This window comes from Rhodococcus sp. T7 (assembly GCF_009872365.1).
Taxonomy (GTDB): Bacteria; Actinomycetota; Actinomycetes; order Mycobacteriales; family Mycobacteriaceae; genus Rhodococcus_F.
Genome location: NZ_WXYH01000356.1, coordinates 1 through 43843, shown reverse-complemented (window position 1 = coordinate 43843; position 43843 = coordinate 1). Strand labels below are relative to the sequence as shown.

34 protein-coding genes and 2 pseudogenes are annotated in these 43843 nt (G+C 69.0%); 21 read left to right on the top strand and 15 right to left on the bottom strand.

All coding sequences use genetic code 11. The features are described 5' to 3' along the window. Positions 1–85 precede the first annotated feature (85 nt). Complete coding sequence (locus MLGJGCBP_RS36335) at positions 86–859, top strand: VOC family protein (RefSeq protein WP_160101976.1); 774 nt, start codon at positions 86–88, stop codon at positions 857–859. A gap of 57 nt (positions 860–916) precedes the next feature. On the opposite strand, the gene MLGJGCBP_RS36330 is transcribed toward MLGJGCBP_RS36335, so the two are convergent. Beyond that, positions 917–1846, bottom strand: a complete 930-nt coding sequence (locus MLGJGCBP_RS36330) for an alpha/beta fold hydrolase (RefSeq protein ID WP_087555034.1) — start codon at positions 1844–1846, stop codon at positions 917–919. Positions 1847–1895: 49 nt separating this feature from the next. Then, the gene (locus MLGJGCBP_RS36325; protein WP_160101974.1) at positions 1896–2513 is read right to left on the bottom strand and encodes a TetR/AcrR family transcriptional regulator; all 618 of its coding nucleotides are present in this window, start codon (positions 2511–2513) and stop codon (positions 1896–1898) included. A gap of 87 nt (positions 2514–2600) precedes the next feature. On the opposite strand from MLGJGCBP_RS36325, the gene MLGJGCBP_RS36320 reads away from it, so the two are divergent. The 3 genes from MLGJGCBP_RS36320 to MLGJGCBP_RS36310 all read left to right on the top strand — a co-directional run bounded on the left by MLGJGCBP_RS36320 (position 2601) and on the right by MLGJGCBP_RS36310 (position 5990). Then, positions 2601–3947 carry a cytochrome P450 gene (locus MLGJGCBP_RS36320; protein ID WP_160101972.1) on the top strand — a complete coding sequence of 449 codons (1347 nt, stop codon included), beginning with the start codon at positions 2601–2603 and terminating at the stop codon, positions 3945–3947. A 46-nt stretch (positions 3948–3993) separates the two neighbouring features. After that, complete coding sequence (locus MLGJGCBP_RS36315; protein ID WP_160101970.1) at positions 3994–5154, top strand: alkaline phosphatase family protein; 1161 nt, start codon at positions 3994–3996, stop codon at positions 5152–5154. A gap of 74 nt (positions 5155–5228) precedes the next feature. Then, entirely contained in the window at positions 5229–5990 is a 762-nt protein-coding gene (locus tag MLGJGCBP_RS36310; protein ID WP_160101968.1) for an HNH endonuclease family protein, read from the top strand. On the opposite strand, the gene MLGJGCBP_RS36305 is transcribed toward MLGJGCBP_RS36310, so the two are convergent. After that, entirely contained in the window at positions 5991–6614 is a 624-nt protein-coding gene (locus tag MLGJGCBP_RS36305; RefSeq protein ID WP_087555029.1) for a DUF3060 domain-containing protein, read from the bottom strand. A gap of 34 nt (positions 6615–6648) precedes the next feature. Further along, positions 6649–7668 (bottom strand): beta-ketoacyl-ACP synthase III, encoded by a 1020-nt coding sequence (locus MLGJGCBP_RS36300; RefSeq protein ID WP_087555028.1) that lies wholly within the window; start codon positions 7666–7668, stop codon positions 6649–6651. Between the two features lie 285 nt (positions 7669–7953). Between MLGJGCBP_RS36300 and MLGJGCBP_RS36295 the strand changes: the two genes are divergently transcribed. The 4 genes from MLGJGCBP_RS36295 to MLGJGCBP_RS36280 all read left to right on the top strand — a co-directional run bounded on the left by MLGJGCBP_RS36295 (position 7954) and on the right by MLGJGCBP_RS36280 (position 13031). Beyond that, positions 7954–9069 (top strand): DUF4185 domain-containing protein, encoded by a 1116-nt coding sequence (locus tag MLGJGCBP_RS36295; protein ID WP_160101966.1) that lies wholly within the window; start codon positions 7954–7956, stop codon positions 9067–9069. A gap of 21 nt (positions 9070–9090) precedes the next feature. After that, positions 9091–9714: a class I SAM-dependent methyltransferase gene (locus MLGJGCBP_RS36290; protein ID WP_160101964.1), complete on the top strand. Its 624-nt coding sequence runs from the start codon at positions 9091–9093 to the stop codon at positions 9712–9714. 82 nt (positions 9715–9796) lie between these two features. Then, the gene (locus MLGJGCBP_RS36285) at positions 9797–11632 is read left to right on the top strand and encodes an acyl-CoA dehydrogenase (RefSeq protein ID WP_087555025.1); all 1836 of its coding nucleotides are present in this window, start codon (positions 9797–9799) and stop codon (positions 11630–11632) included. 226 nt (positions 11633–11858) lie between these two features. Beyond that, on the top strand, positions 11859–13031 hold the full coding sequence (locus tag MLGJGCBP_RS36280; RefSeq protein ID WP_236581569.1) for a type IV toxin-antitoxin system AbiEi family antitoxin domain-containing protein: 1173 nt from the start codon (positions 11859–11861) through the stop codon (positions 13029–13031). Here MLGJGCBP_RS36280 and MLGJGCBP_RS36275 read toward each other — a convergent pair. Both MLGJGCBP_RS36275 and MLGJGCBP_RS36270 read right to left on the bottom strand, forming a co-directional pair. Beyond that, entirely contained in the window at positions 12913–15195 is a 2283-nt protein-coding gene (locus tag MLGJGCBP_RS36275) for a VanW family protein (protein ID WP_160101962.1), read from the bottom strand. The genes MLGJGCBP_RS36280 and MLGJGCBP_RS36275 overlap by 119 nt on opposite strands. 331 nt (positions 15196–15526) lie before the next feature. Further along, entirely contained in the window at positions 15527–16861 is a 1335-nt protein-coding gene (locus MLGJGCBP_RS36270) for an acetyl-CoA C-acetyltransferase (protein ID WP_087555022.1), read from the bottom strand. A gap of 130 nt (positions 16862–16991) precedes the next feature. Between MLGJGCBP_RS36270 and MLGJGCBP_RS36265 the strand changes: the two genes are divergently transcribed. Then, complete coding sequence (locus tag MLGJGCBP_RS36265; protein ID WP_160101960.1) at positions 16992–18338, top strand: 3-oxoacyl-ACP reductase; 1347 nt, start codon at positions 16992–16994, stop codon at positions 18336–18338. Then, positions 18338–19201: a MaoC/PaaZ C-terminal domain-containing protein gene (locus tag MLGJGCBP_RS36260; RefSeq protein WP_160101958.1), complete on the top strand. Its 864-nt coding sequence runs from the start codon at positions 18338–18340 to the stop codon at positions 19199–19201. Before MLGJGCBP_RS36265 ends, MLGJGCBP_RS36260 begins: the two co-directional genes overlap by 1 nt. Positions 19202–19249: 48 nt before the next feature. Here MLGJGCBP_RS36260 and MLGJGCBP_RS36255 read toward each other — a convergent pair whose 3' ends face one another. Continuing rightward, positions 19250–19849 (bottom strand): TetR/AcrR family transcriptional regulator, encoded by a 600-nt coding sequence (locus MLGJGCBP_RS36255; protein ID WP_005243713.1) that lies wholly within the window; start codon positions 19847–19849, stop codon positions 19250–19252. A 104-nt stretch (positions 19850–19953) separates the two neighbouring features. Further along, positions 19954–21135 carry a glycoside hydrolase family 3 N-terminal domain-containing protein gene (locus MLGJGCBP_RS36250; RefSeq protein WP_160101984.1) on the bottom strand — a complete coding sequence of 394 codons (1182 nt, stop codon included), beginning with the start codon at positions 21133–21135 and terminating at the stop codon, positions 19954–19956. Between the two features lie 118 nt (positions 21136–21253). Between MLGJGCBP_RS36250 and MLGJGCBP_RS36245 the strand changes: the two genes are divergently transcribed. From MLGJGCBP_RS36245 to MLGJGCBP_RS53865, 4 genes are all read left to right on the top strand, one after another. Then, on the top strand, positions 21254–21721 hold the full coding sequence (locus MLGJGCBP_RS36245) for a universal stress protein (protein WP_072947517.1): 468 nt from the start codon (positions 21254–21256) through the stop codon (positions 21719–21721). A 30-nt stretch (positions 21722–21751) separates the two neighbouring features. Continuing rightward, positions 21752–22843 (top strand): isochorismate synthase, encoded by a 1092-nt coding sequence (locus MLGJGCBP_RS36240; RefSeq protein WP_160101956.1) that lies wholly within the window; start codon positions 21752–21754, stop codon positions 22841–22843. A gap of 127 nt (positions 22844–22970) precedes the next feature. Next, entirely contained in the window at positions 22971–23144 is a 174-nt protein-coding gene (locus MLGJGCBP_RS36235) for a DUF2613 domain-containing protein (protein ID WP_072947516.1), read from the top strand. Between the two features lie 46 nt (positions 23145–23190). Beyond that, positions 23191–27504 carry an alpha-(1->3)-arabinofuranosyltransferase gene (locus MLGJGCBP_RS53865; protein WP_160101954.1) on the top strand — a complete coding sequence of 1438 codons (4314 nt, stop codon included), beginning with the start codon at positions 23191–23193 and terminating at the stop codon, positions 27502–27504. A gap of 23 nt (positions 27505–27527) precedes the next feature. Here the strand turns inward: MLGJGCBP_RS53865 and MLGJGCBP_RS36225 are convergent. After that, positions 27528–28583, bottom strand: a pseudogene (locus MLGJGCBP_RS36225) (acyltransferase family protein); the annotation flags it as partial. A 220-nt stretch (positions 28584–28803) separates the two neighbouring features. Between MLGJGCBP_RS36225 and MLGJGCBP_RS36220 the strand changes: the two are divergent. Beyond that, positions 28804–29958 carry a DUF3068 domain-containing protein gene (locus tag MLGJGCBP_RS36220; protein ID WP_160101952.1) on the top strand — a complete coding sequence of 385 codons (1155 nt, stop codon included), beginning with the start codon at positions 28804–28806 and terminating at the stop codon, positions 29956–29958. Positions 29959–30069: 111 nt separating this feature from the next. Here MLGJGCBP_RS36220 and MLGJGCBP_RS36215 read toward each other — a convergent pair whose 3' ends face one another. Then, entirely contained in the window at positions 30070–31269 is a 1200-nt protein-coding gene (locus tag MLGJGCBP_RS36215) for a polysaccharide biosynthesis protein (protein WP_160101950.1), read from the bottom strand. A 62-nt stretch (positions 31270–31331) separates the two neighbouring features. On the opposite strand from MLGJGCBP_RS36215, the gene MLGJGCBP_RS36210 reads away from it, so the two are divergent. Further along, the gene (locus MLGJGCBP_RS36210) at positions 31332–33053 is read left to right on the top strand and encodes a hypothetical protein (protein ID WP_160101948.1); all 1722 of its coding nucleotides are present in this window, start codon (positions 31332–31334) and stop codon (positions 33051–33053) included. Here MLGJGCBP_RS36210 and MLGJGCBP_RS36205 read toward each other — a convergent pair. Further along, complete coding sequence (locus MLGJGCBP_RS36205) at positions 32994–34214, bottom strand: glycosyltransferase family 4 protein (RefSeq protein WP_160101982.1); 1221 nt, start codon at positions 34212–34214, stop codon at positions 32994–32996. The two genes, MLGJGCBP_RS36210 and MLGJGCBP_RS36205, sit on opposite strands and share 60 nt — an antisense overlap. A gap of 174 nt (positions 34215–34388) precedes the next feature. On the opposite strand from MLGJGCBP_RS36205, the gene MLGJGCBP_RS36200 reads away from it, so the two are divergent. The 5 genes from MLGJGCBP_RS36200 (at position 34389) to MLGJGCBP_RS36180 (ending at position 39903) form a co-directional block, all read left to right on the top strand. Next, positions 34389–35144 (top strand): class I SAM-dependent methyltransferase, encoded by a 756-nt coding sequence (locus MLGJGCBP_RS36200; protein ID WP_160101980.1) that lies wholly within the window; start codon positions 34389–34391, stop codon positions 35142–35144. 2 nt (positions 35145–35146) lie between these two features. Then, positions 35147–36034 (top strand): ROK family protein, encoded by an 888-nt coding sequence (locus MLGJGCBP_RS36195; protein ID WP_160101946.1) that lies wholly within the window; start codon positions 35147–35149, stop codon positions 36032–36034. 80 nt (positions 36035–36114) lie between these two features. Further along, complete coding sequence (locus tag MLGJGCBP_RS36190) at positions 36115–37284, top strand: phosphotransferase family protein (RefSeq protein WP_160101944.1); 1170 nt, start codon at positions 36115–36117, stop codon at positions 37282–37284. Then, on the top strand, positions 37281–38426 hold the full coding sequence (locus MLGJGCBP_RS36185) for a hypothetical protein (RefSeq protein ID WP_160101942.1): 1146 nt from the start codon (positions 37281–37283) through the stop codon (positions 38424–38426). Before MLGJGCBP_RS36190 ends, MLGJGCBP_RS36185 begins: the two co-directional genes overlap by 4 nt. 28 nt (positions 38427–38454) lie before the next feature. Beyond that, a complete protein-coding gene (locus MLGJGCBP_RS36180; protein WP_160101940.1) occupies positions 38455–39903 on the top strand; it encodes an aldehyde dehydrogenase in 1449 nt (482 codons plus the stop codon). A 68-nt stretch (positions 39904–39971) separates the two neighbouring features. Here MLGJGCBP_RS36180 and MLGJGCBP_RS36175 read toward each other — a convergent pair whose 3' ends face one another. The 4 genes and pseudogenes from MLGJGCBP_RS36175 to MLGJGCBP_RS36160 all read right to left on the bottom strand — a co-directional run. Beyond that, a complete protein-coding gene (locus tag MLGJGCBP_RS36175; protein WP_236581567.1) occupies positions 39972–40472 on the bottom strand; it encodes a hypothetical protein in 501 nt (166 codons plus the stop codon). 152 nt (positions 40473–40624) lie between these two features. Continuing rightward, positions 40625–42454 carry a phosphoenolpyruvate carboxykinase (GTP) gene (locus MLGJGCBP_RS36170; protein ID WP_160101938.1) on the bottom strand — a complete coding sequence of 610 codons (1830 nt, stop codon included), beginning with the start codon at positions 42452–42454 and terminating at the stop codon, positions 40625–40627. A 273-nt stretch (positions 42455–42727) separates the two neighbouring features. Next, the gene (locus tag MLGJGCBP_RS36165) at positions 42728–43039 is read right to left on the bottom strand and encodes a DUF6802 family protein (protein ID WP_087555008.1); all 312 of its coding nucleotides are present in this window, start codon (positions 43037–43039) and stop codon (positions 42728–42730) included. 105 nt (positions 43040–43144) lie between these two features. Next, positions 43145–43843 (bottom strand): annotated as a pseudogene (locus MLGJGCBP_RS36160) (hypothetical protein); the annotation flags it as partial.

Sequence of the window (43843 nt, the reverse complement as noted above, 5' to 3'; positions counted from 1 at the left end):
AACTCGGCAGCAACCAGATCGAGGACCACGCAATCAGTATCGTCCATCTGTCAAGCATGTGCCGTTGCAGTACTAGGAGCCCGCGATGCCCGACCGTCCGTCCCTCACCGGCGCTCCCTGCTGGATCGATCTCACCAGTTCCGACCCGCAACAGGTCATTCCGTTCTACACCGGACTGTTCGGGTGGAGGTCCGACACCAACGAGGATCCGCAGTACGGCGGCTACTCGATCTTCAGCATGAACGGCAAACCCATTGCGGGCCTTGGCCCGCAACAGCAGGGCAACCCGTACGGCAACGTGTGGACCACGTACCTCGCGTCCGAGGACGCCGCGGCCACCGCGGCGAAGGCGGCCGAGGCGGGCGGCCAGGTCATGATGCCCGCAATGGCCGTGGGCGACCAGGGCACGATCGCCATCCTCGGCGATCCCGCCGGCGCCGTCATCGGCGTGTGGCAGGCCGATCAGCACACCGGCTTCGGACTCGTCGACGAACCCGGCGCGCCGGTCTGGCACGAGACGCTGTCGCGCAACTACGCGGCCGCGCTCCCCTTCTACGCGGACGTGTTCGGCTGGACGTATCAGACCCTCGGCGACACAGACGAATTCCGGTACTCCCAGGCCAACCTCGGCGACCGCACCGTGGCAGGCATCATGGACGCCGACTCGTTCCTGCCCGACGGCGTCCCCTCGTTCTGGCAGTTCTACATCGGCGTCGGCGACACCGACGCGGCGGTCGCGAAGGTGATCGAACTCGGCGGCAGCGTCCGGCGCGAACCGGAGGACACCCCGTTCGGGCGGCTCGCCTCCGTCGCCGATCCTCTCGGTGCCACGTTCCAGATCACCACCCTGCAGTCCTGACCCTGCGACGGTGGCGCAATTCTGGCCCGCGACGGTGGCGCGCGGGCCGCGCCACCGTCACACGGGGCCGAACGGCGCCTGCGCCTCCTTGGCGTCCCAGATGTCGAGGAGCGAGCGCAGAATTTCCTCCGACATGCCCAGTCCGCCGAGATGGCTTTCCCCGTGCATCGTGTGGAACTCGGCGTCGGGCAGCAGCGACACCATGTGCTGCCCGTGCCGGAGCGGGACGATGTGGTCGCAGTCGCCGTGCCACCACCGGACCGGGGTCTTCACCGCGTTCACCCGGAATCCCCAGTCCCGCGCGAACAGGACGAGGTCGGCGAACGGGGCGCTGAGTTGCTTGCTGCCGCCGTTGAGCAGATCGTCGAGGAACATCGCCTTGAACTCGGGCCGCGCGAGGAGACGACGGTCGCCCTCCGGGGACATCCGTCCGTACAGGTCGATGATCGGCGACGCGAACGGCCGTGCCAGCCTGATGACGGAACTCGCCGCCAGCCCGACCGGGACGCCGCCCGCCGCCAGCACCGGCGCGGCCAGCACCGCGAGATCCATCAACCCGCTGCGGATCGCGTCGGGGCCCTTCGTCGGCGCGACACCCCCGAGGATGCCGGTCGCGACCACGCGGTCGGGCATCGCGTACGCCGCGGCGAGCGTGTAAGGACCGCCGCCGGACAGGCCGATCACGGCCATCTGGTCGATGCCGAGCGTGTCGGCGACCGTGCGCAGGTCCTCGGCGAAGTCGATCACCGCGCCGTAGCGGTGCGGGGTCGACGACCCGACCCCCGGCCGGTCGATCCCGATCAGCCGGACGTGCTCGCGCTCGGCGAACGCCCGGGCCTCCATCGGCACCTGACGCCGCGCCCCGGGTGTGCCGTGCAGCCAGAACACCGCCCTGCCCTGTGCCGAACCGAACTCCGCGAAGCCGAGCCGACGCCCCTCGCCTACCGCGACCGTGCCCTCCAACTGTGGGCGTGCGATATCCACCATTCCCACAGCTTCGCACGTGACGGTCGTCACGTTTCCGGTTGGGACCCTCTCAGCGGTGCGCGGTGGACGTGAACTGGTACGTCGCGGCGTCGACGATCTGCTCGGGAGACACCTCGATCTCACCGTTCAGCCACGCCGTCATGAGTTCTGCGAGCCCACCCACGAACAGCAGTGCGGTGATTTCGTCCTGCGGCGACGACCATGCCCGGTCGCCGTAGAGTTCCCGCGCCTGCTCCGCCACCAGCAGCGCGAACGCCCGCAGCAGTTCACGTCTTCGCGTCCGCAGCGGTTCGGCGCCTGCCGATTCGATGATCGACACCCGGCCTTTCCGCGGGTCGGCCGTCAGGATGTCGACGAACGCCGCGATCGCCGCCCGCACCCGCACCTCGGGATCGCCCGTCACGGTCTGGAGCGTGACCCGCGCGGCCTCGCCGATCTCCGCGGCGATCCCCTCGATCACCTGCACCAGTAGGTCGTCCCGGCCGCGGAAGCTCTCGTAGAAATAGCGTTCCGTCAGTTTCGCCTCGGCGCAGATGGCGGTCATGGTCGCCTTGTCGCCGCCGACGGTCCCGAAGACCTGCAGTCCCGCTTCGAGAAGTCGCGCACGACGTTCGGCGGCGCGCTCCTCCGAACTTCTCCCGCGGTACTGCCGCGCCGGCTGACCCATGACTCGATGTTGACAGACCACCTGGTGTGACGCACACTACAGACATCTGACATGGCGTCCTGTCACATACCCGACGAGGGAGTGCCCGTGCCCAAAGTTCTCGCTGCTCCGCCGCAGGAAAGCACGCTCAGCCCCATCTCGGGGAATGCCGGATTCCCCGTGATCGGACACTCCCTGGAGTACTTCCGCGACCCGATGGGATTGCTCCAGAGCCGCTGGGACCGCTACGGCCCCGTGTCGTGGCTGAGCATGGCCGGCAAGAGATGGGTCACGGTGCTCGGCCCCGACGGCTGCCAGTCGGTGCTGCAGAACAAAGACCGCGCCTTCGTCAACAGCGACGGGTGGAGCGTGCTGATCGGGCCGTTCTTCCACCGGGGGCTGATGCTCCTCGACGGCGACGAACACCTCGTCCACCGGCGAATCATGCAGCAGGCCTTCACCCGGGACCGACTGTCGCGCTACACCGAGGCACTGCACCCGGCCGTCGAGAAGGGGCTCGACGCCTGGCGGCCCACCACGGGTTTCACCGTGTACCCGGCGCTGAAGGAGCTGACGCTCGATCTCGCCACGAGCATCTTCATGGGCGGCGCCGAAGGGTCGACGCCACGGGAGATGGCCGAGGTCGACAAGGCCTTCATCGACTGCGTGCAGGCCGCCACATCGGTGGTGCGGTACCCGCTGCCCGGGACGCGATGGAAGCGTGGCATCGACGGGCGCCGCCGACTCGAGGAGTTCTTCCGCCGGTACCTGCCCGCCCGACGCGCGGGCGCGGGCGAAGACCTGTTCTCCGCGCTGTGCCACATCGAATCCGAAGACGGACAACGGTTCAGCGACGACGACGTCATCAACCACATGATCTTCCTGCTGATGGCGGCGCACGACACGTCCACCATCACGCTGTCGACGATGATGCAGTACCTCGGCCAGCATCCCGAATGGCAGGAACGCTGCAGGCGGCAGTCCGCGGCGCTGGGCACGTCCACCCCGAGCTACGGCGAACTCGACGAACTCACCGACCTCGACCTCGTCATGAAGGAATGCCTGCGCCTCGTTCCCCCGGTCCCGGTGGTCGCGCGCCGAGCGGTCCGGGACACCGAGGTGCTCGGCCACTACATCCCGAAGGGCACGTACATGTCGGTGGTCGTGCACTTCACCCACCACATGTCCGAGTACTGGCCCGACCCGGAGAGGTTCGACCCCGAGCGGTTCGCACCCGAACGCCGCGAGGACAAGGTCCACCGGTTCGCGTGGGAGCCGTTCGGCGGCGGCGTGCACAAATGCCTGGGGATGCACTTCGCGGGCGCCGAGATCAAGACGGTCATGCACCACCTGCTGCAGCGATTCGACTGGCGGGTGAGCCCCGGCTACGTCGCCCCGCTCAACTACACCTCGCTGCCGTTCCCCTCCGACGGCCAGCCGGTGGACCTGTACTGAGCCGACTCCGTAGTGCAGCCTCGGCCGATCCACCATAGTGGGAGTCATGACCGTTACGGCGCCCCCGCTCGACGTGTACTCGCAGCCCACGCTGTCCAACCTCATGCCGTCCGTCCTCGCTTCGCTGGGTGTCGCCGGCGAGCCCAACCGGCTGCACCTGCCCGACAGCAAGCACACCGTGGTGATGCTGATCGACGGCCTCGGCTGGAGCCTGCTGCGTCGTCATCGCGAGCGCGCCCCGTTTCTCGACAGCCTGACCGGACGGCCGATCCGCGCGGGGTTCCCCACGACGACCGCCACCAGCATCGCGTCGTTCGGCACGGGACTGCCGTCCGGCGGTCACGGCATCACCGGCTACCAGTCATACGTTCGTGAGGTTCGCGGCACGATCAACTGGTTGTCGTGGCGCGCAGGCCACAAGGGCGACGAACTCACCCGGCTGGTCCCCGAGGTCCTGCAGCCCACACCGACCGTGTTCGAGCGTGCCGCGGCGGCCGGTATCGCGTGCACGACCGTGGTTCCCGCGAAGTTCGACGGGTCCGGGCTCACCCGCGCCGTCCTCCGCGGCGGCACGTTCGCGGGAATACATGCGTACGGTGACCTGATCGCGCACGTCGTCACCGCGGCGCGATCCGGCGAACGGACGCTCACCTACTGCTATCTCAGCGAAATCGACACCCTCGGGCACATCTACGGTCCGGGATCCGCACCGTGGCTGCACCAACTCGACCTCGTCGACCGGCTCGTCGAGAGACTCGCCGCCGAACTCGCGATCGCGCAACCGGGCGCCGCCCTCCACGTCACCGCCGACCACGGCATGGTCACCGTCGACGACGCCGACAAGATCGACTTCGACGACACACCCGCGCTCTCCGACGGCGTGATGGCGCTCGCAGGCGAACCGCGGTGCAGGCACGTCCACGCGCGTACCGGAGCCGCGCACGACGTCGCCGCCCGGTGGAGGAGCGAACTGGGACACCGCATGTGGATCGGAACCAGAGACGAGGCCGTCACCGCGGGACTGTTCGGTCCCGCCGTGCGATCCGAGGTGCAGGGCCGCATCGGAGACGTCGTCGCCATCGCGCAGGGCGGGGTCGCGGTGGTCCGGCGCAAGGCGGAGTCGCGGCTGTCCGCCCTCCCCGGGCAGCACGGCGCGCTCACCGACGACGAGTTACTGATTCCACTGCTGCTGGGCGCCGCGACGTAAACCCGGGTCGTTCACCGGATTGCCGGGCCACTCCTGATAGAAATGACGAACAGCGTTGATTTCAGGAGAGATTCATGCCCCGCTCTGCGGTACCGAACACCGGCTCCATCATCACGACCCTCAGAACCAAGTGGCCCTGGATCCTCGCCGGCCTGCTCGTCGTCGTGCTCGTCACGATGCTCTCCCCGGACCCCGACGGCACCGTCGCCTCCGGAACCGGACCGGCCGCACCGTCGGAAGCCACTGACGCACAACAGATACAGACGGCATTCACCCAGCTGTCCACCCTCGAGGTGAAGGGCAGGGCACCGAAGACGGGATACGACCGGGAGCTGTTCGGCCCCAGTTGGACCGACAACGTGTCGGTCGCGCTCGGACGCAACGGCTGCGACACCCGCAACGACATCCTGCGCCGCGACCTCGTCGACATCACGTCGCGGGACCGCACCCGCGAGTGCGTGGTGCAGTCGGGCACGTTGCGGGATCTCTACACGGGCAACATCATTGCGTTCACCCGCGGCACGAAGACGTCGGACGCCGTGCAGATCGATCACGTGGTGGCGCTGTCGGACGCGTGGCAGAAGGGCGCTCAGCTCCTCGACGCGCAGACGCGGGCCGACCTCGCGAACGATCCCCGCAATCTGCAGGCGGTGGACGGACCCACCAATCAGCGCAAGAGCGATGCCGACGCGTCGACGTGGCTGCCCCCGCTGGCGGCGTACCGCTGCACCTATGTGGCGCGGCAGGTGGAAGTGAAAGTGGCGTACCGGCTCTGGGTGACGCCGCCCGAACGCGATGCGATGGCCGCGGTGCTCACCGGCTGCGGCGCGCGGTGATCACGTCCCGGGTGGGGTGAGCCGGTTCTCGGAGCCGGTGTCGACCGCAGGCGCCGTCGCACCGGAATCCCAGTCGACGGAGTTGTTGGAACCGGTCAGTTCGAGGGAGTCGAGGGACACCGCGCGCACGAAGTTGTCGTTGCCACTCACCGTCATCGCACCGGAGTCGTCGACGTTCAGGGAGTTCCCGCTTCCGGTGACCGAGATCCGCTCCGCCTGCTTGCCGAGCACGGTCACGGCGTTGCCCTGAAGTTCGATCGATTCGACGACGTCGATGGTGGAACTGTTGCTGCGCCCCGAGATGGTGAGTGTTCCGGTCTGCCCGCCGACGACGTTGGTGTCCTGACCGCGGACGACGATCGCGTTGGACGTGGCGACGGTCGCCGAGACGCCGTTGGCCTCGATGGTGACGGTGCCGCATTCGCCCTCGAGGACGACCCCGGCACCGTCCCGGTCGACGATCACGTCGCGGCCCGCGCAGTCACCGCCCGAGTTCAGTTCCACCGCAGAGCCGGACACCGTCGAGGTGCCGCCGCCGCCGGTGCTCCCGCCGCCGCAGCCCGCGAGGGCCACGGCGGAGGACATCAGCACGGCGACGGCGACCGACTGCCGGGTGACACCCATCGATCCCTGCTTTCCTGCCCCCGACGGGACCGGGTCAGTTCTTCGCGAGCGCCGGCATCGTCACGACCTGGGCCGCGTAGGACAGCCCGGCACCGAACGCGAGCAGCAGGGCGGTGTCGCCGGGCTTGGTGGCGCCGGACTGCAGCATCTCCTCCATGGCGAGCGGCACCGATGCCGCCGACGTGTTGCCGCTCTCGGCGATGTCGTCGGACACGGGCACGCCCTCGGGAAGTTTCATGCTGCGCGCGATCACCTCGGTGATCCGCGAGTTGGCCTGGTGCGGGACGAACGCGTCGAGGTCGTCGACCGACATGCCGGCCTTCTCGACCGCCCGCAGCGCGACCTTGCCCATCTCGAAGGCGGCCCAGCGGAACACGGCGGTGCCTGCCATCTTGATGTACGGACGCGTGGCACCCGGCGTCGTGATGTATTCGTACCAATCCAGGTCCTGCACGATGGCGTCGGCCTGGGAGCCGTCCGAACCCCACTCCACCGGCCCGATGCCTGCGACGTCGCTCTTGCCGACGACCACGGCCCCGGCACCGTCGCCGAAGATGAAGCGCGTCGAGCGGTCGGTCGGGTCGGTGGTGATGCTCATCTTCTCGACACCCACCACGAGGGCGTAGTCGACGGATCCGCCGCGAACCAGATCGGACGCCACCGTCAGCGCGGTGCAGAAGCCCGCACATCCACCGCCGAGGTCGAACGCTCCGGGGCCGTTGGTTCCGAGGGCGTCGGCCACCAGCGCGGCAGCGGGCGGTGTCAGCAGCAGGTACGTCGACGTGGCGACGATGACGACCCCGATCTGCTCGGGGTCGATCCCACTCGCCTCGATCGCCTTGCGCCCCGCCTCGATGGACATCGTGACGACGTTCTCGTCCTCCGCCGCGAACCGCCGGTTGCGGATGCCCGAGCGCGACTGGATCCACTCGTCGTTCGAGTCGATCAGTTCACAGATCTCGTCGTTGGTGACGACCCGTTCGGGCCGGTACACGCCGAGCCCGAGAAGGGCGGACTGCCGACCTCCAGCCACGGTGGCAATCTGCTTTCCCATCGATCGATCTCCTCATCAGGTCCCGCGTGGTTACGCGCAGTGTGGACTTGTCGCCAGCACACGTTACGTCGGCGGCCGCCCCGCGGGTAGCACCGGTTCCTGTTACTGACGAGTAATATCGGATCCGTGGAGGCGTCGGCGAAACGAACAGGGCGGTCAAACCGACACTTTCGGAAGAACAGTCTTGTTAGACTTCTCGCGATTTCCAGCAGTTGATCACCGGTAGGGGGAGTGGTCTCTTCAGGCCACGCAGTGCCGCCTGCTGCTAGAGATGGAGTGTCCTTCGTGAAGCGAACCAGAGCTCTTGCAGCAGCCTCGCTCATCGGCGCGGCAGTGACGTTGATCGCATTCGCGGGCCCGGCCGCCGCGAACCCCAACGCCATCAATCCGATCCCCGGACTCAACGGCACCAACGGGATTCCGCACCTCACCGGCCGCACCCAGGCGGTCGCGCAGCAGACCGGCATGCTCGGTCCCAACCGCACCCAGGACTCCAACGTCCTCGGCACCGACCTCGGCATCATGTGGGACAACGGCCAGGGCCAGGTCCTCACGGCGTTCGGCGACTCCGCCGGGCTCGGACTGCCCAACCTGCTGTCGGGCAGCCTGTGGGCGTGGCGCAGCAGCACCCTCTTCCGCAGCTCGGACGGCATCCTGTCCGACGGGATGAATTTCGACAGCTCACCCCGCGACATCTTCGGCCAGTCCAAGGAGCTGGTCCCCAGCCCGAAGATTCCGTTCGTCGAGATCAGCCGCATCCCCACCGCGGGCGTCGCCGTCGGCAACACCCAGGTGCTGAGCATGATGTCGGTGAAGAACTGGGGACCGGCGGGCACGTGGGACACCAACTACTCCGGTCTCGTCTACTCACAGGACAACGGCGAGAACTGGACCGTCGCCCCCGAGACGCAGCGCCCGAACGTCGGGGGCAACGCCAACTTCCAGATGAGCGCATTCGTCAAGGCCGACGGCTTCGTCTACCAATACGGCACCCCCGCCGGCCGCGGCGGACTCGTCCACCTCGCCCGCGTCCCGGAACCGCAGATCATGGACCTCGGCGCGTACGAGTACTTCGACGGCGCCAAGTGGATCAAGGGCAACCCCGACGTCGCCAAGCCGATCATGCCGGGCGGCGTCGGCGAATTGTCCGTCGCGTACAACGAATACCTCGGGCAGTACCTCATGCTGACCACCGACCAGTTCAACTCGGTGGTCATGCGCCGCTCACCGTCGGTGACCGGACCGTGGGGCCCACCCGAGGTGCTCGTCGACACCCGGGAACTGCCCACCGCGTACGGCGCCTACATCCACCCGTGGTCGTCGGGGCGCGACCTCTACTTCCTCACGACGGTGCACAACAACTACAACGTTCTCCTGATGCACACCACGCTCACTCCGTAGCGGTCGTACTAGCGTCGGGGCATGGATGCAGCTGCCTGGGACGAACGGTATTCACAGAGCGAACTGGTGTGGGGCGCGCCACCCAACGCCGTCGTGGTCGAGCAGGTCACCGCGCTCCCCCGCGGTCGCGCACTCGACCTCGCGTGCGGGGAGGGCCGCAACGCGCACTGGCTGGCCACCCGCGGCTGGGAGGTGACGGGGCTCGACTACTCGGCCGTCGCCCTCGACAAGGCCCGCCGGGTGGCCGCCGAAGCGCCCCGCTCGGTCCGGGAACGGCTCGACTACCGCGTCGCCGACGTCACCGAGTCGGACCTCGGCGGCGAGTACGACCTCGTGCTCATGATCTACCTCCATCTCGCTCCCGAGGAGCGTCTGCAGGTTGTGAACCGCGCCATATCTGCGCTGAAACCTGATGGAATCCTCATGATTTTGGGGCATGACGCCGTTAACTTGTCGCAGGGAGTCGGGGGTCCTCAGGACATCGAAATCCTGTACACACCAGATGATTTGGTAGCGGTGCTCGATGGTCGTGTGAGCGTGGACGTCGCCGAACGGCGATTCCGCGAGACGGAGGCCGGAACGGCGATCGACGCGCTCGTCGTCGCACACCGCCCGAGTCTTGGCAGTCCGGTAAATGACGCGTAATATCGCTGATGTTACCGACGAGTAATAACTTGGGCGGTACTAACTGATAGACCGCACCATCTCACTGGGAGAGACAGAAGACATGGGCCATTACAAGAGCAACGTCCGCGACCTGGAGTTCAACCTCTTCGAGGTACTCGGTCTCGAGCAGCCGCTGAGTGACGGCGTGTGGGGCGATCTCGACGCCGACACCGTCCGCAACATGCTCAGTGAAGTTGCCCGCCTCGCCGAGGGACCGCTGGGCGAGTCCTTCGCCGACGCCGACCGCAACCCTCCGGTCTTCGACCCCGAGAACCACACCGTCACCCTGCCGGAATCCTTCAAGAAGTCGTTCCGCGCACTGTGGGACGCCGAGTGGTACCGCATGGGAATCTCCGAGGAGATCGGCGGCGTCCCCGTGCCGCGGTCCGTCGTGTGGGCCATCGGTGAACTGATCCTCGGCGCCCAGCCGGCCGCGCACATGTACCAGGCCGGACCCGCCTTCGCGGACGTCCTGTTCAACAACGGCACCGAAGAGCAGAAGAAGTGGGCCGCCACCATCGTCGAACGCGGCTGGGGCGCCACCATGGTCCTCACCGAACCCGACGCCGGTTCCGACGTCGGCGCAGGCCGCACCAAGGCCATCAAGCAGGACGACGGCTCCTGGCACATCGAGGGCGTCAAGCGGTTCATCACGTCCGCCGACTCCGACGACCTGTTCGAGAACATCTTCCACCTCGTCCTGGCCCGCCCCGAGGGTGCAGGCCCCGGCACCAAGGGACTGTCGCTGTTCTTCGTCCCGAAGACGCACTTCAACTTCGAGACCAACGAATTGGGCGAGCGCAACGGCGCTTTCGTCACCAACGTCGAGCACAAGATGGGTCTGAAGGTCTCCGCCACGTGTGAGGTCACCTTCGGCGGCCACGGCATTCCCGCCCAGGGCTGGCTCGTCGGCGAGGTCCACAACGGCATCGCGCAGATGTTCGACGTCATCGAGCACGCCCGGATGATGGTCGGCACCAAGGCCATCGCCACCCTCTCCACCGGCTACCTCAACGCCCTCGACTACGCGAAGGAACGCGTCCAGGGCGCCGACCTCACACAGATGACGGACAAGGCCGCCCCGCGCGTCACCATCACGCACCACCCCGACGTCCGTCGCGCCCTCGCCATGCAGAAGGCATACGCCGAAGGCCTGCGCGCCGTGTACCTGTACACCGCGGCGCACCAGGACGAGGCCACCGCCAAGCTGGTGTCCGGCGCCGACAAGGACCTCGCGTTCCGCGTCAACGACCTACTGCTCCCGATCGTCAAGGGTGTCGGCTCCGAGCGGGCCTACCAGTACCTGACGGACAGCCTGCAGACCTTCGGCGGTTCCGGCTTCCTGCAGGACTACCCGATCGAGCAGTACATCCGCGACGCCAAGATCGACTCGCTGTACGAGGGCACCACCGCCATCCAGGCGCAGGACTTCTTCTTCCGCAAGATCGCCCGCGACCGCGGCGTGGCACTCGCCCACGTCGCAGGCGAGGTCAAGAAGTTCATCGACACCGAGGCGGGCAACGGTCGCCTCAAGGCCGAGCGCGCCCTGCTCGCCACCGCCCTCGAGGACGTCCAGACCATGGCCGCCACCCTCACCGGGTACCTCATGGGTGCACAGGAGCAGCCGTCCGAGCTGTACAAGGTCGGCCTCGGGTCCGTCCGGTTCCTGATGTCCGTCGGCGACCTCCTCATCGGCTGGCAGCTCCTGCGTCAGTCCGAGATCGCGATCAAGGCCCTCGACGAAGGCGCCTCCGGCAAGGACAAGGCGTTCTACGAAGGCAAGGTCGCCATCGCGTCCTTCTTCGCGAAGAACGTACTGCCCGAGCTGACCGCCACCCGCGGCATCGTCGCCAACCTCGACAACGACATCATGGAGCTCGACGAAGCAGCGTTCTGATCGGCTTCACACGGCCCGGTGGCCGGGGATTCGTCCCCGGCCACCGGGCTTTTTCGTGCCCTGGCCGGGACGCCGCACCACTTCTCGGCCCACGAACCCCCTTTCGGTCCCGACAGGGTGAGCGCGAGCCGAGAAGGAGTGCGGGAGTTGTCCACAACCCTCGGTTCATCCACAGCCTGGTCCGAGGGGCCGGATTCTCGGCGCAGTCCGGGCGAGAATCGTTCCCATGGAACACGACCCGGGGGCGATGCTGCGACGCCAGGACGCGTTGGGCCGCGGCTACAGCGACGACGAGATCCGACGCCTGTACACGCGCGGCGAGTGGCACCGCATCGGCCGCGGCGCGTACCTCTCCGCGGCGGTGTTCTCGGCGCTCGGCGAGGAAGAACGTCATCGCTTCCTGATCGATTCGACCCTTCACGCCCTCTCGGACGACGCGGTGCTCAGCCACCAGTCTGCGGCGGTCGTGTACGGACTGCCGCTGTGGAGAACGGCCCTCGACCGCGTGCACGTCACCCGAAACCGGTGGGGAGGCGGCCGGGTCAAGCGACGGATCACCGTGCACTGCGCCCCGATCGGAGAGCACGTCGCAGTGGTGGACGGGCACCCGCTGACCCTCCCGGCGCGGACCGTCGTCGACCTCGCGAGGACGCTGCCGTTCGAGCAGGCAGTCGTGCCCGGTGACGCCGCGGTCCGCAAGTTCGGCATCAGCCGCGACGAATTGGACGCCGAACTCGCCCTCGCCGCGCGGCGGCACGGAATCGACGCGGCGCGGAGAGTCGTCCGCTTCGTCAGCGGGCACAGCGAAAGTGTCGGGGAATCGCGAAGCCGGGTGATGCTGGCGCGGGCCGGGCTCCCCGTTCCCTCCCAGCAAGGTGAGGTGTTCGACCCCGTCGGGCGCCGTGTCGGGCGCGTCGACTTCCACTTCGACGGCGTCGTGCTCGGAGAGTTCGACGGACGCGTCGAGTACGGACGGCTGCTGAAACCCGGGCAAACACCCGGCGACGCGGTGTTCGCCGAGAAGAAACGGGAGGACGCACTGCGCGACCTCGGATTCCAGGTGGTGCGGTGGACGTGGGACGACCTCGAGTCACCCGCGCAGGTGGTGGACCGGGTCCGCCGCGCAATCGCGCGTGCCGAGTCGCCGCGAGGCTGGGTCGTCCAGGCGCCACTGCCGTCTGCAGCCGCTCACGGTACGAGCACTGTAGACGCACCACTTCTCTGTTCACGCAAAACTTTTCGGTCCCGCGAGGGGGTGCGCGAACAGAGAACGGGTGCGGCTACCCGCCGCCGTTCGGCTTCGGGGTGGTGGTCGGGGTCTCCGCCGGAGCGGACGGGGCCGGCGACGCGGCGGGGGTGCGCTCGTCGGGCTTGGGCGCGCCCGGTTCCTCGCACTTGACGATCGGGACGGGGTCGTAGCGGACGGTCCTGGTGTTCCTGGAGATCTCCTGGCCGGTGGCGTGATCGGAGATCACCCGCGTGTCGCTGGCAGTGAATCCCGGTGCGCCGCTGGAGGCGATGCAATGATCACCGGCGGGCAGAGTGACCGTGTCGGGTTGCGTCGGCTTGGTGCGGTTGCCGGTGATCGACTCGACGTCGACCGACTTGGTACCCCAGAACCGGATGGTCAGGTCGGAGGCGCCGCCGATGGCCTGGATCATCACACCCGTCTTTCCGGTGTTCCGGAACTGCAGGTCGATTGCGCCTTCGAAGACGGTGGCCTCACGCGCCTCGGGGTACCGAGAGATGTAGTACGAGTGCTCGGTGTGCGCGACGTCCTCCATGCCGGCGAAATACGCGGCGTTGTAGAGCGTCGTCGCCACCTGGCTCACCCCGCCGCCGACGGCGGTGTCCGGGCGGCCGTTGTTGATGATGCCCGACTCCACATAGCCCTGAGCGGTACCGCGCGGACCCGTGTACCCGTTGAGCGAGAACGTGTCGCCCGGCTTGATCAGTGCCCCGTTGATCTCGCTGGCAGCGAGCCGGATGTTCGTCCCGGACGCCGCCGAGAAACCGCCGGTCGTGAACTCGCCGATCACTTCCTTCACACCCAGCGCCTGCGCGGCCTCCGTCGTGAGGGCGGGCGGGATCGGTCCGTACACCGCGGCAATGGTGTGAGAACCGTTGCCGCGCAACACCTCGGGCAGCGTCTCCAGCGTCTTGGGCCACTGCACCAGATCACCCACGACCGCGGGGACGACGGTGGGTGATCCCCCGTCGAGCGTGATCTTCGCGTCCTTCGGAACGATCTCCGTGGACACGAGTTGCGGGGCGAGGATGCCCGTCGCCGCCTCGATGTTGTACGTCGGTTTCAACCCGCCGTTGCCATCCGGTTCGAACCCGACGATGGCACCGATCTGCTGACGCGGCGCGGTCGCGACCTTGCCGTCACGACCGGTGACCACCAGATCGGCGGACGCCGCCGGCACCGCCACGTCGTCGAGCGCCCGCCGGACGCCCTCCTGCGTCACCGTCACGGGCACGACGTCGACGGGCAGATCCACCGTTTCGCCGAACGCCCACTTCTCGATCAGCGCCGCCTCGGCACCCTCACCGTTCAGGTTCTGCCCGGTCGACGGATCCACCGGCACGGGGGTAGCGCCCTCGAACACGACGGTCCCCTCGCGGGACGCACGATCGGTCTCACTGCGAAGGCCGTCGACGGCGGACGCCAGCGCCGCCTCGTCGCGAGTCGACACCACCCCGATCTCGTCGGTGGTGAAGAACGACGCCAGCCTGGTGAACGGGTTGAGCGGCTGCGAATGGGCCCGGTCGAGAGTGGCCTCCCAGTCGACGCCGAGCCCGGCGGCGGACGGAACGAGTTCCGTCGACACGTCACCGGCCTGCACCGTCAGCGGCTGACCGACGCGCGGGCCGACCTGCGCCTGCAATGTGGCCTCCGCCTCCTCGCGGGTCGAGCCGCCCACGTCGACGCCCGCCACGGTGACCCCGCGCGGGACCTTCCCGGACGACACCGCGAGGTCCGCGGCGTACGCGATGCCGATCACGGCGATCACACCGCCGGCGATCGCGGCGACCTTCACCCACGAGGCACGCGCCGGAGTCTTCTCGGCGGGCTCCTCCGCGGGCTGCGGTTCTGCCGGCTGCGGTTCCGGTTGCGGCGGGGCCGGCGACGCGGCAGCCGGGGCCACGACCGTCGGATCCTCGGCCGGCGTCGTGTACGCCTGCGTCGGACCGGGAACGGGACCCGGCGGAATCGCGGGAATCACCTGTGTGACGTCCTCGTTCGCCGGCGGCTCCACCCACAACGGGGCCTGCTCCTCGGAAGGTTCCCCCAGGTCACCGAGGTGCAACTGGGTTGTCGGAGCCTCGTCGGCGCTCGGCTGTGTGATCGGGACCTCGTCGGCACTCGGCTGCGTGGCCTGAACCTCGCCGTCGGCACTCGGCTGTGTGGTCGGAGCCTCGTCGGCTTCCGAAGCAGGCTCGTCGGCCGGGTTCTCGGGTTCGACGCTGTCAGGTTCGACGCTGTCGGGCGTCGCGGAAGGGTCCGGCGTCGACCGTTCGGGTGCAGTGCTCCCCTTGTCGCCGTCTTCGTGATTCACCGTGGCCCTCTCGCCGAGTCGTCCTTCGTGCGGGCCTCAGCTTGCCGTCGGTGCTCGTTGCATTTCAAGCGCGATCCGATCCGAGCGAGGCCCGGTCGAGACCCCCACGTCAGCCTACCGGCCGGCCGGAAATGCAAGAGCCCCGCGCTGCTGCCAGGTCGGGGGTCAGGCAGCAACACGGGGCTGACAGGGATATCGCCAGCTAATCTCCAGCGTTACACCTGTCGGAAAAGTTTTCGGGGATCCGGCCACCCCTCGTTGCCGGATCCCCGCTCGCACCGCGCACACGCTGGCCTTTCCGGTCTCCCAGCTACCGGAAAGGTCAGCCGGTTCACGCCTCTATGATTGCCGTCACACCTTGGCCGCCCGCGGCGCAGATGGAGATCAGGCCGCGGCCCGACCCCTTCTCCGCGAGCATCTTGGCGAGCGAGGCGACGATGCGGCCGCCGGTCGCGGCGAACGGGTGGCCCGCCGCCAGCGACGAGCCGTTGACGTTGAGCTTGCTGCGGTCGATGGAGCCGAGTGCGCCGTCGAGGCCGAGGCGTTCCTTGCAGTACTCGTCGGATTCGAATGCCTGCAGCGTCGCGAGCACGACGGACGCGAACGCCTCGTGGATCTCGTAGAAGTCGAAGTCCTGCAGGGTGAGGCCGTTGCGGGCCAGCAGACGCGGGATGGCGTACGTGGGCGCCATGAGGAGCCCGTCCTTGCCGTGGATGTAGTCGACGGCCGCGGTCTCGGAATCGACGAGGTGCGCGAGGACCGGAAGCTTGCGCTCGGCGGCCCATTCGTCCGTGGAGAGCAGGACCGCGGACGCACCGTCGGTGAGCGGGGTGGAGTTGCCCGCCGTCATGGTGGCGTCGCCCGCCTTCACCCCGAAGACCGGCTTCAGCTTGGCGAGCTTCTCGGCGGTGGAGTCGGGACGCAGGTTGTCGTCGCGGGTGAGGCCGAGGAACGGGGTGACCAGGTCGTCGAAGAATCCGCGGTCGTAGGCGGCGGCCATGTTCTGGTGGCTGGCGGCGGCCAGTGCGTCCTGGTCCTCGCGGCGGACACCGAATTCCTTGGCCGTGACGGCGGCGTGCTCGCCCATGGACATGCCGGTGCGGGGCTCACCGTTGCGCGGGATCTCGATGCCGAGCATCGACGGGCGGACGTTACCGAGCAGCTTGATGCGGTCGCCGGTGCTCTTCGCACGGTTCAGCGACAGCAGGAATTCGCGGAGTTCGTCGTTGACGCCGATCGGGGCGTCCGATGTGGTGTCGACACCGCCGCCGACACCGGCATCGATCCGGCCGGCCGCGATGGCGTCGCCGACCGCGACGATCGACTGCAGTCCGGTGCCGCAGGCCTGCTGCAGGTCGAACGCCGGGGTGTAGGGGCTGAGGGCGCTGCCGAGGACGCATTCGCGCATCAGGTTGAAGTCGCGGCTGTGCTTGAGGACGGCGCCGCCCGCGACGAGTCCCAGCTTCTCGCCCTGGAGGTTGAAGCGGCTCACCAGTCCGTCGAGGGTGGCGGTGAACATGTCCTGGTTGGACGCCTGCGCGTACTTGCGGTCGGAGCGGGCGAACGGGATACGGTTTCCGCCGACGATCGCGACGGGACGCTGCTGCTTTCCGCCCGGCTTCGGGGCCGCAGCGGAGTTCGAGTTGGTGCGAGCTTTGCTGGTCACTGACGTCTCCAAGGATCTGGTGCGATTACCTGTTGGCTACTATTCTTACTCAGGAGTAAGTTACTTGTCGACACCGCACTTCACTCGGTGCTCGGTGACTGACCGCCAAACGACGACAGAAGGTAGGACCGTGGCAGCCAGCAAGGGAGCTCCCGACCTCTATTCCCAGTTCCTCTCATCCGCACCCGGCGCGTTCATCGCGGCGAAGGCGGGACTGCCGCGGCCCGAGAACCTGCGGCGATACAAGCACGGCGAACCGGCGCTCGCCGGCCCGGTCCTGATCGGCGGCAAGGGCCGCCTCGTCGAGCCGCTGCGCGAACTCCTGTCCGACTACCCCGCCGCGGGCGCGGGCGACGACCGGTACGGCGCCCTGGTGTTCGACGCCACAGGCATCGGTTCGGTCACCGAACTCGAGCAGCTGTTCGAGTTCTTCCAGCCGGTGATCCGCAACCTCGCACCGTCCGCGCGCGTCGTCGTCATCGGAACGACGCCCGAGGAGACGTCCGGCGTCGACGAGCACATCGCCCAGCGCGCGCTCGAGGGCTTCACCCGCAGCGTCGGCAAGGAGGTCAAGCGCGGCGCCACCGCTCAGCTCGTCTACGTCTCGCCGACGGCCTCCACCGGACTGTCGGGTCTCGAATCCACGCTGCGCTTCCTGTTGTCGGCCAAGTCCGCGTTCGTCAGCGGCCAGGTCATCCGCGTCGGGTCCGAGGATTCGGTCGCGCCCGCCGACTGGGACAAGCCGCTCGACGGGAAGGTCGCCATCGTGACCGGTGCGGCACGCGGCATCGGCGCGACCATCGCCGAGGTCCTCTCCCGCGACGGCGCGCACGTCATCTGCGCCGACATCCCGGCCGCCGGTGAGGCACTGTCCGAGACCGCCAACAAGGTCGGCGGCACCTCCCTCGCCCTGGACGTGACCGCGGACGACGCCGGCGACAAGCTCGCCGAGTTCGTCCTCGAACGGCACGGCGGCGCCGACATCATCGTCCACAACGCCGGCATCACCCGCGACAAGACTCTCGCCAACATGGACGAGGGCCGCTGGAACATGGTGATCGGCGTGAACCTTCTTGCACCGCAGCGCATCACCGATGCGCTCGTCGCCAAGGGTGTGCTGAAGGAAGGCGGCCGCGTGATCGACGTCTCCTCCATCGCCGGCATCGCGGGCAACCGGGGCCAGACCAACTACGGCACCTCCAAGGCCGGTGTCATCGGACTCGTGCAGGCGTCCGCGCCGGTGCTCGCGAAGAAGAAGATCACCATCAACGCCGTCGCCCCCGGTTTCATCGAGACGGCGATGACGGCGGCGATCCCGTTCGCCACGCGCGAGGCCGGGCGTCGCATGAGTTCGCTGCTGCAGGGCGGCGAGACCGTCGACGTCGCCGAGACGGTCGCGTACTTCGCGAGCCCCGCGTCGAACGCCGTCACCGGCCAGATCGTCCGCGTCTGCGGCCAGAGCCTGCTGGGCGCCTGATGCCGGGCAAGGTCGTGCAACTCACGGAGAAGCCGGGCACGCTCGACATCTACGCCCGCGCCGTGCGCAGCGCGCTGCCGGTCATCGGAGCGAGCGGGGACAGCGCCCCGGACACGACGCTCGTCCTGAACGGCGTGCACGTGGATCCCGACAACCTGGCGGCGTACGACCGGGTGACGGGGCTGCGGTTCGGCGACACCCTGCCGCTCACGTACCCGTTCACGCTGGTGTTCCCGGTGGTGATGAAGCTGATGGTGTCCGAGGGTTTCCCCTTCCCCGCCATCGGTTCCGTGCACGCGGAGAACGTCATCGAGCAGTTCCGCCCGATCTCGGCGGTCGAGCCTCTCGACGTGTCGGTACACGCGGAGAATCTGCGTGAGCACCGCAAGGGGCTGCTCATCGACGTGATCAGCGAGATCAGGGTCGGACGCGAACTGGTGTGGAAGCAGACGTCGACGTTCCTGCGTCAGCAGAAGACGTCGCTGTCCGGCCAGCCCGGCCCCGAGCCGAAAGCCGAGGAGGAGCCGCCGCGTCCGCTGCGGACGTTGCGGGTCGATCAGAAGACGATCGGCAAGTACGCGGCCGTGTCCGGCGACCGGAATCCGATTCACGTGTCGACGTTGGGCGCCAAGGCTTTCGGGTTCCCGAAGACCATCGCGCACGGCATGTGGAGTGCGGCCGCGGTCCTGGGGTCGGTGGAGGGCCGGATACCGGACGCCGTCACGTACAGCGTGCGCTTCGGCAAGCCGATCCTGCTGCCGTCCACGCTGAACGTGTACGCCGATCGAACCGCCGACGGCTGGGATCTGTCGATCAAGCACCCGAAGAAGGGGTACCCGCACCTCACCGCGACACTGCGCTGACGGCGGCGATCGGGACGCTCGTTCGATCTGACCGAACGAGCGTCCCGTTCACTCCGGCTTCTTCTTGCCCGCGAGGCCGCGCCACGCCAGCGACTCCAGCAGGTCGGCGGCGGCGTCGACCTCGATCTCGCCGCCTGCGACCCGGTCTGCCACAGCCTCACCGGCCCCGACCAGGGCTATGGCGATCAGTTCGAAATCCTGGCCCGGCTCCGGGTCCTTGGTGCTGGACTCGAGCAAGTGTGCGGTGAGTTCGATCAGCCGGTCGCGGCTCGACTGCACCGAGCCGACGAACGCCTGCTGCCCCATCGCCTGGCGGTACAGCACCATCCACGACTTACGGTGTTTGCCGACGAACCCGAGGAACCCCTCGAGCGCACGGCGCAGTTGCTCGCGCGGGCTCAGCCCGGGATCGCCCGCCGGTGCGAGCGCCTCGACGAAGCGCAGCCCCTCCCGCTGGATGCAGGCCGCGAACAGTTCGTCCTTGGAGCCGTAGTAGAGGTACAGCATCGGCTTCGAGATTTCTGCCTTGGCCGCGATCGCGTCCATCGACGTCTCGTGAAAACCTCTGTCGGAGAAGACGTCGACGGCAGCGTCGAGCATCTGCTGCTCGCGCACTGCGCGCGGCAGTCGCTTGGTGCCGCCGGCCATACGGTCCTCCATCATCGTCGAACCCGCTATCTTACTCTACGGTAATAAAGCAGGCTCGACCGGCGGACGAGAAGAATACCAGCACCCCGTCGCCGCACCGCGCACTAGCAGGCCAGAGCGCCCTTCGCCCGCGCGACCGTCAGCACCGCGTCGTCGACCCGCTGCTGCGGCAGCTTGCCCGAGGCCACAACGCTTTCGAGGTGGTCGAGGACCCGCGGGACGTCGTCGGTGGTGAGCCACAGCGCGACGTCGACACCGGATTCGAGTGCCGTCTCGACAGCCTCCGTGATGTCGTAGCGGTCGGTGATGGCCTGCATGCCGCTGAGGTCGTCGGTGAAGATCGGGCCGGTGAACGGCGGTGCACCGTAGCCGGTGCCGCCGCGCAGCAGGGCCACTGCATCGGGGCTGATGCTGGCGGGGATTCCCGGCGCCGTCAGGCCGGGCACCTCGAGGTGGCCGAGCATGACGCCGACACCAGTCGACACCAGGTTCCGGAACGGGACGAGGTCCTTGGTCTGCAACTGCTCGAGCGGCGGGGTGGTGACGGCGCCGGTGTGGGAGTCGCCGGACGCGGATCCGTGACCGGGGAAATGCTTGATCACCGGCAGGATTCCCGCGTCCCGCATGCCGCGCGCGTACGCGTCGGCATAGCGGGTGACGACGGCGGGATCGTCGGAGTAGGAGCGGTCACCGATGACGCTGTCGTCGGGCTGACTGCTGACGTCGACGTCGGGCGCGAAGTTGACGGTGACCCCGAGGTCCTTCAGTCCGCGCCCCCGCTCGAGCGCCATCTGATAGGTCTGTTCCTCCGTCATCGTGGCCGCGGTCTGCCGGGCGGAGGGATCGGCGCCGAGCAGGTTCTCGACGCGCGACACCCGCCCGCCCTCCTCGTCGATCGTCACCATCAGCGGCAGCGACGACGCCGAGGCCACCTGGGGAACCTCATGGTTCGCGAGCATGGTCTCGTCGGTCCAGCTTCCGATGAAGATGCCACCGACCTGCTCGTTGCGGACCACCTGGGCGGCGTCCGCGGTGCCGGTCACACCCACGTTCAGCAGCTGAGCGAGCTTGCGCCGCAACGGCAACGACTGCAGGAACTGCGTCTCGCACGACACCGGCGCGGCGGCGGGCGCTGCGGTGCCGGTGTGCGACGCGGGCTCGACGGAGGACGGGGACGGGGACGGCGTCGCCGAGGACGACTCCGCGACCGTCTCGCCACCACCCGACGAACATCCGGCGACGAGGCCGGTACAGGCTGCGAGCGCGAGGGCATACTTGATCCGCATGGGTTCGACGGTAGCCCAGTTCGCCACTGATACTCCCGCGGCAGGCCCCGAATCGACGACCACTGCCGCCCGTCTTGGTAATCTGGACACAGAGGAAACCCGTACTCAGGAGGTCGTGGTGCCCGGTGGTTTGATGTTGATCGCCTACGACGGCTCCGACAACGCGAAGCGCGCCGTGGAGTGTGCAGGACGATTCCTCGCCTCCAATCGCGCTGTGCTGGTGACGGTGTGGGAGCCGATGGTCCGTCAGGCCGCGCGCATGTCGGGACTGTCCGGCGTGATGCAACCCGAGTGGGTGCCCGACGAGGAGACCGAGGACGTCGCGTTCTCCGACGCCAAGGTCACCAACGAGGAGGGCATCCTGCTCGCCGAGGCCGCCGGGCTCACCACCGAGGGTCGGTGCATCGAGTGCACCAGCACGATCTGGACGGCGATCGTCGAGACTTCGGACGAACTGGCCGTCGACATCATCGTCACCGGCACCCGGGGCACCACCGGCCTGCGGTCCCTGCTGCAGAGCAGTGTCGCCGACCACGTGTTGCGGCACAGTCACCGCCCGGTGCTGATCGTGCCTCCCGGGAAGTAGTGGCGGCGCCCGACTACTGTCGGGTGCACCATGGACGGCTTCCTTCTCTCACGCGCCGATCGGACGCTGCGCACGTCCGGAGTGCGGCACGGATACGACACCGCGGCCGCCGCTGTTGCCGCCCTCGCGAACGGTGACACCGGACTGATCGTCGGGGCACTGCCGTTCGATCCCGCACGGCCCGCCGCGCTGACCGCCCCGGAATCGTGGAAGTTCACGGACGGCCCGTGGCGGCCCGGCACCGTCGCCGCACTCCCCTCGGTGCGCGTCGTTCGGCAGGTCCCCGAACCCGCCGAGCACGTGGCCCGCGTCCGGTCCCTCGTCGACCGACTGCGCGAAGGCACCCTCGGCAAGGTGGTGGCCGCACGCAGCGTCACCCTCCGCGCCGACGCCCCCATCTCCACAGAAGCGTTGGCCGCACGGATGATTCACCAGAATCCCACCGCCAACGGGTTCGCCGTCGACCTGTCCGCGGCGGGCGACGGCTTCCGCGGCCGCAGCCTCGTTGGTGCCAGCCCCGAAGTCCTGCTCAGCAGGCGCGGCCGGCGCGTCACCTGCCGGCCCCTCGCCGGAACCGCGCCGCGGCGCGCCGACCCGGAGGCCGACGAGAAGGAAGGCCGGGGCCTGCTGGAGTCCACGAAGAACCTGGCCGAACACGCCTTCGTGACGGCGTGGATCCGGGACGTTCTGGCGCCGCACTGCACCGAGTTGACGGTCCCGGAGTCCCCGGTGCTGACGAGCACGCACGAGGTGTGGCATCTGGCGACTCCCATCGAAGGCGTGCTGCGCGAGGAGTCGACGGACGCCCTGAGCCTGGCGGTACTGCTGCACCCGACGCCCGCGGTGTGCGGCACCCCCACCGACGCGGCCCTGGCGACCATCCGGGACGTCGAGGAGGATCGGCGGTTCTACGGCGGCGCCGTCGGGTGGTGCGACGGCGCCGGTGACGGCGACTGGGTGGTGGCCATCCGCTGCGCCGAGATCGCCGCCGACGGACTCGAGGCCCTGGCGACCGCGGGCGGGGGCATCGTCGCCGAATCAGACCCGGAGTCCGAACTCGACGAGACGACGACCAAACTGCGCACCCTGCTCCGGGCGCTGGGTGTGCAGCAGAACCCCTGAACTGCGGAAACGGCGGCCCCCGAGCACCAATCAGCAGTTCGGCGGCCCACGGGTGATACCTTGACCCGAGCAATTCGTACGCGGGAGTAGCCGTGTGCGTCGATGGCACGACGGTGGGAGATGTCAGATGGGGAAGTTCCTTGTGCCCGGTGTGGTCAGCGCCGTGGTCGGTGTCGCCCTCGGCACCGTGGCGACGCTCGGCATCACCGCAGCCGCACAGGACAACACGCGTCCCGAGGTCGACCGGAGCGGCAACGCGGATTCCTCACTTCTGAACCAGGTTGAGTACGGCAGCCGCTGAGAGCGCCGGCTCAACAAGTTCCCGCACTTCCCCCGAGTCGGCGGCCATGTCGTCCATGGCGCCCTCGGCGGAGCCTCTGTCGCGGCGGTGGCTGTTCGGCGCCTCTGTCGTAGCGTTCCTTCTCGCATTTCTCCAAACCCCCGGCCGGCTCGCCGCCGACACCAAATACGACCTGTCCCAGAATCCGATCGGCTTCCTGGAACGGGCGTCCCATCAGTGGAGCAGCCAGGCCCCCATGGGCCAGGTGCAGAACCAGGCCTACGGGTACTTCTTCCCGCACGGCGCATTCTTCGCGCTCGGCGACATCCTGAGCGTCCCGGCGTGGATCACCCAGCGGGTGTGGTGGGCGCTGCTGCTCGTCGCCGGATTCTGGGGCATCGTCCGCCTCGCCGAGGCGCTCGGCGCCGGTAGCCGCTCGTCCCGCGTCATCGCCGGAATCGCGTTCGCGTTCTCCCCCCGCGTCCTCACCACCCTGGGTTCGATCTCGTCGGAAACCCTCCCGATGATGCTGGCGCCGTGGGTTCTTCTCCCCGTCGTTGTCGCCCTCTCCCACGTGAGTGGCAAAGCGTCCCGGGACACACATTGGCGCTCACCTGCACGGCTGGCGGCCCAATCGGCCCTGGCCGTCGCGCTGATGGGTGCGGTCAACGCCGTCGCGACCGTGGCGGCGTGCCTCGTCGCAGGCCTGTGGTGGATCTCCCACCGCCCCAACCGTCGGTGGTGGACGTTCACCGCGTGGTGGTTCCCGTTCCTGGCGCTGGCCACGCTGTGGTGGATCGTGCCGCTGCTGCTGCTCGGCAAGGTGAGCCCGCCGTTCCTCGACTACATCGAATCGTCCGGGGTGACCACGCAGTGGACGTCCCTCGCCGAGATCCTCCGCGGCACCGACAGCTGGACGCCGTTCGTGTCCCCCGAGCGCATCGCGGGCGCGGTCCTCGTCACCCAGCCCGCCGCGGTCGCCGCGACCGGGCTCATCGCCGCCGCCGGGCTCGCCGGACTGTGCATGCGGTCGATGCCGGCCCGCGGTCGCCTCACCCTGATCCTGTTCGTCGGGGTCACCGGACTCGCCGCCGGGTACATCGGCGAACTGGGTTCCCCGTTCGCCGAGCAGGTGCGACTGTTCCTCGACTCCACCGGGGCGCCCCTGCGGAACGTGCACAAACTCGAGCCGCTCGTCCGGCTCCCGCTCGTGCTCGGGCTGGCGCATCTCCTGGCGAAGGTGCCACTGCCGGGGTCCGTGCCGTTCGCGCGGTGGCGCAGCGCGTTGGCGCACCCCGAGCGCGAACCGATGGTCGCGGTGACGAGCCTGGTGCTGGTCGCCCTCACCCTCGCGACGTCGCTGGCGTGGACCGGCAAACTCGCACCGCGCGGCACGTACACCGACGTCCCCGACTACTGGCAGCAGGCCGCGTCGTGGCTGGAGGACAACGCCGGGGGCACCAGCCCCGACGGTTCCGACGCGGAGCGCGCGCTCGTGGTGCCCGGCGCACCGTTCGGCAGCCAACTCTGGGGGCTCACCCGCGACGAGCCGATGCAGGCGCTGGCGTCCACGCCGTGGGCGTCCCGCGACGCCGTCCCGCTCACCCCGCCCGGCACCATCCGGGCGATGGACTCGATCCAGCGGTTGATCGCCGACGGCCGGCCCTCGGACGGCATGGCGCAGACCCTGCTCGGCCAGGGCATCCACTACCTCGTCCTCCGCAACGACCTCGACCCGGAGACGTCGCGGTCGACGCGACCGCTGCTCGCGCACCAGGCCGTCACCGGGTCTCCCGGATTCACCCGGGTCGCGGACTTCGGAGAGGACATCGGGCCCGGCGACGTCGAGGGCCTGGTGATCGACAGCGACCTTCGGCCCCGATACCCGGCCATCGAGATCTTCGCGGTGTCGACGCCGGACGGATCGCCCACGACGAGCGGTCCGTACACCGCGGACGTCGACGGCATCCCCCGCGTGCAGGGCGGTCCGGAATCGCTGCAGCGCCTGCGGGAGAACGGCGCCCTGCCCGGAACCGGACCCGTCCTGCTGGCCGCGGACGCGAAGCGCGCCGGACTGCCCGTCGACGACGTCACCGTCACGGACACACCCCGGGACCGCGAAACCGATTACGGCCAGGTCGACAATCACAGTTCGGCGCTGCGCACTCCGGACGATGCGCGCCGCACGTTCAATCTCGTCCCCGACTATCCGGTGGCGGACACCCCGCTGGTCGAGGGCCGGTGGGAGGGCGCGACGCTGAGCGTGTCGAGTGCGGCGTCCGACGCCACCCAACTCGGTGGCTCCTCCCCCGCCAGCAGTGCCGCCGCGACCGTCGACGGCGACCCGGCGACGGGCTGGTTCAGCAACGGCATCGAGCGGGCGCTGGGCCAGTGGCTGCAGATCGACTTCGACACCCCGCTCACCAGTTCGCTGCTGCACATCACGACCAGCCCGGCCGCGATCGGCGCTCCCGTCCGCTGGATGGAGGTGTCGACGCCCAACGGCAGCACGGCCGTGAAGGTGGACGCGCCGGGCAAACCGATCGCCGTGTCGGTTCCCGGAGGTGTCACCCCGTGGGTGCGGATCACCGCGACCCGCACCGAGAATGGTTCCGCGGGAACCCAGTTCGGTATCAGCGAGGTGTCGGTCGAGGACTTCTCCCAGCGTGACGCCCCGGTCACCGTGCCGATCCGGTACCGGACGGTGCTGCCACCCACCCCTGCGGGCGCGTCCGTCGCGGGTTGGGATCTCAGTCAGGAACTCCCCGGCCGCAACGCCTGCGCGGACGCCCCGGACCGGGTGCGGTGCAGCAACGCCTTGGTCCTGCCGCCCGAGGAGGTCGGCACGTTCGAGAGAACGCTGTCGGTGCCCGAACCGACCGCGGTGACGCCGCAGCTCACCCTGCGGGCCCGGCAGGGTGCACCGCTGGAAGATGTTCTCACGCAACGAGATCGGCCGTCCGCCCACGGAACCAGCAACATCACCGACCTGCGCGGCTCGGCGTTCGCCGCCACCGACAACGATCCGCGCACCAGCTGGTCGGCGAAACAGGACACCACCAGCGGCAAGGGCGCGAAACCGACCCTCACGATCGATCTTCCCGAACCCACGCTCGTCACCGGCCTGCAGCTCACGCCCAGCCGGGGTGCCGTGCCCGCCGCCCCCGATCGGGTCGCCGTCGACCTCGGGAACGGACCGCAGGTGCGCGACGTGGACGAGGCCGACGGGACCGTCACCGTCGAACCCCGGGTGACCGACCGGATCGTGCTCAGCCTCGTGTCCTGGAAGAGCACCCTCGACCAGAACGCGCTCGGGTTCGCCCAGCTGCAGCCCGCCGGACTCGCCGAGGTCGGGGTGCTGGGCGAGGACGGCGTCCTGCTGCCCGGCTCGGGTCCGGTCGACAATGCCGGGGACCGCCCCGTCACGGTGCCGTGCGAGGAGGGGCCGGTCGTGTCGATCGGCGGAGTGCCGGTTCGTACGAGCGTCACCGCAACCGCCGGGCAATTGCTTTCGGGCGACCCGGTTCCCGCGACCCTCTGCAACAGCCCCGGCCCCGTTCCGCTGGCGGCGGGATCGCAGGACGTGACCGTCGAACCGGGGTCGGCGTTCTTCGTCGACAGTCTGCGCCTCGACGCCGGACCACAGGCGCAGGCCGTTCCGACCGAGCAGGTGTCGACCACCGCGTGGACCGAGAACCACCGGGAACTCACGGTTGCCCGCTCGGACACCGAGCGCCTCGTCGTCGTCCCCGAGAGCACCAACGTCGGCTGGGTGGCCACCGCCCCGGACGGCAGCGAACTGACGCCGGTCGTCGTCGACGGCTGGCAGCAGGGATGGATCCTGCCCGCGGGAACCGAGGGGACGGTGACCCTCGACTTCCCCACCGACCACTGGTACCGGCTGGGGATCTTCGGCGGCCTGCTGCTGCTGATCCCGTTGCTTGCCGCCGCGCTGTGGCCGCGTCGCGCCCGTGAGCGCAATCCCGGTCCGGCACCCCGGACCTGGGGCAGCGCGACGGTCGGGTGGTTGGGAATCCTCGCCGCCGCCACCGTGATCGGTGGTCCCGTGGGCGCGGTGACGACGGTCGTGGCGACGCTGCTGGCCGTGGTCCTGATCCGGCTACGCGGAACCGTCACCACCGCGCGCGTGCTGGTGGGGGTCGCCGGGGCGTCGGCGATGCTCGGCATCGCGATGCTCTCGACCGGGCCGTGGCGCGCGCCCGGCGGGTACGTCGGTCACTCGTTCCTCGTTCAGTTCCCGCTGCTGCTCGCGCTCGTCGCGACCGGGCTCGCCGTGCTGCCGCTCGGACGTTCGGCGTTGCTGGCGCGCGCCTCCCAGCGCTTGACGGCGCGGCGCGCCGGTTCCTCCACCAACGCGTAACTGGCCGACGCGACCGCGACGCTCAGCGCCGTCGTCAGGAACAGGATGTAGACGAAGTGGCCAGTGAACGGAACGAGCCCGAACACCGGGAAGACGATGGACAGCACCGCGAGGTGCCAGATGAAGATGCCGTACGACCAGCGGCCCACGGCGAGCGCGAGTGGGCTCGCGAGGTAGCGGTGGGTGGACGTGTCGGACAGCACCAGCGGAGCCATCAACGCGAAACTGATGACGGCGCCGAGCGCCATCTTGACGGCGTACTGCCACGGTTCGGGACGCACCAGCCCCTCCGGCCCGGCCAGGTCGGTCGCCGTGAGCGCGAATGCCCCTGCGGCGACGAGAAACATCCGGATGCGGTGATGCGCCCAGCGATGCATCCGCCCGGGCGGGCTCACCGCCAGTTCGGCCAGCAACATCCCAGCGCCGAACCAGGGCAGGTACCCGGGCAGCCAGTTGTCGTGGTGGATGCCGCCCGGGGTCGAGATCGGCACGAACGCCCACGTCAGGCTCACCGCGATCAACGCGAGGATCGCCGGAACACGCAGCCGCGCAGCCGGACCCCGCAACCGGACCAGCGCGAACGCCAGCAGCGGAAGCACCAGGTAGAAGGCCACCTCCACCGACAGACTCCACATCTGGGTCAGACCGGCGGTGAGTGTGAGGGGCACGAACACCTGCACGAGACCGAGATTCGCCCACCACGTGCGGTAACTCGCGTTGGCGGTGGGCAGGAACGTCAACACCACGGCCACGGCGACCCAGTACGCCGGCAGGATGCGCGTCGCCCGCGAAATCCAGTACCGGATGACACTCGGGGCGGAACCCATCCCCCGCGCCGCCCCGGCATGGCTGCGCCACAGCAGGAATCCCGACAGCGCGAAGAAGACCGCCACCGCCAGATCGAATCGTCCCCAGATACGGCCGAGGACCGGCACATGCGTCGCGCCCGTCTGGAACGCGACGTGCGTCACGAGCACCCCCAGCGCCGCGAGACCGCGCATCCCCTCCAGGGCGGGAACGAAACTGCGCGGAGCAGCGGTCGCTGCGGGCGCGGGCGAGATCGTGGCCGAGGTGCTCATCACCAACAGTGTGCCTGGTCCGGGCGCTGTGACGGAAAACTCCGTCCCCGTCACTTCGCTGCGGAACGGCCGGTGCGTTTACTATCCGATGGGGCAAATGCGCATTCGAGACTGTTAGTGTTTTGCCTCACGTGGTGTCGATGTGGGCTCCATGCGATCCGTGCAGCCGTGCTGCCGGTGGGGGAATCTCAATCGACAGAATTGGGTTAGGAGAGAAAGCATGGCGGAGCGCTCAGGGCCGAGCCGGATACTTGCTTGCATTCTGGTGGGCCTCGGTGCCTTCCTCTTGGCCGTCGCCATTCTCATTCCCACCTACACGGTGGGCAAATTGGCGAAGACGCCGTTGGACCTCGAAGTGACCACGATCGCCGAAGGTTCCGGCAGCGTGCTCAACTCGCAGTCTCTTCTCGCAGGCAAGGCCGAAGTCAACACGAACGTTCCACTGGTGTCACAGCGTTACGTCACCACCGAGGACCCCGCGAACGCGGACGTCGTCACTCTCCAGGCGGGGCAGACGCTGCGGCGCACCGACAAGCAGGGCGACACCGGACTGCTGTCCGCGATCGTCGACCGCAACACCGTCGACCGCAAGACGTCGATGCCGACCAACGACCCGGTGGGCACCATCCAGACACAGCCCAACCAGCCTGCCGAGGAAGTTCCGCGCGACGGACTGCAGTACAAGTTCCCGTTCGATTCGAAGAAGCAGAGCTACCCCTACTTCGACCTGAACGCGCGCGCCACCCAGGACATCGACTTCGTCGAGGAGACGGAGATCAACGGCCTGAAGGTGTACCACTACAGCCAGACGATCGCCCCCGTCGACCTGTCGAAGGTCGTCAACTCGCCCACCAACAAGCTGACGCTGCCCGCCGAAGCCTGGGGCGTCCCCGGTGGCACCCTCCCCGTCACGATGACCCGCTGGTACACCAACGTGCGTGACCTGTGGGTGGAGCCCGAGACCGGTGTCGTCGTCAAGGGCCAGGAGCAGCTGCACCAGTACTACGCCCGCAACAAGGACAAGCCGGAGATCGACGTCCTGAAGGTGGAACTGCCGTTCAACGAGCAGACCATCGAGTACCAGGTCCAGCAGGCCAAGGACGGCATGGACAAGCTCAGCACGTTCGGTCGCACCGTGCCGATCATCGCCGGCGTCCTCGGTCTCATCGCCCTGATCGCCGGATTGTTCCTCGGTCTGCGCGGCGGCAAGGGCAAGCAGCCCGCACCGGCCGACGGTGGCGACTACCCGCAGAGCGGCGGTGGACGCCACGTCGACCTGGGCAAGTCGGAGGCTCCCACGGAGCAGCACGACTGGACGACGGACAAGACGGAAGAGATTCCCGTCGCGGATCCGCGCCGGTACGACGAGCGGTAGAGCATTACAGTCGGACGCCACGTAGTCCGGTGCGAAGGGGACCTCGGTATCTCACCGAGGTCCCCTTCGTCGTGTCAGGGCGTGTCGGGGTCCTGTCGGACCGGACCGATGTCAGATAGTCCGGGGTGCGTCACGCCGCGCGCTGCGCACGGCGAAGAGACTCGCGACCAGGGCGGTGCTCGACGCGACCGTCACGGCGACGGCGATGAACTCGCCGATCGTGGACGCGAGGGTCAGCATGGCGGTCATCTCGACGGCCAGCCCGATCCAGGCGATGACGGCGAGGTGCGTCCGCTCCCCCGCGATGGCGGACAGCAGGGCACTCTGCAGGACGGCCAGGCACGCGCCGTGCAGCGCGAACATCCACAGCAGCGACTGCACGGGCCGGTACGCGTCGCCGACGAGGAGCGGGACGAGGGGGGCGGCCACCGCAACGCCCGCGACGAGCACCGCGCCGAGTCCGACGAGGACGGCGAGCGCCGAGCGGATCGCCTGGGCGGAGTGCGCGGGATTCGCCATCCGCGGGTAGAGCACCACCCCGACGGCCTGCGGCAGCCAGAACGCGGCCTTCGTGGCGACGGCACCCAGCGCGTACAGACCTGCATCGTCGTTGCTGAGCACGATGCGGGCGATCACGAGGTCCATGGACGACAGCGCGATCAGCGCCAGTTGCACCTGCGACGCCTTCAGCACGGCCGCGACGCCGATCCGGGTGCTCGACTCCCCGGTGATGCCGGAATCGGCGAACAGTCGCGCGCACAGGGCCACCAGGCCGGTGCCGACCGCGCTGGCGGCGAGGGCGAGTCCCGGCCCGGCGCCGACGGCGAGCACCACGACCGCGGGAACGACCTTCGCGATACCGGCTCCGGCGAGGACGACGCTGAGCGGACCGAACCGGGCAGCGCCCTGCAGCAGTCCCTGTTCGGTGGCGAGCAGGACGAGGACGGGAGCCGTGACGAGCGCCGAGAACGTGGCAAGCATGCCGGTGTCGAGAGCCCACGACACGAGTGGTGCGAGCAGCATCGCCGCGACCGCGACGATCAGCGCGCAGCGGTACCCCAGCAGCCGAAGCGCGTGGGCGCCCTTGCCCCGGACCACCTCGCGGGCGACGACGGTCTGCAGTGCGAGCGCGGGGACGGCGAGGACGAGTTGGGCGGCCAGCAGACTCGCGAACTCCCCGTAGCCGGCGGGGCCGAGCCAGGCGCTCGCTGCCCACGCAAGCAGGTAGGACGCGATATTCGCGGTCATCGAGCCCGCCGTCACCATCGTCACCCCGGCGACCGCCGAGCTGGTGAGGGTCTGGCGTGGCATTCGCCCATGATGCACTACGTGCCGTGCGGGCCGGGTCGATGCACCACGTATCGTGACGGCCCATGACCGTCCGGCGCCGAGCACCGTTCGTGGCGGCGGTCTACAGCCTCGTCCTGGCGTTACTCGTCCTCGGTCCGCTGCTCGGCCCCGGTTACCTGCTGCTGCGTGATGCGGTGAGCACTCCCCGCTCGTATCTCACGGACTCGGCGCTCGGTCTCACGGATGCCGCCGCGCGGGCGGTGCCGCAGGACGCTCTCCTTGCCGCGCTGAGCACGTTCGTCGACGGCGGCCTGGTGGTGAAGGCGATCCTGCTGCTCGCGCTGTGGGCGGCGGGTTGGGGCGCGGCCCGCATGGTCCGGACCGTCCTGCCGACCGCCGGGCTCGGACCGCAACTCGTGGCCGCGACGGTGACGGTATGGAACCCGTACGTCGCCGAGCGACTGCTGCAGGGTCACTGGAGTCTGCTGACGGGGTACGCGGCGCTGCCGTGGACGGTGTGCGCGGCCGTCGCGATCCGGCGGGGCCGGGGCCGGGGGTGGTTCGCGCTCGCGGCCTGCCTCGCCGCGGCTGGTCTGACCCCGACCGGGGTGTTGCTCGCGGCAGTCACGGCGGTGGCCGTCCTCGCCTGCCCGGGTGGACGTTCCCGCCGGTGGCGGCGTCTGACGGGTGCGCTGGGCCTGTTCTTCGCCGCGAGCGCGCCGTGGCTGGTGGCCACGGCCCTGTCCGGCGGCGGTGGGGACGGCTCCGATCCGGCCGGGGTCGCGGCGTTCGCGGCCCGCGCCGAGCCGGGACTGGCGACGCTCGGCAGTCTCGCCGGGCTCGGCGGCGTGTGGAACGAGACCGCCGTCCCGCAGACCCGGACCACGCTGTTCGCCGTGGTGGGAACGGTCCTGCTGCTCGGTGTCGTGCTGTGTGGCCTGCCCGCGCTGTGGCGGCGGCGACGGCATCCGGCGGTGGCCGCGCTGACCGTGCTCGCACTGCTCGCGGTGCTGCTGCCCACGCTCGGCGCGACGGCGTGGGGTCTCGACGCGGGCCGCTGGTCGGTGCAGCACATCCCTGGCGCCGGGTTGCTCCGGGACGCGCAGAAGTGGGTGGCGCTCGCGGCGCCGCTGTATGCGCTCGCCGCTGCGGCCGCCGTGCTGAGGCGCCCCGTCACCTGGTCGGTCTCGGCAGTCCTGATCGTGCTGCTCGCCCTCCCCGACCTCGCGTGGGGCGTCGGCGGCGCCCTGCGCCCGGTCCACTATCCGCCGTCGTGGCAGCAGGTGGCCTCCCAACTGGACAGCGACCCGAACAGCGGGGACGTCGCAGTCCTGCCCACCGGCATGTTCCGCAAGTTCCCCTACAGCAGTTCCGCTCCCGTCCTGGACCCCGCCCCGAGAATGCTGCCGGAGGACGTCCTGCAGACCGGCGAGCTGGTGGTGGCCGGCGGCAGCGTCGAGGGCGAGGGGTCCCGGGGGCAGCAGGTCGAACGGGTGCTGCTCACCGGCGGTTCCGCCGCCGATCTCGCGGCGCTGGGCGTCCGATGGGTTCTGGTCGAGCGCGACACGCCCGGACCGCGCGGCGAATCCGCGACCACCCTGGCCGGTCTGGAGCGGCAGTTCTCGGACGAGCATCTGGAGCTGTACCGCGTCGACGGCGACGTCGCGCCGCACGAGGCGTCCGCACGGGCGCGCGCGACGGTGGTCGCGGCCCACGTGCTGTGGGCGATGCTGCTGGCAGGCGGTCTACTCGGCGCTGGCGCGCTCGAGGCCCGGACGCGCCGGCGCCGGCGACACCAAACCTGACGTGCGCAGGCCCGCGGCCGTGCCCGCCAGTACCTCGTGGACGCCGTTCCCGGTGTGCTTCCAGGAGAACTCACCGGCCCGGACGCGTGCCTTCTCGCCGAGCACCGTGCGGGTCTCGGGCTCGAGCAGGAGCGTCTTGACCGCCGCGGTCAGGTCGGCGACATCGGCCGTCGCCGCTTCCGCCTTGCCGACCAGAACCCCGGTCACGCCGTCGACGATCGAATCCGTCAACCCTTTGGAGCTGCGGTAGCCGACGGTCGGGACGCCGTGCTGCGCGGACTCGATGACGGCCAGACCCCAGCCCTCCTTGCGGGACGGCATCACGTGCACCCAGGACTGCGACAGCAACTGGTGTTTGCGGGTCTCGTCGACGTGCCCGTGGAACGTGACGGCGTCGCCGATGCCCAGCTCGTGCGCGCGGTCGCGGAGGTTCTGCTCCCACCAGCCGCCACCGATGACGTCGAGATGCACGTCGGCGATAGTGGGGCGCAGGGCGGCCACGGCCTCGAGGGCGTCCTCGATCTGCTTGTGCGGCACGAGCCGTGACAGCACGCACACACTGGGGTGCGCGGTCCTCGTGCCCGCGCCGCCGATCTCCACGTCGAGGGGGATGTCGTCGGCGCCGTTGCGCACCACCGCGATCCGCTCGCGCTCCACTCCCAGTTCGACGAGTTCGTCGGCCGACGGCAGCGACACGGTGAGGTACTGGTCGTCGCGATGCGTGCGCGGCGACAGCCGGGATTCCACCCACCAGCCGATCTTGCCCATCAAGCGGCCCGCCACCGGCCACTGCTCGCGGTGGCAGTGATGGACGAGCAGCGTCACGGGTGCGCCGGCGACGACGCGGGAGAAGAACGGGATGCCGTTCTGGGTGTCGATGACGGCGTCGGGCCGGATGCCGCGGAGCGGCCCGAACCCGAGCCGTCCGGCGGCGATCGCGGCGAGGGCGCGGGGGTAGACGCTGTACCGTCCGCCCGCCCGGCTGATCTCGATGCCGTCGACGGTCTCCTTCTTGGCGGCGCCGCGGTAACCGGCGGTGCGGAGAGTGACCTTGATGCCCCGCGCCGCGAGTTGCGCGCCGACCTCCTCGAGGTACCGCTCACTGCCGCCACCCTGCGGGTGACCGGTGTCGCGCCAGCAGAGCAGCAGAACCTCTCGCACGTTCATGAACTCCTGTGGTCGGTGCGGTACTCGTGGTCTCGGGGCGGGACGTTCCGCGCGGTAGTCCCCGAACACCCTATCGGTCGCATTCCGCCGGATGTTGCAGCCACCACGCACGGATTGCCGTCCCGCGGGCTGCACTCGCTAAGGTTCAGTCTCGTGACGACGCCTCCCGTGACCCGGCGATTCGGTCGACGGGCAACCCTGAAGAGGTCGTTCGGCCTGCTCAGCGACTTCCGGCACGAACAGACCGCGCCCGACCTGTTCTACGGCGCCCTCGCCCGCGACTCCGTCGAACTGATCGGCGACCTGTGGGGCGGTCTGACCGACGCGGATCTCACCGGTACGACGGTCCTCGACGTCGGCGGCGGCCCCGGCTACTTCGCGGACGTGTTCCAGCAGGCCGGCGCCCGGTACGTTCCCGTCGAACCGGATCCGTCCGAGATGCACGCCGCTGGGCTCGCCGTGGGCGGCGCGGTGCGTGGGTCGGGGCTGGCGCTGCCGTTCCGGACGTCGTCGGTGGACATCTGCTTCTCCTCCAACGTCGCCGAACACGTCAGCGAACCGTGGGCAATGGCAGAGGAGATGATCCGCGTGACGAAGCCCGGCGGTCTGATGGTGCTGTCGTACACGTTGTGGTGGGGCCCGTTCGGCGGTCACGAGACCGGGCCGTGGCATGCCCTGGGCGGCGAGTACGCCGCCCGGCGCTACCTGCGCAAGAATGGCCGCGATCCCAAGAACCGCTACGGTGTGTCCCTGTTCAAAGTGGGTGCGACCGAAGGGCTTCGGTGGGCTCGGCGCACCCCGGACGCGGACCTGCTGGCCGCCTTCCCCCGCTATCACCCGCGCTGGGCGTGGTGGATGGTGCGGGTTCCCGGAGTGCGCGAGTTCCTGGTGAGCAACCTCGTTCTCGTGATGCGGAAGCGCTGACCGTGGTCGCGCTGGCACTCGACATCGGAGGCACCAAGATCGCCGCCGGGATCGTCGACGCGCACGGTTCGGTGCCGCATCCCGCGACCACTCCCACGCCGGCGATCGGAGTCGCGGACGCGTGCGCCGCGCTGCTGCGGAAGGTCGCGGGAGACGCGAAGATCACGTCGGTCGGCATCGCGTGCGCGGGACCGGTCGACACGGTCGCCGGCACCGTGTCACCGATCAACATCGCGGAGTGGGCGGGCGGATTCGGCCTGGGCGGCGCGGTGCAGGAACTCTTCCCGGGTGTCCCCGCGCGACTGGCGATGGACGGCGCCGCGGCCGCTCTCGGCGAGCATCGTCACGGTGCCGGTCGAGGCGCCCCCGACCTGCTGAGCCTCGTCGTGTCCACCGGCATCGGCGGCGGGGTGGTCCTCGGCGGCCGCATCGCCACCGGCCGGACCGGCAACGCGGGACACATCGGTCACATGGTGGTTCCCGGCGGGACCGACCCGTGCACGTGCGGCGGGGTCGGGTGCCTGGAGACGGTCGCCAGCGGACCGTCGTCCGTGCGCTGGGCACGCTCCCGCGGATGGCGCGGGACGACGGGCGTCGAACTGGCGCGGGCCGCCGCGGATGGTGACGAGGTCGCGGTGGCCGCCCTCGACCGCGCGGGGACCGCGCTGGGGCAGGCCATCGCGTCGGCCGCGGCCCTCCTCGACGTGGATCTCGCGGTGATCGGCGGCGGATTCGCGCAGGCCGGGCCGCCGTTGTGGGAACCGATGCGCCGGGCCGCGGCCCGTCACGCCCGGTTGTCCTTCGTCGCCGATCTGCGGGTGGTGCCCGCGGAACTCGGCGCCTCGGGCACGCTCGCCGGGGCGGCAGTCCTGGCCGGCGGCGACGGCTGACGCAGCGGAATCTCCTCACCTGTTCCGAAATTCTGTAACGTGTTCTAGTGTTCAGGGTCACACCACGTTCAGGAGAGGAGGTGACCGTGAGCACGAGCGCAACCCGATCTGCCGACGACTCCGATCACCGATCCGAAGTTGCCAGGCCCAGTGACTCCCGTCGCGATCCGGAGGTGCTGCGGGAGGCGCTGCAGCGCTGGCTGGCCGCGCAAGTGCCGGCCGACGCCGCACCCGAAGTCACGCACGTCCATCTCCCCGACGCCAACGGGATGTCGAGCGAGACCATCCTGTTCGACGCCACCTGGTCGGGCGAAGTGCACCCACTGGTCGCACGCGTCGCGCCCGCCGACACGACGATGCCCGTCTTCCCCGACTACGACCTCGACGGACAGTTCCGGGCGATGACGCAGGTCCGGGAGCACTCCGCCGTCCCGGTCCCGGTCGTCTACTGGTCCGAACCCGACCCCGGACCCCTGGGCGCCCCGTTCTTCGTCATGGCCCGCGTCTCGGGGCAGGTCCCGCCGGACGTGATGCCCTACAACTTCGGGTCGTGGGTGACGGAGGCGACCGAGGAGCAGCGTGCGGTTCTGCAGCACAGCGCCGTGAATGTGCTTGCGCAACTGCACGACATCGACCGGCCGTGGGAGCGGTTCGCGTTCCTGCGACTGCCCGGCGCCGGCCCCACCGTCACCGAGGCGCTCGCCGCGCACCTCCGGCAGCAACGCGACTACTACGAATGGACGACCCAGTCGGGTCCTCGGTCCCCGCTGATCGAACGCGGCTTCGCGTGGATGGAGGAGAACCTCCCCGACGACTCCTCCCCCGCCGTCTTCTGCTGGGGCGACGCCCGCATCGGCAACATGATGTTCGAGGACTTCCGGCCCGTGGCCGTACTCGACTGGGAGATGGCCACGCTCGGGCCCCGCGAACTCGACCTGGGCTGGATGACGTACCTGCACCGGTTCTTCGAGGACATCGCCGCGTCCGCCGGACTCGACGGGATGCCCGACTTCCTGCGCCTCGACGACCTCGCCGCCCTGTACGAGGAACTTACGGGCCACACGCCCCGCGATCTCGAGTACTACACCGCCTACGCGGCCCTGCGGCAGGCCACGATCATGCTGCGGATCCAGGAGCGCGCCATCCACTTCGGTCAGGCCGTCGCCCCCGAGGATCCGGACGACATGATCATGCACCGGGCCTCGCTCGAGGCGATGCTCGACGGCACGTACTGGGAGAAGATCCGATGACCGCCGACTACGCCGGAAACCCGCTGTCCCCGATGGACGACTACCCCATCCATCAGGTGGCCGAACCCATCCGGCGCGTCGCGACGTCCGACCGCAACTTCTACGACCGCTACTACTTCAACTGCTATCCCTCCGACGAATCCGACCTGTTCCTCATCATCGGTCTCGGCCAGTACCCCAACCTCGGGGTCACGGACGCGTTCGCCGTGCTCCGCCGCGGCGACGACCACATCGTCGTCCGCGGGTCGGCGGCCCTGTGCCACGACCGCTCCGAGAGCACCGTCGGTCCGTTCCGCGTCGAGGTCCTCGAGGGGCTGCAACGCCTGCGCGTGGTGCTCGCACCGGGCGACTACGACCTCTCCTTCGACCTCACCTTCGACGGCGCGATCCCCGCGACGCTCGAGCCCCGCCACTTCCGCAGGCAACTCGAGCGCGTCACCTTCGACACCAGCCGCTTCGTCCAGACCGGCACCTGGGCAGGCGAACTCATGATCGACGGCGAGTCCCGCCCCGTCACCCCCGACACCTGGCGCGGCAACCGCGACCGGTCGTGGGGAGTGCGCCCCGTCGGCGAGTCCGAGCCTCCCGGACGGCGGGCGGTCGACGGGATTCAGAACTTCTTCTGGATCTACTCGGTGATGCAGTTCGACGACTGTGCCGTCTCCGTCGTCCTGCAGGAGGACGAACTCGGCAGGCGCATCGTCGAGGAGGCCGTCCGCATCTGGCCGGACGCCGACCGCGAACCCGAATGGCTGGGCCGGCCCGAACACGAGCTGAAATTCGAGCCCGGCACGCGGGACGTCACGTCGGCGTCGCTGAGTTTCCACCGGCCGACGGGCGAGGTCGTCACCGTCACCTGCGACCTGCTGGTTCCCAACTACATCGGCATCGGCACCGGGTACGGACTCGAAGCCGACTGGCGTCACGGCATGTGGCAGGGCGAACTCGCGGTGCAGGGACTGCGCAAACGGGCGTCCGAGATCGAGCCGGGACTCCGGATGTTCTGCCCCGTCGACAATCTCACCCGATTCCGGCTCGAGGACGGCGGCGAGACCGTCGTCGGGACCGGGCTGTTCGAGGTCGCGGCGATCGGGCCCCACGCACGATACGGATTCGACAGTTTCACCGACACCGCCTCCTGACCGGGGGAACGACACGAGGAATGGACTCATGACCGACTACGACAAGCTCTACATCGGCGGCAAGTGGGTGGCCCCGGCCACCGACCAGGTGCTCGAAGTGTTCTCCCCGGCCACCGAGGAACGCGTCGGCAGCTGTCCCGTCGCGTCGCCTGCCGACATCGACGACGCCGTCGCCGTCGCCAGGCGGGCGTTCGACGAAGGTCCGTGGCCGCAGACCACTCCCGCGGAGCGCGGGGAGATCCTCGCGAAGGCGGCGAAGCTCATCGAGGAGCGCGGCGAGACCCTGAACGCGCTGATTTCGTCGGAGATGGGTCAGCCGCCCGCGATGGTCGGGATGATGCAGCAGACACCGTCACTCGCGACGCTGAACTTCTATGCCGGTCTCGCGAACGAATTCGAGTGGGAGCAGACCCGCACCGGCGTGTTCGGCCAGACGAAGGTGCTGCGGGAGCCGGTCGGTGTGGTGGCCGCGGTCCTCGCCTGGAACGTCCCGCTGTTCCTGGCCGTCAACAAACTGTCCCCGGCACTGCTGGCCGGCTGCACCGTGCTGCTCAAGCCGGCACCCGAATCCCCGCTCTTCACACACGTTCTCGCCGAGATCTTCGCCGAGGCCGGGGTCCCCGAGGGTGTCATCTCCGTTCTGCCCGGCGGCGCCGAGACCGGTGAATACCTGGTCTCGCATCCCGGCATCGACAAGATCACGTTCACCGGCAGCAGTCCCGTCGGCCGCAAGATCGGGGCCATCGCCGCGCAGAACCTCAAGCGCTGCTCCCTCGAACTGGGCGGCAAGTCGGCGGCCATCATCCTCGAGGACGCCGACCTCGCGTCCACGATGCCGATGCTGGTGATGTCCGGGCTGATGAACACCGGGCAGGCGTGCGTCGCGCAGACCCGGATCCTGGCCCCGCGGTCCCGCTACGACGAGGTGCTGGACGCCCTCGTCGCGGGTGCCGGATTCATGGCCGTCGGAGATCCGTCCGACCCGGCCGCGCAACTCGGGCCGCTGATCTCCGAGAAGCAGCGCGACCGCGTCGAGGGTTATATCGCCAAGGGCAAGGAACAGGGCGCCCGCGTGGTGCTCGGCGGCGGCCGTCCGGAGGGCCTCGACAAGGGCTGGTACGTGGAGCCGACCATCTTCGCGGACGTCGACAACTCGATGACGATCGCCCGCGAGGAGATCTTCGGGCCCGTTCTCTCCGTGATTCCCTACGATTCCGAGGACGAGGCGATCAAGATCGCCAACGATTCCGACTACGGCCTCGCCGGTTCGGTGTACACCACCGACATCGATCACGGTCTCGCCGTCGCGAAGCAGATCCGCACCGGCACGTACGCCATCAACTGGTACGCATTCGATCCGGGATCACCGTTCGGCGGTTACAAGGCCTCCGGCATCGGCCGCGAGAACGGACCGGAGGGGCTCGAGGCGTTCTGCGAGACCAAGTCCGTGCTCATGCCGCCCGGCTACACGGGGTAGGCGGCTTCGCCGCCCGTGCGCCTTTCCGGTTGCTCCAGCTACCAGAAAGGCGCACGAGCCCGGAGGGCCTAACTGCCGAACTGCATCCCACCCAACGGACCGCCGACGAGGACGATCTGCGGCATCGTGGTCTGGGGATTGGCGACGGTGGTCAGCGACAGGCATTCGCCGAGGACCGCGTAGGCGCCGTCCGGAAGTTCCGGGGTGGTGAACGTCTTGACCGCGTCGCCGGCGGCGTTCGCGAGGACGCGTTCGATCGGGTTGGTGGCCCACGCGACGAATCCCGGTTCGAGAACGACGGTGGGATCGGCCAGTACCGCGGGCAGCTTGGTGGCGTCGAATGCCACTGCGCCGCAGGACTGTGCGTCCAGCAGATTCAGGACGTTGGGGTTGGTGACGGTGATGTCGAGGGTGCTTCCGTCGACCGCGGTCACCACGGTGGGAGGCTGCACTTCCGTCGCTGCGGAAGCGGTCGCCGGCATGGTCATGGCTACGGTGGCGGCGGCTGCGGCAGCGAGTGCGGCCCCTCCGGCGAGTCGCTTCATGCCCCTGCTGGTCCCTGTCTGCATCTGCAATCCTTTCGTCGCGTGCGAGCTTCGAGAATCGAGGCCTTTACAAACCGAATGGTATGCGTTTACTACGGAAACCTCCCCCGAAACGACGAATGTCACAGTGGTTTAGGAGAACTGAACCACTGTGACATTCGGTCACCGGGGAGGGACTAGCCCAGGCGCTGCTTCAGGGCCTCGAACTCGTCACGGATGCCGGAGGGCACCTTCTCGCCGAGGAACTCGAACCATTCCTCGATGAGCGGCAGCTCCTGCTTCCACTCGTCGACGTCGACCTTGAGCGCCTCGTCGACGTCGTCGGCGTTGACGTCCAGCCCACCGAGCTCCAGATCGGCTGCGGTCGGAACGAATCCGATCGGGGTGGACTCGGCGCCGGCCTTGTGCTCGATGCGGTCGACGATCCACTTCAGCACGCGGGAGTTCTCGCCGAAACCGGGCCACAGGAAGCGGCCGTCCTCGCCGCGACGGAACCAGTTGACGTAGAAGATCTTCGGCAGCTTCTCGGAATCCGCGTGCTTGCCGAGGTTGATCCAGTGGTTCAGGTAGTCACCGGCGTTGTAGCCGATGAACGGGATCATGGCCATCGGGTCGCGGCGGACGGTGCCCACGGCACCCTCGGCGGCAGCGGTCTGCTCGGACGACAGCGTCGCACCGAGGAACGTGCCGTGCTGCCAGTCGAAGGACTCGCTGACCAGCGGAACCGTGGTCTTACGGCGTCCACCGAACAGGATCGCGGAGATCGGCACACCCTGCGGGTCGTCCCACTCGGGGGCAAGGATCGGGCACTGCGACATCGGGGTGCAGTAACGCGAGTTCGGGTGCGCGGCCTTACCGTCCGACTCGGGCGTCCACTCGTTGCCCTTCCAGTCGACGAGGTGCTGCGGGTCTCCCTCGAGGCCCTCCCACCAGACGTCGCCGTCGTCGGTCTGCGCGACGTTCGTGTACAGCGAGTTGCCGGCCTCGAGCGTCTTCATCGCGTTCGGGTTCGACCCGTAGTTGGTGCCCGGCGCGACGCCGAAGAAGCCGTACTCCGGGTTGACGGCGTACAGGCGGCCGTCCTCACCGAAGCGCATCCACGCGATGTCGTCGCCGAGGGTCTCGGCGCGCCATCCGGGGATGGTGGGCTGGATCATCGCGAGGTTGGTCTTGCCGCAGGCGCTCGGGAACGCGGCCGCGATGTAGTACGGCTTGTCCTCCGGGGAGATCAGCTTGAGGATCAGCATGTGCTCGGCGAGCCAGCCCTCGTCGTGGGCCATCGCCGACGCGATGCGCAGCGAGTAGCACTTCTTGCCGAGGAGAGCGTTTCCGCCGTAGCCGGAACCGTAGCTCCAGATCTCGCGGTCCTCGGGGAAGTGGGTGATGTACTTGGTGTCGTTGCACGGCCACGGGACGTCGGCCTGGCCCTCCGCGAGAGGTGCGCCGACCGAGTGCAGCGCCTTCACGAACGGCTTGTCCTTGCCCAGCTTCTCCATCGCGGCCGTGCCCATGCGCGTCATGATGCGCATGGAGACGACGACGTACTCGGAGTCGGTGATCTCGACACCCAGCTTCGGGTCGTCGGCACCGAGCGGGCCCATGCAGAACGGCACCACGTACATGGTGCGTCCGCGCATGCTGCCGCGGTAGAGGTCGGTCATGAGCGACCGCATCTCCGTCGGATCCATCCAGTTGTTGGTGGGCCCGGCGTCGATCTCCTCACGCGAGCAGATGTAGGTGCGGGACTCGACGCGTGCGACGTCCGACGGGTCCGAGTTGCCGACGAACGAGTTCGGCTTCTTCTCGTCGTTGAGTCGCGTGAACGTGCCGGCCGAAACGAGCTGCTCGGTCAGTCGATCCCATTCTGCGTCCGAGCCGTCGGCGAAGACGACGCGGTCGGGCTGAGTGAGTTCGGCAACCTCTCGAACCCAGGCGAGCAGCTCACTGTGCTCCGTGGGGGGCGTGCCGTCAGTTCCGTTCAGACCGGGAATGGTCGCTGAGGTCATCAAACTCTCCTGGGGTGAGCCGGAACCGGACCATCTGCCGTCCGCTGAGAGAACCTCGCAGCGTGTGCCAGACGGTCCGATTTCCCCTCTCGGCGGGGTCCAGCCAGGCCGTCCATGCCACATGGAAGACGCGGGCGCCGGGTGTCCTATCCCTAGAGGTTAACGCCGCGGGTCCCATCTCGGGGAATCGGGTGCGGTTGGAATGGTCACAGAAACGATTCAGTCGCCCTGCCAGGAGCTTTTCCCGCGTCTAGAGTGCGGGTTTCGGGGTGGTCAGCCGTTACCGAGAGTCCCACCATCGGTCTGCTCCCAGTGCACGACGCCGTCGCCGTCGCGGTGAAACTCCCACGACGCGTACTCGCCGTCCTCGTGGATCAACGTCAGATGGTCTGCGTCGCCGTCCGAGTCGAGGTCGGAGGCAATGACGACCGCATCGCCCGCGTCGAAGGTCTGGGTATCGAGAATGCCGTCGCCGTCGATGTCGTGGGTGGGATCGGTGAGCGCGACCGGCCCGGAATCGTGACCGAACGTGTTCGGATCGAGGTCCGGCACGTCCGGGACCAGAAAACTCTCAGTCGTCGCCACCGCGGTCTCCCTTCGTATTTCGGACCAGTTTCCCGCCCAAAACAAGACATATCAAGATATTTCAACACGATCCCACATGAAAGCGGGCGAACAACGGTCGGGCACCTATGTATTCAGACGTTCACCGCGGCGATTCGGTTCCCCGGCCGGCCTGCGGACCTCCTGCAGTCCCCGGTCGACCGCCGCGAGGTCGCGTTCGCAGGACGACAACTGCCCGCTGCGCCGCGCGGCCAGCCGGCGGAGTTCACCGTCTATCTGCGCGACCCGCTCGTCCACCTCCCGGGCGGCGACCCTGCTCTCGGCGATGACCGCCTCACTCCCCCGGGTCTCCGCCGCCAGCAACCGGGCGAGGACGAACTGCTCCCACTGCGACCGCACGTGCACCAGCGCCTCGGTGGCCCACTGCCGCACGTGGGCACGCTCGGCGACGTGCGCGCGCGACCGCGTCAGCCACCACGCCGCGACGGCTCCCAGCGCGAGGGTCAGCGGGATGCTCGCGATGTCGAGGGCGGGCACCATCGACAGCGGCGACACCACCAGCCGGCCCAGACCGAGCCCGGCGGACGCACCGATCAGAATCGTCATCCGGTCCTCCAGCCCGCGGTGCCGCGGTTCCGGCCCGTCCGGCACCACCGGTTCCGGCAGCGGAGCGGCGGCCCCGGGATCGGCGGCGGCGACGCCCGCACGCGACCGCAGGTCGTCGAGGCGCGCGGTCACCGCGGCGTCGACCGCACCGCTTCTCTCGCGCACGATCTCGGCCAGCCGTTCGGGATAGTACGTGAGCCTGCCGCGGTCCGCGCGGTC

Excerpts from the sequence above, each read along its gene's own strand:
- MLGJGCBP_RS53865 (WP_160101954.1), top strand. The coding sequence starts at position 23,191 with ATGTCGTCCATGGCGCCCTCGGCGGAGCCTCTGTCGCGGCGGTGGCTG.
- MLGJGCBP_RS36290 (WP_160101964.1), top strand. The coding sequence starts at position 9,091 with ATGGATGCAGCTGCCTGGGACGAACGGTATTCACAGAGCGAACTGGTG.
- MLGJGCBP_RS36310 (WP_160101968.1), top strand. The coding sequence starts at position 5,229 with ATGCCCCGCTCTGCGGTACCGAACACCGGCTCCATCATCACGACCCTC.
- MLGJGCBP_RS36305 (WP_087555029.1), bottom strand. The coding sequence starts at position 6,614 with ATGGGTGTCACCCGGCAGTCGGTCGCCGTCGCCGTGCTGATGTCCTCC.
- MLGJGCBP_RS36325 (WP_160101974.1), bottom strand. The coding sequence starts at position 2,513 with ATGGGTCAGCCGGCGCGGCAGTACCGCGGGAGAAGTTCGGAGGAGCGC.
- MLGJGCBP_RS36300 (WP_087555028.1), bottom strand. The coding sequence starts at position 7,668 with ATGGGAAAGCAGATTGCCACCGTGGCTGGAGGTCGGCAGTCCGCCCTT.
- MLGJGCBP_RS36210 (WP_160101948.1), top strand. The coding sequence starts at position 31,332 with ATGACCGTCCGGCGCCGAGCACCGTTCGTGGCGGCGGTCTACAGCCTC.
- MLGJGCBP_RS36180 (WP_160101940.1), top strand. The coding sequence starts at position 38,455 with ATGACCGACTACGACAAGCTCTACATCGGCGGCAAGTGGGTGGCCCCG.
- MLGJGCBP_RS36330 (WP_087555034.1), bottom strand. The coding sequence starts at position 1,846 with ATGGTGGATATCGCACGCCCACAGTTGGAGGGCACGGTCGCGGTAGGC.
- MLGJGCBP_RS36170 (WP_160101938.1), bottom strand. The coding sequence starts at position 42,454 with ATGACCTCAGCGACCATTCCCGGTCTGAACGGAACTGACGGCACGCCC.
- MLGJGCBP_RS36285 (WP_087555025.1), top strand. The coding sequence starts at position 9,797 with ATGGGCCATTACAAGAGCAACGTCCGCGACCTGGAGTTCAACCTCTTC.
- MLGJGCBP_RS36250 (WP_160101984.1), bottom strand. The coding sequence starts at position 21,135 with ATGCGGATCAAGTATGCCCTCGCGCTCGCAGCCTGTACCGGCCTCGTC.
- MLGJGCBP_RS36255 (WP_005243713.1), bottom strand. The coding sequence starts at position 19,849 with ATGGCCGGCGGCACCAAGCGACTGCCGCGCGCAGTGCGCGAGCAGCAG.
- MLGJGCBP_RS36335 (WP_160101976.1), top strand. The coding sequence starts at position 86 with ATGCCCGACCGTCCGTCCCTCACCGGCGCTCCCTGCTGGATCGATCTC.
- MLGJGCBP_RS36185 (WP_160101942.1), top strand. The coding sequence starts at position 37,281 with ATGACCGCCGACTACGCCGGAAACCCGCTGTCCCCGATGGACGACTAC.
- MLGJGCBP_RS36260 (WP_160101958.1), top strand. The coding sequence starts at position 18,338 with ATGCCGGGCAAGGTCGTGCAACTCACGGAGAAGCCGGGCACGCTCGAC.
- MLGJGCBP_RS36215 (WP_160101950.1), bottom strand. The coding sequence starts at position 31,269 with ATGCCACGCCAGACCCTCACCAGCTCGGCGGTCGCCGGGGTGACGATG.
- MLGJGCBP_RS36280 (WP_236581569.1), top strand. The coding sequence starts at position 11,859 with ATGGAACACGACCCGGGGGCGATGCTGCGACGCCAGGACGCGTTGGGC.
- MLGJGCBP_RS36315 (WP_160101970.1), top strand. The coding sequence starts at position 3,994 with ATGACCGTTACGGCGCCCCCGCTCGACGTGTACTCGCAGCCCACGCTG.
- MLGJGCBP_RS36235 (WP_072947516.1), top strand. The coding sequence starts at position 22,971 with ATGGGGAAGTTCCTTGTGCCCGGTGTGGTCAGCGCCGTGGTCGGTGTC.
- MLGJGCBP_RS36175 (WP_236581567.1), bottom strand. The coding sequence starts at position 40,472 with ATGCAGACAGGGACCAGCAGGGGCATGAAGCGACTCGCCGGAGGGGCC.
- MLGJGCBP_RS36240 (WP_160101956.1), top strand. The coding sequence starts at position 21,752 with ATGGACGGCTTCCTTCTCTCACGCGCCGATCGGACGCTGCGCACGTCC.
- MLGJGCBP_RS36220 (WP_160101952.1), top strand. The coding sequence starts at position 28,804 with ATGGCGGAGCGCTCAGGGCCGAGCCGGATACTTGCTTGCATTCTGGTG.